The organism is Pseudomonas sp. TE3895 (assembly GCF_056278855.1).
In genome coordinates, this window is record NZ_JBWBQE010000001.1 from 4,440,104 (window position 1) to 4,496,456 (window position 56,353).

Consider the following 56,353-nt stretch of genomic DNA (forward strand, 5'->3'; position numbering starts at 1 on the left):
TCCCCCGTGAAAGTCCCCTGGTAATTGCCATCGCGATAATGCACCTGGGTATTGAAGCGCTTGAGAGTGACTTCGGGCGGGGTCTCCAGTGGGTACAGGCGCAACCACGGGAAGTCCTGCCAGTCCAGCTGCGCATCGGCGCTCAGGCCTTGCTGCCAGTCAGCCGTGGCTTGCAGCTTGACCCGTTGGCTGTCGCTGGCGGTCAGGTCCAGGGCATCGAGCCTGGCGCCCTTACTGTCGACCAGACCGGACAGGACCAAGGCGATCGGTGACTGCTCGGCCGGCAGGCTGGCCCTGCCAGACAGTTGATAGCCATCAAGCAGATCGCCTTTGGCATCGAGCTCGAGCGCGTTCAATTGCAGGGTGTCAGGCAACGCGCCAGCCGGCTTGAACGCCTCGGAGCGGATGTGCAAGGTCGCCGGCAGGTGCTCGGCCAATGCCTGCAACTGCCCGCTCAATGTGGCATCGAGGTAACCACTGCTGGTGCCGGCAAGTTCCAACGTCTTCTGCAATTGGCCATTGGCCGTCAGTGCCAGTTGCCAGGGTTTTTCGTCTACCGCAGGCAACTGCAATTGCGCCTGTAGTGTTACCGGCCAGTCGCCTTCGGGTTGCAGGTCGCCCTGTAGGCTCAATTGCAGGTCGTCGCGCAGCAGCCGCAGGCTGTCGATGCGTATCCCGCTGTTGGTCCAGTGCGCAGCCAGTTGCAAATCGCCAAGCAGATCACTGCCATCCAGGCGCAGCTGCCCGACCTTGACCTCGCCCAGTTCGATGGCCAGCGGCAAGCGCAGGGTCGGCAATTGCAGCGGGGCGCTCTCGGTGGGTTCGGTGCTTGGCGCAAAGGCCACGTCAATGCGGTCTGCCTGCAACCGGTCAATGCACAAGGTCGCGCGCAGCAAGCAGGCAGGCGACCAGGCCAGCGACGGCGCCAGCATCTCTACCGTGCTGCCGCCGTCGGCCCAGGCCAGCCGGCTGGCCTGCCAACTGCCCGCCAGGCGACCCTGGAAGTCGGCCACTTCAAGCCCGGGCACCTTGCCCAGTGCCCAGCGGCTGCCGGCCTGGGTACCCAGCAGCAAGCCGAGCACCAGGCCCACGCTCGCGACGCCCCCCAGCAGGCCCAGTGAAGTAAATTTGATTACGCGTTTCACAGCTCGGGCCCCATGGAAAAGTGCAGGCGAATGCCCCCTTCGTCATCCAGCGCCTTGGCCAGGTCCAGGCGCAGCGGCCCGACCGGCGATACCCAGCGCACACCAAAGCCGACACCGGTCTTGAGGCTGGGCAGCTCCAGGTCGTTGAACGAGTTGCCTTGGTCAACGAACGTCGCGACCCGCCATTTTTCGGTCAGCGAATACTGGTACTCGACACTGCCTGCCACCAGGTAGCGCCCGCCAATACGGTCACCGTCGCTGTTCTTCGGCGACAGGGTCTGGTAGTCGTAACCGCGCACACTCTGGTCGCCACCCGCGAAGAAACGCAGCGACGGCGGAATGTTGTTCTTGAAGCCATTGGTCGCACTGCCACCAAACTGTACGCGCCCGAGAAAGCGGTGGTTGTGGCCGAGCGTAGTCAGGCCTTTGAGCAATACGTTGCCGTGCAGCAGGTTGGTGTCGGAAACCAGCCCTTCCTTGGCACCTTGAACATCGAACTGCAGGCGATAGCCGTTGTGCGGATCGATACGGTTGTCACTGCGCAGGAAGGAATAGCTGACGCCTGGCATCAGCAGGTTGCTCAAACCGGAGTCGTCACCCAGGCGATATTCTTCGCGTTGGTACTTGAGCGAAATCACCCGCTGCCAGCCACTGGGCAGCTTGCTGTGCCACTCGGGGCCGACCGTCAACAGCTTGCTGAGCGTGTCGGTGCCGGCAAGCTCCTCGTTCTGGTAGCCACCGGCAAAGCGCAGCTTGTCGGTCAGCGGCGGATCAAGCGGAATGTCATACCACAGGCCGACGTTCTGGCGCGGGGCCGACAGTTCGGTTTCCCAGCCATAGCTGTGGCCTTGTGGGTTGACCCAGTGGCGGGTCCAGTTGGCCTTGCCGCGCGGCCCGACGTCGGTCGAGAAGCCCAGGCCAAGGCCCATGGTGCGTGGTTTACGGGTTTCCAGGTGAACATCCACCGGGACTTCTTCGCCCACAGCAGCAGTGGGTGCCGCATCCACACGCACGCCTTCGAAATAGCCGCTCGATTGCAGGTCGTTGTTCAGCTCTGCGACCAGTTCCGAGTCGTAAGGGGTACCCGGCTTGAACGACACCATGCGCTGCAGCAGGTCCTCGTCCAGCGGTGTGTCGCCACCGAAGGTGACGGCGCCCAGGCGATAACGCGGGCCACTCTGGTAGACCAGTTCGATATCCGCCACACCGGCTTGCGGATCGACGGCCAGGCGCTGGCTACTGAAGCGCCCACTGAAGAAGCCATAGCGCGACGCCTGGTTCTGGATCAACCGCTTGGCATCCTCGTAATGGCCGTGATTGAGTTGTTCACCCGCCCGCAGCGCCTTGCTGTCAGGCACGCGGAAGGCCTTCATCTCGCTGGCTGGGCCCTCGATGCGCACGGTCACGTTGCGCAGGCGAATCGGTTCGCCCGGGTTGATGCTGATGATCAGTTGTGGGGGATGGTCTGCGTCGCTGGCGGGCTTGACCTCGGTATCGATCTGCGCCTGATAGTAGCCAAGTGCCTGCGCCGCTTTGCGCGCCTGCTCCTCTGCCCCGCGACTGAAGCGCAAAAGTGCTTCTTCGTCGCGGTCACCCAATGTGCCTATATAGCCTTCGACATTGGCCTTGAGCGCCTTGTTGGCCGGCTTCACCTTCACCAACAACTCGCTCTGGCCCCATGCTGCGAAACTGGCGACCCAGAAAACCAGGCCCCAGGTCAATCTTCCTGAATACGTCATGCGGCGCATGCTACCAGAGCCGGGCGCTCAAGGGAGCCGCCTGGCGGCCTGTTCAGGCAAATGCGGGTTTTGAAGAGACTGGATTAGGATGAAAGAACACCCTCTCTCGGATTGGTCCTACAGCTACTTCGCCAATTTCCTCATAACCCTGACGCTGGTAAAAAGCCAGGTAGTGCTCGTTACCGGTGTCCAGCACCACCCCTTGGGTGCCTGGGTCTTCCGCGCACCAGTCGTGCACAGCTTGTAACAATTGCTCGCCGTAGTGCTTGCCCTGAAATTGCGGATGCACCCCCAGCAAAGGCAGCACATGCACCTGGTCAGTGGGCAGACAGCTGGCCAACGCAGCCTGGTAGTCCATGTAGCGCCGCGTACAGCGCAGGCCGGTACCCAGCATCATGCGCAGGCGCCAGGCCCAGCTGTCGGCCACGCCCAGCCGGCGCTGCGGTGGCACGATCAGGGCCAGGGCAATCAGGCGGTCCTCGACCAGCAGGCCAATGGCGGGCAGTTGCAGGTAGAAGTGCTGGCGCACCCATTCGCGCACCATCACCCGCAGGCGCCGCTCATACCCCGGGCGCTGGGCTTCGAAGATATAGGCGAAGGTGGGCTCGTGGCGGTAGGCGTTGTACAGCAGCGAACGTGCCTCGCGGCTGTAACCATCGTCGAGCAGGCAGACACGGGCCGGGGCGGCTGTGGTTTCGGGCATTGCGGAAAGACCTCCTGGAATGGGCGTTCAGTGCCTTGGAGGTGCCCCAGCGCGCTTCGTTCACCCCCAACAGCACGTTAGCAGCAGGCTCGCCTGGCCGCCATGCTGGTGATGAAGGTCGATGTCGGCTAGCATCGCGCCTTTTACCGGGATTGTCTTTCCATGAAGATCGTCTGTTTCAACATCAACGGCCTGCGGGCCCGCCCGCATCAGCTGGCGGCGCTGATCGAAAAGCACCAGCCGGACGTGATCGGCCTGCAGGAAACCAAGGTCAGCGACGATCAGTTCCCGCTGGCCGACGTGCAGGCACTGGGTTACCACGTGCACTATCACGGCCAGAAAGGCCACTACGGCGTGGCCCTGCTGTCGCGCCAGGCGCCGCTGAGCCTGCACAAGGGCTTTGCCACCGACGAAGAAGATGCCCAGCGCCGCTTCATCTGGGGTACCTTCGCCGATGCCGACGGCAGCCCGATCACCATCATGAACGGCTATTTCCCCCAGGGTGAAAGCCGCGACCATCCCACCAAGTTCCCGGCCAAGCAGCGCTTCTACAGCGACCTGCAGGCACTGCTGGAAAGCCAGTTCCGCAACGACCAGCCAGTGCTGGTGATGGGCGACATGAACATCTCGCCGCAAGACTGTGATATCGGCATTGGCCCGGACAACGCCAAACGCTGGCTGAAGACCGGCAAGTGCAGCTTCCTGCCGGAGGAGCGTGAGTGGATGGAACGTTTGAAAGGCTGGGGGTTGGTAGACAGCTTCCGCCACCTTTACCCGGAGGTGACAGACCGTTTCAGCTGGTTCGACTACCGAAGCCGCGGCTTCGAGGACGAGCCCAAGCGCGGCCTGCGCATCGACCTGATCATGGCCTCGCAGCAATTGCTGCCGCGCATCAAGGCAGCGGGCGTGGACTATGAGCTGCGCGGGATGGAAAAGCCGTCGGACCATGCGCCGATCTGGCTGGAGTTGAGCTGATCGCCGGTACCTTGTCGCCGTGTCAACAGCCACCGCCGCCCCTTCGGGAGCGGCGGTGCAGCGATCGGATTCATCCGCGAAGAATTCAACGCGGTGGGTGGCACCGGCTTCGCCGGTGTTAGCGGGCAGTCCCACAGTGAGCGAGCTTTCATAGTGTGCGCGCCAGCACTCAGCCCCGATTACAACTCCAACCAAAAAATTTCCCTTCGCGACTCCATTTGAGGCATCGGCCGAAGATTGCACCTATCAAAATTGCCAGTATTTAACTCAGGTCATCTCTGCCAACCTGCTTGCAATGAAGATTAACCTAGGGTGCATCATGCCTTCCAGATATCATGCCTGTCAGCATTGCTATACGGTCTACGGGTATGCGCCGGTTGCCAGTGAAGGGCGCTCGGTGCTCGGGTTCAATGGACAGCATCGAAGCTTGGGAACAGATCTGTATGTCCTCGGTAACGGATACCGAATCTATTCCACCACCCTGAACCGCTTCTATTCAGCCGATCATTTAAGCCCCTTCGGACATGGAGGCATCAACGCCTATGCATACTGTGCCGGCGACCCTGTCAACAGAGACGATCCGTCCGGGCATATGTGGCGGACGCGCGGTGGCAACACGCTTCAGACCACGGGACGGCAACCTGCAGGAAGACAACTGACGCGCCCCAATTCGGTCAGTTCGTCAAGAAGCTCTTCAGTAGAGAGTTTGAGCTCAAGCTCATCCTCACGCTCCAGGTCCAGATCACCTGTGAGCATCACAACCTCCCAATCACTCGAGGCTGCGACAGACGGATCATCAGCAACCGGCTTGATGGCTTATCCCTCCCCCGAACGGGTAAGCTCACGTCGTTTGTCGACTTCCAGCACGTCCTCAACCATTTCTATTAGCGAATTAAGTGTTCCACTCGATCACATGTTCGCCGACACTGACATTATCGCATCTAATGTGCTCGACTACATGGCCACTCATACGCGCTTGCCAATTGATGAGGAGATTTTTTTTAGATTCAATCACCCGACAACAACGCTTGGCATGCCGAGTGATGTTCAGCGCCTTGCATCGATATCCAATATGTACGGTGCAGAATGGTTTAATGCGGCTCGTGTGAATCAGCTTAAGCGACAATCCTAGGCTCTGTACGAAAAGTCTTGAGACGCAGGTCAGGCAAGGCGAAAACAGCCGAGGAACGGCCGGGGTCGCGCCCGACTGTACTGGAGTACATGAGCATTCCGAGGCTGTTTTCAACGCAGCATGAACAAGTATCAAGGCTTTTCGTACAGAGCCTAGGCTATCGGTGCTTACAACCCCAACCTCAACGCCTCCCCCACCCCCGCCCCACGCACATCGTCCGCCGCGCTGACCAAGGCAAAGTTATAAGCCCCATGCGACCAGTACCGCGCCTCCAGCTGGCCATCGACCCGCTGCCCGTCCGGCATGCGCCGATAAAGGTCGCCCGGCGAGCGCAGGAACAGGCTGATGCGCTGGCCCTTGCCATCTTCGAACACCAGTAATGCAGCCGGCCCCTGCTCGTTGCTCAGCAAGCGCGCGCCCACCGGTTTGAAGCCATACCCCGCCAGGTCCGGTAACTGGCCCACCCGGCTGAAATGGCGGCCCAGCCAGTCGCGCAACTGCCCAGGATCACTGGCCTGGATATCCAGTGCTTCACTGCTGGCGAACAAACGGTGCGCCTGAACAGCATCAGCCATGGGCAGGTCGACCCGCGCCAAGGTTGCATCGCGCACTTGCCAGCCGCTCAAGCCCCCCACACCCAACGCCAGCATCACCACCGCCGCCGCAGCCCAGCGCCGCTGCCGACGCTGGCGCAATTGCCGACGCAACTGGCCAAGGTCCAGCTGCGCCGCACCGGGCAGCTCGCCCAACCCGGCCAGCGCTGTGCGCAGCCGCCGGGCATCGGCGCGCCAGCCTTCCACCCGTGCCGCAGCTTGCGGGTTGGCCGCCAGCCAGGCCTGCACCTCGGCCCGGCGCACAGGTTCCAGGCGCTCATCGACGTAAGCGTGCAATTCGTCATCGCTGGGGATCAGGCGCGTCATTTCAGTCTCCGCAAGGCCGGGGGTTGGGGGTTGCCCTCGGTCAGTTCGCGCAAGGCATTGCGCGCGCGCGACAGGCGCGACATCACAGTGCCGATGGGGATACCCAAAGCCTGGGCGGCCTCCTTGTAACTCAAGCCTTCGATGCTGACCAGCAACAACAAGGCACGCTGCTCCGCCGTCAGCCGGGCAAACGCCTGCAGGTCAGCCTGTGCCAGGACGATGGTTTCGAGGTTGTCACCGGCCGGCTCATCGTCGTGCTCGTTACGGCCGAACCAGGACAACCAGCGCGCATGCAATCGCTCGCGGCGCTTACTGTCGAGGAACTGTCGATAAAGGATGGTGAACAGCCAGGCACGCAGGGCATGGGCGTCCCGTTGCTGGTCGCGACGGCTCAGGGCCCGCTCGACCGTAGCCTGCACCAGGTCGTCGGCGCTGCCCGGCTCGCGGGTCAGCCACACGGCAAAGCGGCGCAGGCGGGCCAGCAGCTCGCGCCACTGGTGGTCGTCCAAATCATGCATGGCTAGGTCCCGGCCTCTGGGGTTGTCAGTGTAAAGGGCAGACGCCTGTGAACAAATTCTATTCCCGATGAGGGAATAACTTTTTTCCTGACACGTCGTACTGGCACCTTCACTGAACCGGACGATGACCATGAACACACCCTTGCACGGCCCGGCCAAAGCCTTGCGCCTGGCCGCCATTGGCGGCGTGCTGCTGGCCGCAGGTGCCGGCTTTGCCTATGCCGCTGGCTGGCTCGGCGAACCCCGACTGACGCCACAGCGCATCATCGATACCTTCGAAGCCCAGGCCGGGCATTACCCCGGCTACCGCAAGAACCACGCCAAGGGCTTGTGCGTGAGCGGCTACTTCCAGGCCAGCGGGCAGGCCGCCAACCTGTCCACGGCGCGCGCCTTCAGCCAGCAACGGGTGCCGGTGGTTGGCCGTTTTGCCATCGGCGGCGCCAACCCGTTCGCCCCGGATACGGGTATACCCGTACGCAGCCTGGCGATTGAGCTAAGCACCGACGATGGCCAGGTCTGGCGGACCGGCATGAACAACCCACCGGTGCTGGCAGTCAGCACGCCGCAAGGGTTCTACCAGCAAGTACTGGCGAGCGCACCAGACCCGGCAACCGGCAAACCGGACCCTGGCAAGCTGCAGGCGTTCTTCGCCGCCCACCCGGAAAGCGCGGCGTTTCGCCAATGGGCGGCGGGCTACAAACCCAGCGACAGCTTCGCCAACACGCAATACCACAGTATCAATGCCTTCCGCCTGATCGACGCAGCTGGCGCGGCCCACCCGGTGCGTTGGCAGCTCGAGCCACAAACTGCATTTGCGGCATTGCCCGCGCAGGTTGATGACAAGCAATTCCTGCAACACGACTTGCAGCAGCGCCTTGCCCAAGGCCCGTTGCGTTGGAAGCTGCGCCTGGTACTGGCCGAACCTGGCGATGCCGTGGACGACCCTGCCCGGCCGTGGCCCGCCGAGCGACGCAGCGTGGACGCCGGCACCCTGGTGCTGGAACAGGTAGACGCCCCCGAGCAAGGGGCCTGCCGCGATCTCAACTTCGACCCGCTGATCCTGCCGCGCGGTATAGAGGCATCGGCCGACCCGATCCTCGCCGCCCGCTCGGCCGCCTATTCCGAGTCGTTCAACCGCCGTAGCCGCGAATCGCTCAGCACCGGAGCCAAGCCATGAAACCTCAAGCCTTCCACCCTTTCGCCCGCGTGTTGCACTGGCTGATGGCCGTGCTGATTCTGGCCATGCTGTTCATCGGCGTGAGCATGGTCGCCGACCTGTCGCTACGCCACCCGGTGCTGATCAGCCTGCACAAGGCCACCGGGCTGGCCCTGCTGGTGCTGGTGGTACTGCGCATTGCTGTGCGCCTGACCCTACCTCACCCGCCCCTGCCGAACGACCTGCCAAAACTGCAGCGCTGGGCCGCCGGAGCCTCGCATCTGCTGCTCTATGGCCTGATGCTGGCCATGCCGCTGCTGGGCTGGGCCATGCTGTCGGCAGGCGATTACCCGCGCCCGCTCGGCTTGCCCGCCATCGCCCCCCACAACCTGCAGCTATATGCTGTGTTGCGCCAGGCCCATGGCTGGGCCGGCTACCTGCTGTTCGCCACGGTGCTGGTGCATGTGGGGGCCGCCTTGATGCATGCGTGGGTGCGCCGGGACGGTGTGTTGCGTAGCATGTGGCCTGGCCCCTTGCACCGCAGCGAATGAACGGTAGCAGCACGGGGTTCGACAATCGATAATGATTCCTAATAATATCGGTTTTGTTTGCCACTCTGCCCTGGACTGCCCATGAACGTCGCAAAGGATCCTGCAACCCTCCTGCCTGCCAGCACCCTGAACCTGCGCCCGCTGTTGCTGGCCAACATGGCCTGCACCATGTCGATGATGGCGTTCGTCGCCCTGATCGGCCCGATAGCCCGCCAGCTTGGCATGGCCACCTGGCAAGCCGGCGCCGCCGTGACCGTGGCCGGCGTGGTCTGGGTGCTGCTGGCCCGGCCCTGGGGTCGCGCGGCAGACCGTCTGGGCCGCCGGCGCATCCTGCTGCTGGGCAGCGCCGGCTTCACCCTGGCCTACTGGCTGCTGTGCCTGTTCGTCGAAGGCGCCCTGCGCTGGATGCCGGGGGCGACCTTGGCGTTCATCGGCCTGATGATCGCGCGTGGTTGCATCGGCGCCTTTTATGCCGCCATCCCGGTAGGCTGCAATGCGCTGATCGCCGACCATGTGGAGCCGCAACGCCGGGCGCGGGCCATGGCCTCACTGGGGGCGGCCAACGCCGTCGGTCTGGTGGTCGGGCCGGCGCTGGCCGCACTGCTGGCGCGGCACAGCCTGAGCCTGCCGTTCCATATCATGTCGCTGCTGCCGGCCACTGCCTTCCTCGTGCTGTTTTTCACCCTCAAACCACAGGCGCTGCCGCACAGCCACGCCCCCAGCCCGGTGCGGCTGAACGACCCGCGCCTGCGCCGGCCGCTGCTGGTGGCATTCAGCGCCATGCTCAGCGTGACCGTGTCGCAGATCATCGTCGGTTTCTTTGCCCTTGACCGCTTGCATCTGGGCCCTGCCGAAGCGGCCCAGGCGGCTGGCATCGCCCTGACCACCGTGGGTGTGGCACTGATGCTGGCCCAGGTGATACTGCGCCAACTGGAGTGGCCACCGCTGAAGATGATCCGGGTGGGTGCCACGGTATCGGCACTGGGCTTTGCCTGTGGCTCGCTGGCCACCACGGCGCCGTGGCTGTGGGCTTGCTATTTTGTTGCGGCGGCCGGCATGGGCTTCGTCTTCCCGGCGTTTTCGGCGCTGGCGGCCAATGCCATGCAGGCCTCCGAACAAGGCGCCACGGCCGGCTCCATTGGCGCCGCCCAAGGCATGGGCGCGGTGATCGGGCCGCTCGCCGGTACCTTGGTGTATGCCCTTGATCCGCGCTTGCCATTCCTGGCCGTGGCCGTGCTGTTGCTGCTGGTCGGGCTGTGGCCAATGCCGCGTGAGCAGCGGGTTTGAGAAGCACAGCGCGCAAGGGCGCAGAGTGTGTTTTAATGCGCATCGCTCATTATTATTGACACCTCTGATTACAAGGCGGCTATGGACACGGGGACGCGACTCAAACTGGTGCGTGAACGCAACAACCTCTCCCAACGGGAACTGGCCCGTCGCAGCGGGCTGACCAATTCGACGATCTCGCAGATCGAGCAGAATCGCGTCAGCCCTTCGGTCAGCTCCCTGAAAAAACTGCTCGAGGGCATCCCCATGAGCCTGGCGGAGTTTTTCAGCTTCGACGAGCCGGTGCGCGAGGAACGCTACGTATTCCGTGGTGGCGAACAACCCGACCTGGGCCGCAATGGCCTGCGCATGCTGCTGGTCGGCGCCAGCGTCGAAGGCCGCCAAATGCGCATGCTGCGTGAGCTGTACGCACCCGGCGCCGACTCTGGCGAGCCGATCGTGCACGCTGAAGGCGAAGAATGCGGGTTGGTCACCCGTGGCACCGTCGAGCTGTGGGTCGACGGCCAGGTCAGCGTCCTCAATTCGGGCGACGGCTACTACATCCCCACGACCCTGCCGCACAGTTTCAAGAACATCGGCCCGGATGAGGCCGAGATCATCAGCGCCAACACGCCGGCGAATTTCTGATCTTGACGCACAGACCTTCACTGAGCGCCCGGGATGTCTATCAGTGCCTGCGTAATGTGGCCCTTGGCGTGCACCACCTTGAGGTGGCTGCACGCCGCGAGGGTGGCTTGGTCGATGTCGGTATCCAGGGCTGGCAACTGACGTTGGCCTTGGATACTGAAGGCTTGGCGCATTGCGTTCATTGCCAAGCCCCCGGCGGCGAACAGGCCGGGCTCGAGCACTGGCAGCGCTATGGCACCAACCCCACCGACCTGCTCAGCCTGTGGGAGCGCACTCAGCTGGAGAGGCTGCTGGCCCCCTGACGCAGCGCCTCCTCTACAAAGTCCAGGCGGTCCTGGCCGAAGAACATCCCATCACCGACAAAACAGGTGGGCGCGCCAAACACCCCGCGCGCCACAGCGGCCTCGGTCGCCTGCTTTAACGCTGCTTTTACTTCGCTGTCAGCGGCCAGGGCATGAAAAACCTGCGGGTCGAAGCCTGCCTGCGCGAGTGTTTCATTCAGCACAGCGCTGTCGCTCAGGTTGCGGCGCTGTACCCACAGCCCGGTGAACAGCACCGATAGCAATGCCTCGAACCGATCCGGTGAATGCAACTGGGTACCTGTCACGCCGCGCATCAACGTCAGGGTATTGACCGGAAAGCCCGGCGGCATCCCGAACGGCACACCGTAGCGTTCGGCAAAGCGGGCCAGGTCGGTGAACATGTAGCGCCCTTTGGCCGGGATCATGGCCGGCGAAGCATTGCCGGTAGCCTGGAAAACCCCGCCAAGCAGCATTGGCCGGTAGCGCAGCGTAGCGCCGTGGCGGGCACACAGGTTCGGCAGTTGGGTCCAGGCCAGGTAGCTGGCCGGGCTACCCAGGTCAAAAAAGAAATCGACAGACGTTTGCATGGTGACGGTCCTTGCATGTTAACGGGGGTTACCAGCGTTCCATCCAGGGACGCAGGTCCAGCTCGAAGGTCCAGGCATCGCGGGGCTGGGCGTGCAGGAACCAGTAACTGTCGGCAATGTGCGCCGGGTCAAGGATGCCATCCTGGTCCTTGAGGGCATAGCGCTCGGGGAAGCTGTCGCGGATGAAGGCCGTGTCGATGGCTCCGTCCACCAGCACATGGGCGACATGGATGTTGCGTGGCCCCAACTCGCGCGCCATGCTCTGTGCCAGGGCACGCAAGCCATGCTTGGCGCCGGCGAAGGCGGCAAAACCGGCTGCGCCGCGGGTACCGGCTGTAGCGCCGGTGAACAGGAGGGTGCCGCGCTCACGCTGAACCATGCGCCGGGCCACCGCCTGCGCGGTGAGGAAACCGGCAAAGCAGGCCATTTCCCAGATCTTGAAGTACTTGCGTGGGGTTTCCTCGAGAATGCTGCACGGCACATTCGCACCGATATTGAAGACAAATGCCTCAATCGGACCTATATCACGCTCGATAGTCTCCACCAGCGCGGTCACCTCCTCTTCCTTGCGCGCATCAGAGCCAAAACCGTAGGCCTGGCCGCCAGCAGCGTGTATTTCCTCCAGCAGCGGCTGCAGTTTGTCGGCCTGGCGCCGGGTTACGCAGGCAATATAGCCCTCACGCGCAAAGCGCTTGGCGATCTCACCCCCAGTGGCGTCGCCCGCCCCGATCACCAGCACGACTTTTTGTTGTTCTGACATGCCTGCCTCCATGGGTAAATGATCGTTTAGTAAACGAACGCTATGCTATGATCGCGGTCATCGTCAAGCCTGTCTGCCGAGGCATGTGAATGCGCTATTCCAACGAACACAAACAGCAAACCCGCGAACGGTTGCTGGCCAGCAGCGGCGCGCTGGCCAAACGCGGGGGTTTTGCCAGCACCGGCGTGGCCGGGTTGATGAAAGCGATCGGCCTGACCGGCGGTGCCTTCTACAACCACTTCCCGTCCAAGGACGACCTGTTTACCGAGGTGGTACGCCAGGAGCTGAGCAACAGCCCCCTGGCACGCCTGGCTTGCCAAGGCGCCAACCGCGAACGCCTGGGCCGCTGTCTGCAGCAGTACCTGAGCCTGGCCCACCTGCGCAATGCCGAAGGTGGATGCCCGCTGCCGCCGCTGGGTGTGGAAATCGCCCGGGCCGACACGCCGGTGCGTGAAGTGGCTGAGCACTGGCTGGTAGAGCTGCACCAGGCCTGGAGCACAACCTTGGAGGATGAGCAGCTGGCCTGGGTGCTGATAAGCCAGTGCGTAGGGGCATTGCTGGTCGGGCGCATGCTGGCCAGTGAAAGCGTGCAAGCGCAGGTACTGGGCGCCAGCCGCCAGTTTGTCGAACAGGCCCTGCATGAGACGGATTAGTGCCCTGCTGAGTTTGCTATTGGCCCTGCCAGCGCTTGCCGAACAGGCCTGCCCGCCTGGGCAGTATCAAGTGTGCCTGATGGGCTGCTTCTGCGCCCCGATCGACCCAGGCCAGGCCGGGCAGATCCTCAAGGATGTGGAGGTCATGGCCTCGTCCAGCCTGACCTACGCCTTGCGCCAGGCCCGCGACGAAGCCACGGCCAGCGGAGTGCAGCCGATTCCGTTGCATATTCGGGCGCAGCTTGAACCTTGGTATGACTTTGCCGTGCTCGACGCGGCGCGCTTCCGGGTGGGGGATGAGCAACAGATGAGCGCAGCCAATGCGCTATTGCAGAACCCCGATGTGAACGCCGTTACACTGATCGACACGATCATCTTCCGCCGGGCCGCCGATGCCGAGGACAACGTGGCCTTGTGGGCGCACGAGCTCAAGCATGTGCAGCAGTATCAGGAGCTGGGCGTGGAGGCGTTTGCCCGACGCTATACGCGTAACTACGACGACCTGGAGGGGCCGGCCTACAAGATCGAGGCCGAAGTCGACAAGGCGCTGCGCGAGCGTCGTTCAGGCCTGGCCCGCTGATTGGCCAGGGATGTTGGCCAGCAGGGCCAGCCCCTTCGCGGGTAAACCCGCTCCTACAACGGCATGTGTTCAACTCCCGCTGTGTGTCCGCGACCGCGTAGGAGCGGGTTTACCCGCGAATACGGTGGCGGCTGCGACGGTGAACAGCGGGTAGAGATTGGCCAGCAGGGCCGGCCCTTTCGCGGGTGAACCCGCTCCTACGGGCGACCGCGCAGGATGTTCGAATCTTGAGCAAGGCGTTCACCTTGGGCACGTAAAAGGTCATCTGGCAGACAGCTCCTCGACACTGATCTCGCGCATCCGGAACTTCTGCACCTTGCCCGTAACCGTCATCGGAAACGCGTCGACAAAACGGAAGTACCTGGGCACCTTGAAGTGCGCAATCCTTGCCCTCGCCCACTCACGCAACGCTTCTTCACTGACAGCATGCCCCGGGTGCAGGCGCACCCAGGCCACGATCTCTTCACCGTACTTGCTGCAGGGCACGCCAATCACCTGCACATCGGCCACCGCCGGGTGGGTGAAGAAGAACTCCTCCAGCTCGCGCGGGTAAATGTTCTCGCCGCCGCGAATGATCATGTCCTTGCTGCGCCCGACAATACGCACATAGCCCTGCTCGTCCATCACCGCCAGGTCGCCGGTGTGCATCCAGCCCTCTGCGTCGATGCTCTCGGCGGTGGCTTTGGGGTTGTTCCAGTAACCCAGCATCACGCTGTAGCCGCGGGTGCACAGTTCGCCGATCTCGCCACGCGGGACAGTGTTGCCTTCGGCGTCCACCACCTTGCTCTCCAGCCGGGGCTGGGTGCGACCGACGCTGGTCACGCGACGCTCCAGGTCGTCAGCGGCACCGGTCTGCAAGGACACCGGGCTGGTCTCGGTCATGCCATAGGCAATCTGCACTTCGGCCATGTGCATCTCGCCAATCACCCGGCGCATCACCTCGATTGGGCAGGTCGCGCCGGCCATGATCCCGGTGCGCAGGCTCGACAGGTCGAATTCACCACGCTGCGGATGGTCCAGTTCGGCAATGAACATGGTCGGCACGCCATACAGCGCAGTGGCTTTTTCCTGCGCCACTGCCCGCAGCGTGGCCAGCGGGTCGAAGGCATCGCTGGGGTAAATCAGTGCGCTGCCGTGGGTCATGCAGCCAAGGTTGGCCATGACCATGCCGAAGCAGTGGTACAGCGGCACCGGCACCACCAGCCGATCGTGCTCGGTAAGGCCCAGGCTTTCACCGACCATGTACCCGTTGTTGAGGATATTGCTGTGGCTAAGGGTGGCCCCCTTGGGGAAACCGGTGGTGCCTGAGGTGTACTGAATGTTGATCGGGTCGTCGCAACGCAGTTGTGCCTGGCGCGCGGCCAGGGCCTCGCCGCTGACAACCTCGGCACGGGCCTGCAATGCGTGCCAGGCCAGAAACCCCGGCGGTGGCGACAGCGCCAGGCTGACCACGCCACGCAGTTCGGGGAAGCGCTCGCAGATCAGCGCACCCGGTTGGCTGCTGGCCAGGCCCGGGAGCAGGCCCTGCAGCATGGCGTGGTAATCGGAGGTCTTGAACGCATCGGCACAGATCACCCAGCGGCAGCCGGACTGGCCAAGGGCGTAGTCCAGTTCGCTGGAACGGTAGGCCGGGTTGATGTTGACCAGGATCGCGCCAACCTTGGCGCTGGCGAACTGGGTAATGCACCACTCGGCGCAGTTGGGTGCCCAGATGCCAAGACGGTCACCGGGCTGCACGCCCAGGGCCATAAGCGCGCGGGCGTGCTGGTCGACGGCGTCGGCCAGTTGCCGCCACGTGTAGCGCAGGGCCTGATGGTGAACCACCAGCGCCTCACGGTCGGGGAAGCGGGCCACGGTGGCGTCGAAGGCGTCGCCGATGCATTGGGTCAGCAGGGGCTTGTCCTGGTTGCCCTGGGTGTAGCTTGGCTGGGGCATGGGCATTCTCTTGTTGTTCTTGTGTTTTCTGTGCTGGCCTCTTCGCGGGTAAACCCGCTCCTACAAAAACCTCCACCGGCCTCAAATGTGGCACCGTCCTTTGTAGGTTTACCCGCGAAGAAGCACACACCGGTTTAGCGAACGAACACCTGCGGCGTCGTGGTAGACATGTCACCCCCCGGCAACTTGATGTTCTTCACCTTTTCCAGCGTGTCTGGGTTGAACACCGCCAGGTCATTGAAGGTGCCGCCCAGGTAAAGCTTGTCGCCCTTCTTGTCGAACGTCACGCAGTAGTAGGTGTGCTCCAGATTAGCCGCCTTGATCAACTTGCGCTGTTTGATGTCGTACTTGGCCAGGCGGTTGAGCACGCCGTAGATCTGGTTCGGGTCCTTGGGCGAGCGCAGGCCAGTGAAGTACAGCTCGGTCAGGTCGGCGAACTCCTGGGTGTGGGTCTTGCCGGTCTTCAGGTCGATGCTCAGGTAGCCATACAGCGGTTCGGCGGTGGCCGGGTCCTGCTTGTCATCCTTGAACTTGGCAATGGTGTACAGCATGGTGAACTCATGGCGCGGGCTCTGGTGCGGCCAGAAGTACAGCACATCCGGGGCGCTGTAGCCTTTGCGGTTCCAGTTGCGCAGCGGCAGGGCTACCGAGTATTTGCCGGTCTTCACGTCCATCTTGTAAATGTCCGGCCCGGCAACGTACAGGCTGCCATCGTCGGATGCGCGCATCAGGTACACCTGGCGCGGCATCGGGAAGCTGCGTACGGGCTTGGCCTGAAGGCCATCGGCGGTGCTGAACACCTCCAGCCGGGGTGGCTTGACCACGTAATGGTCGTTCAGCCTCTGGGTCGGGTTGACCGTGGCATACACCTCTTTGCCGTCTGGGCTGATGGCGAACGAATAGATCGACCGGCCGACTTCACCGGCTACGCTGGACAGGTTGGCGTGGAAGGTGTTCTTGCAGGTGTCCAGGTCGATGCCGTAGATGTCGCCGTAATGGTTGTTGAGCACGTAGGCGGTGCGGTTGTCCGGCGCCATCATCGCGGTGCCAGGGCCGAACTTGTCGGGCATCCGGCAGCTCTTGTAGACCGCGTCACTGGCCACATCGACCACATGCAGGTTGTTCGGGTAGTTGGTCACGATCATGTATTCGTGGCCAGCCTTGAGTGCCGGGCCAGTGTCGTCGGCCTGTGCCTGCCCGGCGCAAGCCATGGCGGCGATGGTGAGCGCCAATGGCGCGCAGCGTCCAGCTTTCATGCGGTTTCCCCTTGTCATTCTTGTTGGGCCGTCACTTGTCTTTCGGGAACACGGTGCCGAGGTTGCGCCAGTCCTCTGCCGAGTTGGTCGCCTGGGCGTTCCAGTCCTGGTAGGTGCTCATCATGTCCGGCACCTGGGCCGGCCACCAGCAAGGGTCGGAACAACCATAAAGGTCAGCCTCCATCGGCTGGCACAGCGAGCTCACGCCGCCAAAGGCGTCCACCTCCCAGCCCGGGTCGGTAGTGGCCGTGCAGCCGGCCACCGCGCTCATTGCCATCACTTCTTCGACACGGTCTTCGGCGGCGGCCTGCTCCAGGATGCGCGCCTTGTTGTTCAGGGGCTTCAAGTGCTTCATGTCAGTGCGCCTTCCGCGGGGTGATGTAGCGATCGATGAAGGCCGGGTTGGCGGCCATGATGCGGCTGTAGACTTCAATGCCGAAGTCCACCCAGTCGCGCATCAGTTCGCAGTAGTGATACGTCGGGTGCTGCGGGTCGCCGTAGCGCGCATAGCTTTCGTGGTAGCAGCCGCCGGAGCACAGGTTGCGGATACGACAGCTTTCACAGCCGGTGTTGCTGCGGTCCAGGCGCTGCGACAGGAAGTCGTTGAGCTGCACCTGCTTCACGCCCTGGTGCACGTTACCGAAGGTGGGCAGGCTGGAGCCGGTGAAGCGGTGGCACAGGTTCAACTCACCTTCGTGGTCCACTGCCAGCATCTTCAACCCGGCGCCACACGGCAGGGCCTTCTTGTGGCCTTCGTGGATGTCGGTGATCAGCTGATGCAGGTTGGAGAACCCGATGTTGCGGTGCTCCAGTGCCGCCTCCAGGTAGCGCCGGCCGAGCGCCTTCATGTTGGCGAAGACTTGCACCAGCTCGTCGCCAGTGAGGTTGAAGTCGGCCATGTCGCCAGAGGTAACCGGGGCAAAGCCGACCTCGGCGAAACCCATTTCGTTGAACAGGTGGTTCCAAATGGTTTCAACGTCAGTAATGCCACGGGTCAGCGTGACCCGCGCGCCCACCGGCCGGCTGGTGTAGCGCGACAGCAGCAGGTCGGCCTTGCGCCGCACCACGTCATAGGTGCCCTGCCCGCCCACGGTGATACGGTTGCGGTCATGCACGGTCTTGGGGCCATCGATGCTGATCGACAGGCCAAAGCGGTGGGCGTTGAGCCAATCGATGATTTCTTCGGTCAGCAAAGTAGCGTTGGTGGTCATGATGAACTCCACCTGCTTGCCCGCTTCGGCGAACCGCCGCTCGCAGTAAGCCACCATGTGTTCGATCAACGGCCGGTTGGACAGCGGTTCGCCACCGAAGAACACCACGCTGTAGCGCTGCTCGTTGGGTGATTCCTTGAGCAGCATCTCCACCGAGGCTTCGGCGGTGGCGGTACTCATCTTCTTGCCGGCGGAAGGCTTGTCCAGGTCTTCCTTGTAGCAATAGGTGCAGCTGAGGTTGCAACCGGTGTTGACGTTGAGCACCACGGTGTTAAGTGCGGTGCGCTCGACTTGCCTGAGGGCGATTTCCGGGGTCAGCGGCGAGCCGTCGCTGACCAGCTCCAGCGCGATCAGCTCGCGCAGGGTGTCCTGGATATCGTCGCCGGCAAACTGCTGGCCAAGGCGCTGCATCAGCTCCTCGGCCGAGCAGCCTTGCTGGCGCAAGGTGTCGATGATGCCGCCGGTCACCGCGTCAGCGGTAAACAGCGAACTGCTGGGGATATGGAACAGCATGCGGTCGGCATCAACCTGTACTTCGTGCAGGTTGCGTTCGACCAGGTTCAGTAGTACGCCCATGGCGACCTCCCGATAATCGATCCGTTGGAAAACCGTTGCAGCCTGCCGTTACGGCAGCGGCGGGTTATTCCAGCGCTGTACGGTGACGATCATGTGCCCTTCGCCGGTCTGGCCACCGTCGGCCAGCGTGGCGATGACCTTCAGGTTACCGGCGTTGTTGGTCATCATCTTGCGCTCAGGGTTGGGCCCGGCACCGCCTGGCACGAACACACCGTCGGCCTGCATCTGCCCGGCGAACTTGACGTCTTCATCCTCGACAGCACGCTCGTTGAACGGCTCGACCTTCCAGCTGGCCGGCAGGTAGCCGATACGCAGCGGCTGGCCATTGGCATCCTTGCCCCAGGCTTCGGCCTCGAAACGCCCCTGCACTTTCGGCACGGAGGCACCGTTCTCGCCAATGCGCGCGATGGAGAACGCCGGCACGACCTTCACTTCGTCGACCTTGTCGTAAACCGCCAGGTTCACGCCCTTGAGCGCACCTACCGCCACCTCCCGCAGCCCTGGCCTGGCATCGGCCGCGGCACGGGCCTTGACCCTTACCAGGGTCGGGGTCTGCTCCAGCACTTCGGTCACTTCCACCCCGGCGCCCAGGTCCGGCTTGCCAGTCAGGCCGCTGCCAACCAGGGTGAGTTCGCTTTCGCCTCCGGCTTTGATGAACGCCGGTTGTACCGCCAGCAACTGCGTCTTGCCTTCTTTTACGGCGCTGAAGTCCAGGCCGCGCTCATCGTGATCGGCTTCGAACATACGGCCTTTCATTTCGCCATCCAGCGCGGCGAACACCTGGCGCAGGTTGGCATCGCCAACCTTCACATTGCCCCGCCATTCATAACCGTTGTACAGGATGGCCGAGCCGCTGCCGTTGAACGGTGTACCGTCGGCGTATGCGCCCTTGACCTCGACCTTGAAGGTATCGCCCTCTCCGGCCGTGACGCTCATCACCCCACGTACATCGCCCTTGGCCAGCATATGGCCGCTGAATGCCCACTGCCCCGGCAGTACGTCCGCCTTGGGTTTGGCCTTCTGCCATTCGTCCCAGGCCGCGCTGTCCATCGGGAAGCGCTTGGCAAGGTCCGGCACCACTTGCTGCAGGGCGATCGGCAGCCAGTCGCGGTCACGCGCCTGGGCCTGGTATTCAAGGGACGGCCATTGGCCAAGGTGGAAGTGGACCAAGTGTTCCCACTCCTTGGCCGGGCGCCGTTGCAAGGCGACACGGGCACCCGAGTGGCAACGGCCACAGGTCTCGCTGAGCTGGGTGTCGAAGTGCTCGACGGTATTGAGCCGACGCTCCATGGCGTAACGCACGCCATCGGTTTCGCTGGGCGCCAGGCCCTGTTTGTCGGCCAGGTATTTGACCAGCGTGCGACGATCGTCGTCGCTGATCTGAAGGCCATGCATCACCTGCATGCGGGCAATGCTCATCAGCCAGCCTTCCGGTGTCTTGCGCTGGTGGCTGATGCGGCTATAGGCGTCGTTGCCTTCGGGGATATGGCACCCCATGCACTTGTTCTGCAACAGGCTCGGGCCCTGCTCGGCCGCCATGGCCTGGGTGCTCAGCAGCGCGGCGGCGACCAGCGCCAGTTTGCCCGCATGCCGCCGGAGTCGAGTCGTCTTCAAGGTCAGACCTCCACGGTTGTTGTTCTTATCGTTTTCGCACGCTTTGGTACAGCAGGTGTGCATGTGACGGTTGTGATACAGGAACTGTGCCAGTTAGGGTAAAAGCGTTTCCTTTCAACCTGTTAAGCGGTTTTCGGGGCTTGGCCAGGAGCCGGGATGGCCATTTGCAGCGTGCCATTTCGCGACAGGGTGTTTCATGTTGAGACAGGGCCCGCGAAGAGGCCGAACAGCCACTGTTTCACCACCGTCTCACACCGTCTCAATGTGCAACAGCGCAACCCGGCAATCACAGCGTTGCGCTCAGGCAAAACCCAGCGCCCACAACGCTTTGCCGCCATCTGCCCAGGTTGGCACGGCCATTGCGCCAGTGCCCGTCACATCCAATGACAAGAGGCACAGCCCCATGCTTTCCGAACTGCCCATCCTGCCCGCCACCCGCGCCTTTCTCGAACGCAAGCTGAAGATGCGCATCGGTGCCGACTGGCAGGACGCCGCCAGCGGTCGCACCCTGTCGTTCCGCAACCCGGCCACCGGCGAAGTGCTGGGTGAAGTGCCGGCCGCCGAGGCCGAAGATGTCGACCGCGCCGTGCGCGCTGCGCGCCAGGCCTTCGACGACTCGCCCTGGAGCCGCATGCGCCCGCGCGAGCGGCAGAACCTGCTGTGGCGCCTGGCCGACCTGATGGAGCGCGATGCGCGCCAGCTGGCCGAACTGGAATGCCTGAACAATGGCAAGAGCGCCGCCGTGGCCCAGGTGATGGACGTGCAACTGGCCATCGACTTCCTGCGCTATATGGCGGGCTGGGCCACCAAGATCGAGGGTAGCACCGTCGAAGCGTCCATGCCGCTGATGCCTAACGACCAGTTCCACGGCTTCGTGCGCCGCGAGGCAGTGGGCGTGGTGGGCGCCATCGTTGCCTGGAACTTCCCACTGCTGCTGGCCTGCTGGAAGCTCGGCCCGGCACTGGCCACCGGCTGCACGGTGGTGCTCAAGCCTGCCGATGAAACCCCACTGAGCGTGCTCAAGCTGGCCGAGCTGGTCGACGAGGCCGGCTACCCAGCCGGCGTGTTCAACGTGGTTACCGGTACCGGCCTGAACGCCGGCGCCGCGCTCAGCCGCCATCCCGGCGTAGATAAACTGACCTTCACCGGCTCCACCGAAGTCGGCAAGCTGATCGGCAAGGCGGCCATGGACAACATGACCCGCGTCACCCTGGAACTGGGCGGCAAGTCGCCGACCATCGTCATGCCCGACGCCAACCTGCAGGAAGCCGCAGCCGGTGCGGCCACGGCGATCTTCTTCAACCAGGGCCAGGTGTGCTGCGCAGGCTCGCGGCTGTATGTGCACCGCAAGCACTTCGACAATGTGGTGGCCGACATCGCCGGGATTGCCAATGCCATGAAGCTGGGCAACGGGCTGGACCCGACGGTGCAGATGGGCCCGCTGATTTCAGCCAAGCAGCAGGACCGCGTCACCGGCTACATCGAGCTCGGCCGCGAACTGGGCGCCACCATCGCCTGCGGGGGTGAAGGTTTCGGGCCTGGTTACTTCGTCAAGCCGACGGTGATTGTCGATGTGGACCAGCGTCACCGCCTGGTACAGGAAGAAATATTCGGGCCGGTGCTGGTGGCGATGCCATTCGATGACATCGACGAAGTGATCGGCATGGCCAACGACAATCCCTATGGCCTGGGTGCAAGTATCTGGTCCAACGACCTGGCCGCTGTGCACCGCATGATCCCGCGCATCAAGTCCGGCTCGGTGTGGGTCAACTGCCACAGCGCGCTGGACCCGGCGCTGCCGTTTGGTGGCTACAAGATGTCTGGCGTTGGTCGTGAGATGGGTTCAGCGGCCATCGAGCACTACACCGAGCTGAAATCGGTGTTGATCAAGCTCTGATCCTTTTTCCTGTACCGGCCTCTTCGCGGGTAAACCCGCTCCTACACCCGGTATCACGTGCCTTGTGGGCGCGGATTCACCCGCGAAGAGGCCGGTACAGGCGACACAAAAACAACAATAAAAACCATGGAGCAAACCCATGAGGCACACACTCGCCTGCACATTGGCCCTGCTGTTAACCGCCCCCGCCAGCCAAGCCTACGAGCTGTACAACCACGATGGCACCACCCTCAACGCCAACCTCGAAGCCCTGTTCGGCGTCTTCCACAGCGACGAAAGCTTCAACCAGGCCGGCAACCGCCAACCCGGCAGCACCGCCTGGCAGGAAGGCTACGTCAAATACGGCCTCAGCGGCAGCCAGACCCTGGCCGATAGCGGCCCCCTCTACGGCGCCTTCAGCCTGCTCAGTTCCGCCACCTGGGGCGATGGCGACGCCGCCGGCCTGACGTTGGGCGACGAACGCCGTACCGCCATCGAGGACTTGTACCTGGGCTGGCGCTCGGCCAACCTGTTCCCGGCGCTGGGCGAAGATGGCGTGGACATTTCCGGTGGCCGCCAGGTCGTCACCCTGGGTGATGGTTTCCTGATCCAGGGTGACCCGGTCAACCTGGGCAAGGTCGACCTGGGGGCCAACTTCGATCGCGGCGGTGCCTACTACCTGGCCGCACGCAAGGCCTTCGACCGCACCGCCGTGCTGCGCCTGGGTGGCAACCAGGGCTGGCGCGGTGACCTGATGTGGTTGAAGTCCGACAACCATTACCAGGCCAACACTTCCCTGGCGGTCGCCAACCTGGAGCACGTCGCCGATACCGGTACCGTCGGCCTGAGCTGGATCCGCGGCCTCGACGTGGACCAGCGCTACGCGCAGATCATGGGCCTGGAACACCGCGACGGCATGGACACCGCCAGCCTGCGCGGGCGCGGCAACCTGGGCGTCAAAGACCTGGAGCTGGCCGCCGAGTACGTGACCCAGGACAAGACCGGCGGGCGCGAGAATGCCTGGTACCTGGAGGGCAACTGGACCTTCTCCCAACTGCCCTGGTCACCCACCGCCACCTACCGCTACAGCCGCTTCTCCGAAGGCTTCGACCCGCTGTTCTATGGCCTCAGCCGGGGTTACGGCACCTGGTTCCAGGGTGAAGTGGCAGCCAACTATGCCGGTCCGTTCAACAAGAACAGCCAAGTGCACCATGTAGCGCTGAAGGGCAAGCCACGGGACAACCTGACCGTCGGCGCGCTGTACTTCGACTTCGACACGCTGGACACCGACCAGGGCAACCTCGGCGGGCGCGAGCTGGATCTGTATGTGGAATGGATGGTCAACGACCACCTGCTGATCAGCCCGGTGGTGGGGTTCTACAAACCGGAGCGCAGTGCGGCCAATGGCGGTACGCAGCTGGGTGGGCGGGATACCGGGACTTACTTGCAGTTGATTGTCGGGACCTTTTTCTGATTAGAAATCCCGGGCCGCTTTGCGGCCCATCAGCACATCTGCCAAACCAGGCGCTCAAGCGTAATGGCTCGCCAATTTTTTGCTCATACTTTTCATCTTGCAGTACCTGACCGGCACACCGCGAGGAAGCCCCCCATATATTGGGTAATACGCTCGTGGTCCGCCTTGTCGCGCCCAGACTTTAATATCTTCGGGCAATGTAGGTAGCAATTTAACACTCGACAATCAACCGGGGTGAATGTATTGATCGAGCCACGAACGAGTGGGGTCTGAGCTTCAGCAAGCAATGCCTCCATAGACCCTGTCAATTTTGCCAGTAGCTTCTTGTCTCTCAAGCTGCACATCATTCATCTCCCATGGATGATTTTCTGAGAGAACCGGAGATTGACATGAGATTTTTTTATCAAGGCGCACATCAACATAGCTGCATCGAGAAAACCACTGCCCGTACAGCTTTTCGCCAGGGCGAGCAACTGCTCGCACTGCAGCAATCAGGTTTGCTGCCGCGTACATCGTTAATGCCAACAGACGTGGCCAACTCCGTTTTTGAACATGAACGCAGAGCTATCGCCTATTCCCCTTATGGCCATGACGGACTGAAAAACCCCATCCATTTCGGATTCAAAGGAGAATACCGCGATACACTCACGGGAAATTATCTTCTGGGCAACGGCTACAGGCTATACAATCCGGTTATTATGCGATTCCAAAGTCCCGATCATGATGCTCCATTCGATCGGGGTGGAATTAATGCCTATACCTACGTGTTGGGCGACCCCATAAACTTACGAGACCCTTCCGGGCATCAACCCATCGGTATCGGAAAAATAGCCTTTAGCTATGAAGGCTGGGCTGCGAGGTTGGATGATCTTGCAGTTTTCTGGACCTCGGACCTGTCAAGTCCCACCGGGCTCGTCTTGAACATCTACGGGCATGGAGCACCAGGAAAAATTCAGATGAGTCGGGGTAACCTGATATCGGGTACCAAGATGCTAGCGGCCCTCAACGATGAGCTGGGCATCGATGCTTCCCAACAACCCATCCATCTAATCTCCTGTTACTCTGCAAACCGTCCTCATGGCGGTGGACTTTCGATGATGGAACAACTCATGAACAAGACTCAATCATCTGTGACGGGATATCAGGGCCCCGTACACGTCCGTGAGGTGTATACCCCTGACCGCTATGAAATCGAAATTGTCGAGTCCAACACTTTCAAGCCAGGCTCAGAAAACCATAAGAAATTTCTCTACCATCCGGTGACAATTTCTCCAGGCAATACGGAGGCCTTAGCTCTTCATCCCAGGGATAATTACTCATTAAGCAATAACATCAGACGGCTGTAAGAGTGAACGTGCCCCCCCATGACCCAAACCTCAAGTGCGGTGTCCAGTAGGGCTGATTTACCGCCTCCTGGTCTCAAACCAAGCCAACCCCTGCTCCCTTAGCCACCGCCGCACGCTCCTCTGCTGTTCACCCGCAAGCCCCGACAATACCGCCTCAACAGGCCGCCCACTGCGTATTTGTCGCACCACCGGCGCCAGTTCCACCCCCTGCAAATGCCACACCCCCAACGGCTGATCCGCTGTCACCACCACCTCGGCCGCATCCACCAGCCCATCACGCAGTACAGGCCGCCGCTCAACCCGCACCGCTTGCCAATCAGCCGCCTGATGCAGGGGTTGCGCATCCGGCCAACCCTGGCGCCGGGCCCAGAACGGTTGCCCCACCCGGCTTTGTTCCTGGGCATAGAAATCCCGGCCAATGCGGGCAAAACGCAAGAACAGCTGCTCGACCCGCTGCTGGTGAAACTGCCGCGCCAACTCGGCCCGCTCAGGCCTGCGCAGCAACGTATTGATCACCACCGGCGCCTGCAATGCCGAAGAGAGCGACTGAAAAATCCCGTTGCCCGACAGCGGGTCAACGGCCATGGCGGCATCCCCCACCCGGATCCAGTCCTGCCCGACACATTCACCCGCCAGAATGGCGGTACTGCTGCGTGCATGCACCTGTGCCGGTATCAATGCCTGACCGTCGAACAGCTCGGCTACCAACGCGCTGCGGCCCCGCAACGCCACGCAGTAAGCTGCCAACCCAGCTTTCCCCGGCAGCCCGGCAGCGTCCTGGGTGACTTGCCAGTAACAGCGGCCATCTTCCAGCCGTGCCATCCACGCCCAGCCATCCTCCAGGCTCTCCACCGCCGACGCAGGCGCACCCGGGCTACCCTGCCAGACATTGAGCAGGCTGACCGTTTCCGGCCCACGCAGGCGGTCTGTGGCCAGGGGCGCCTGACGGCCTCGGGCCTCGACCAGGAAATCAGCGGTCAGCACCTGCCCATCGTCCAGGCGCACATGATGACCGCCCCCCGGCACGACCTCACGCACCCGCCCCTCGACCACACTCACGCCTGCGCGCTGAAGGTCTTCGCGCAGCGCCTGGTCAAAACGTTGCCGGTCGAGCAATAACTCCTGGTTCATCTGCAGGTGCTGGCCGTTCCAGCGTACCTGGCGGGTGGCCGGCATGGCCGCCTGGCTCAAGGCCCCGCCAAGGCCTGCATGACGCAAGCCCTCCAGCACCCGCTGCGAAACGCCTTCAACTGCCGCGAAACGGCGCCACTCCGACACCACCGTCACGGTGTAACCCAGCCGCCGCAAGCCAATGGCCGTGGCGGCACCCGCAGGGCCGGCGCCCAGCACCACAATGCGCAGCTCAGCCATGGCGGGCTCCTCGTCGCTCGGGCCCCTTGAAGGCCGCATGTTCACGCAACCAGTCATGCACCTGCTGGCGGTCCATCCCCTGGGCATCACGCAGCAAGGCGGCAATCTTCCCGCTCAAAGCCGCACAACCCAGGCTCGCACCCGCCCGCTCACCCGCGCCCACGTACGCGCCAAAATCCGCCTGTCGAGTACCCAGCCACGACCACTGGCCCGGTGCACAACGGGCATCGCCAGTGACCCGAATGACGCCTGGGTAGCTGGCCGGGAACACCGGCCCACCCTGCGCCGGGCTGGATGCACACAACACCACACCTGCGGCCAAAGCCTCGGCACAGGCCTGGTGCAATACAGGCCGGTCCTGCTGCAAGCCAAGGCTCAGGTTGACCAGCGTGGCCCCCGACTCCACCAGCCACAGCAATGCGGCAGCCACCTGCAACGCACTGGTGCTGGCCTGGGCACTGAACACCTGGGCTACCAGCACCGACACAGGACCGGCCTGGTGTTGCAAGCTGGCGAGCACTGCACTGCCGTGCCCAAGCTGGTCGGGGAGCACTTCACCTTCGCGCAACTGGCCGTCTTCCAGCCAGAAACGGCGGGCGCCCCGCAAGCCGTTGACCTGTTCCGGCGAGCAGCCGCTGTCGATGATGCCAACGCGCACGTCAGTGCCCATGTTTGATCACCTCCTGCGCCAGTACCTGCAACTGGCCGTCATGCAGTTGCAGATGCAGGTCGGCATCGGCCAGGGTCGAAGCCCGGTGGCTGATCAGGATGCGCGTGCGGCCGGCGAACAGCTGGTCGATGGCCGCGATCACTTCACGTTCGGTGGCCTCATCCACCGCCGAAGTGGCCTCGTCCAGCACCAGGATCGCCGGGGCCTGCAACACTGCACGAGCAATGGCGATGCGTTGTTTCTGCCCCCCGGACAACTGCTGGCCGCGCTCGCCCAGCAAGCCATCCAGGCCCAGCGGCAGGCTGTCGACCAGGCTGTCCAGCCGCGCCAGGCACACCACCCGTTCCAGTTCATCACGGCTGGCCTCGGGCACGCCATAAGCCAGGTTCTGCGCCAGGGTGCCACGGAACAGCACGATGTCCTGGCTGACCACGGCGATTCGCCTGCGCAGCGCAGCCAGGTCAAGGTCGCGCAGGTCGACGCCGTCCAGCAGGATGCGCCCGGCGTCCGGGTCGTAGAAGCGCTGCAGCAGGTCGATCAGGGTTGACTTGCCCACCCCGGAGGCACCGCTGATGGCGACTTTCAGGCCACCCGGGATGCTCACCTGCACGTTGTTCAGTACCGCACCCTGGCGCCCCTCATGGGCAAAGCTCAGCGCCTCGAGGCGTAACTCGCCGGGGCCATCGGGGATGGGCTGCGGGTTGGCGGTCTGATGTACCGCTACCGCTTCCTGCTTCAATTCCATCACCCTTCCCAGGCTGACAGCCATGCGCTGCACCGCCACGTACAAGCCCAACAGGCTCTGCACCGGCCCAACCGCCATGCCCATGTAAGTAGAAAAAGCGATCAACGCGCCCAGTTGCCAGGTGCCCTGGATCACCCACCAGCCGCCGATCAGGAACGCACAGGCGCGGCACCACGAGGTGAGCGTGCCGGGGATGGCCTGGGTGAAGAATTCGGTCACCTGCACCTTCAGCAGCTGGCGCATGTAACCTTGCCCAAGCTGGTCCAGGCGCCCTGCTTCCCGGCCTTGCTGGCCGGCCGCCTGAATGAACTTCATCGCCGGCAGGGTCTCGACCAGGAAAGACGACACATCCGCCGAGCGCTCACGCAAGTTGCGCACTTCGCGCTCCACCTTGCGCCGCATCCAGCGCAGCCATAGCACCTCGATCGGCACCAGCAGCGCCAGCAACAGGGACAACTGCCACGACAGCATCAGCATCAAAGTCACCGCGCCCACCAGGCCGATCACCGCCGACACCGCCGAGAACAGCGAGTCCACGGCAAAGCGCTGGATCTCTGCCACATCGCCATCCAGCCGCGAAAGAATGTCGCCGATACGCCGCCGCCCGTAGAAGGTCGGTGACAATTGCTGCAGATGGCGGTAAAGGTCGTCACGCAGGGCAAACAGGATGCGCCCCGACAAGCGCGTATGCAGGTAGCGGTTGACCCCAGCCAGCACAGTGCCCAGCAGGCCCGCGCCGATCATGATTGCCGCCATGTGCCAAAGCGTTTGGTAATCCTTGGCCAGCAGCCCCTCATCGATCAGGGTCTTGACCAGCCAGGGTTGCGCCAGCGCCAGCAGCGATGCACCCAGCGACAAGCTGAGCAACAGGCCGATGGCACGCCGATGGGGGCGCACGAAACCATACAGCCAGGCCAACGCCTGGCGCATGAGTACAGGGTCGCTGGAATCCACCAGCCTTGCGAACAGGCCGCCCACGTCAGCCGCGCAACTGCTTGAGCTTGCGGTACAGCGTCGCCCGGCTGATACCCAGTGCCTCGGCGGCGGCCGAGACGTTGCCCTGGTGGCGCGCCAGAGCACCGCGGATCTGTTCCAGTTCACTGTCCTTGAGGCTGCCGGAGGGCGCTGCGCTGCTGGCGAGTTCGTCCAGCAGGCAGTCGGTAAGGTGATCAAGTGTCAGCACCTGCTCGCCATCCTCGCGCATGGCCAGGGCGGTGCGCACCACCATTTCCAGCTGGCGGATGTTGCCTGGCCAGTCGAAGCCTTCGAGCAACGCGGTCAACGCCGGGTCGAGGGTTACGCCACGCGCATCGGCCTTGTCCAGCAGGCCCTGGATGATCGCCGCCAGGTCCTCACGTTCGCGCAGGGCCGGCAGGCGCAGCGACACACCGTTGACCCGGTAGAACAGGTCTTCACGGAAGTGTTGTTCCTGCACCAGGCGCTTGAGGTCGCGGTGGGTGGCGCAGATCAGCGCCACGTCGATGTCCTGCTCATCACCCGCCCCCAAGGGTGCTACGCGGCGCTCCTGCAGCACCCGCAGCAGGCGTGCTTGCAGGGCCAGCGGCATGTCGCCGATTTCGTCGAGGAACAGCGTGCCACCATGGGCCTGCATCAGCCGCCCGACCATGCCACCACGACGCGAACCGGTGAAGGCGCCTTCACGGTAGCCGAACAGCTCGGACTCGATCAGCCCTTCAGGAATGGCCGCGCAGTTGACTGCCACAAACGGTTTGTCGGCACGCGGGCTGGCCTGGTGCAAGGCCCGAGCGACCACTTCCTTGCCGGTACCGGTTTCGCCCAGCAGCAACACTGGTAAACCATTGCCAAGCCCCTGGCGAGCCATGCGCAGGTTGCGCGCCAGGCGTTGATCACCACCGGCCAGAGCATCGAGTGCAGGCGACTGTTTGTTCAAGGCCGGCTTGCTGGATGGTGGGCTGGGGGTTACCCGGCCATGGCGCGGCAGCTGTAGGGCACGGAAATAGAACTCGCCCTTGGCGGTCTGCACGCTGCTCACCCCGCCCTGCCACAGGCGAGCGATAAAGGCCGGGGAACGTTCGCCCAGCAGGTCGGTGCTACGCCGCCCAATCAGTTCGTGACGCGGCACCTGCAACAGCTGGCAGGCACTGTCGTTGGCAGCCAGCACTTCGCCGTCCAGGCTCAGGGCCAACAGGCCGTGCCAGGCACTGTTGAGGTACTGCGGGCGGCTGTGGAAGGCCAGCACCAACTGGTCCGGGTGGCACAGGCCAAACAGGCGGCTTTCAATGTTGCCGGCTGCCAGCATCAGGGTCGACAGGCTGTCCTGCGGTTGCGCCATCACCCCTTCGCGGGTGATGTCGAGCACGCCGATCACCTCGCCGCGCGGGTCGCGCAGTGGCACGGAAGTACAGGAGAACGGGCTGAGGCGGTCAAGGTAATGTTCGCCGCAGTTGATCAGCGTCGGCCGGCCTTCGACCACAGCGGTGCCGATGGCATTGGTGCCGCGCAGCGATTCGCTCCAGCAACTGCCCGGGTGCAGATCGCGCAGGCCTTCGCGTTGCAGCACGTGCTTCTGGCCTTCGATGGCCAGCACGTTGGCCTGGGCATCGCCGAGGATGACGATGCCAGCCTTGCCCTGGCGCGCGACCAGGTAGTCGAGTTCGGGGGTAACGGCATCGATCAGCAGGCGGTTGCGCTCCAGCAGCAGGCGCAGGTCATGGCCCTGTTCCAGGCCCAGGCCGACCTGTTCGCCCTGCAGGCAGTCCAGGCCGTGGCCCAGGCTGCGGCGCCAGGAGGCGTCGATCTCGTCGCGCAGCATGCCCAGCGGTAGTTCGCCTTCGCTGGCCAGCTTCAGGCGGGCCTCGCGGGATTCGTGCAGCGGGTCGTGGGCGTTTGTTATAAGTTGTCGCGCCATTTTCTACTCCGGCTGTGCCCCGCAATGTGACGGGGTACGGGCTTGGGAATTTTCCGCAGTGTGCGGGAGAAATGGCTGGCCGTCATCTGGTAGTGGATGGATTGGGGTGTAGCTGGCCAGGTTACTTGAAGCGGGCGCAATCCCTGTGGGCGCTGGCTTGCCGACGATCACCGGCGTTGCCGGTGCGATCCACCGCGTCGCCTGCTTCGCGGGCTTGCCCGCTCCCATAGGCTGGCACCAAGCCTGAGGACTGCACATACCTGTGGGAGCGGGCGAGCCCGCGAAGAGGCCCTCGAGGTCAATCAGGGATATCGATCGCTATCACCAATACCCAACCCCCGTCAGGCACTCGACGCCGCCTTCCGCCCAGCCAGCTGCTGCCTCTCAACCCCATCCAGCAACGCCTCCACCACCGCCTTGGCCGAATCCAACCCATGGTCATTGCTCAACAACAGATCACGGCAGGTGCCCTTGGCCAGTTCCAGCGCCTTGAGGTTGGTCGCAAACGCCCCTTTCAGCAGCGTGGACAGGTGCACCAGCGCATCTTCGTAATCCACGCCGGAACGAACGGCGAACAACGGTGGATGGCTGCATTATCGCGACACAAGGTCCACACATCGACCGCGCAGGTGCCGTTGAATCTGCTTCAAGGCTGCAGATTCTGGCTCAAGAACTTGTCCACCGTGGCCTTGCCATCAGCTGGATCCCCCGCCACCTGCCACAACCGCCGCTCGATCCCCTGCGCCAGCAAGTGCCCCACCGCCGATTCAATCGCCGACAGCACGCACAACTGCGCCGGTTCATTGGTGGTATACCCCACCTCGGCTTCCAGCAGCTTCTTGAACTCGATGAACTTGAACACGCCGGCACTGCGCCCTACCGAGTAGATGGTCTTGCTGGTCATCACGTTGGCCAGCACCTGCCCGGTGCGCACGTCCACAGCGCGCAGGTTGACGGTGACCTGGTCCACCCGGTACTCGCGGGAGATGTCGATGCCTAGGTAGCGGGCGCCTTCGCCGCCGCTGCGCACGTTGGTGTCGTAGGCGATGATGCCGCCTTCGAGCATCAGGTTGGCGGCCTGCAACGGTGGTAGCTCGCCCATGATGTTCTCCGCCACATCCGGCTTTTTCTGCGATGCACGGATGATCTTGCGCTCGGTCAGCAGGTTCTGCAGCCCTTCACGCTCCAGCACCACGAACCAGCCGCTGGCACTCAGGGCGTCCATCAACATGCTGGCCGCGCCTTGGGTGACGCTGGTGGAAAACGAGCTGGCCGGGGTCGGCTTGTACTGCCCGGTCTGGTCGCGGAAGCCGTACACCACGGCCATCAGCCGGCCTTTGGGGCGTGGCATGTTGATCAGGTCGTAATAGGTCGAGGCCCGAGGGGTCAGGGTCGGGGTTTCCGAGTCCTGTTCGGCCGACATGGGTTCGCGCAGGCTGCAACCACTTTGCAGGCCCAGGGCGGTGAGGATCAGCAGCGCGCTCAGCAGACGTTTCATGGTGTTCTCTCCCCAACATAAAAGCCCTTCCCTCTCAGGGGTTCAGGCCGCTGACCTCAATGATCGAAATTTCTCCTGTGGCACGATCGGTGACCTTGATGCTCAAGGCCCCGGAATCGTCGATGACGTCGATGAGAAACGCATCGGTCGCCATGCTGCCGGTGTTGCCGTTGCTGATGTTGTCCAGCAACTGCGACAACATCCGCGACTCCAGCTGGTTGCTGAAGCGCTCAAGGGCTGTGGTGCCGGTAAAGGCCGAGGCACGGTCCTTGAGGTCCGGGTCGTCGTAGTCGTTCTGCGCCTGGGCGTTGTTCAGCAGCCAGGTGCCGTTCAACGGGTTGCCGCCAAAGGCCGGGTTGACCGGGGTGTACACCAGCTCGGTGGCCTGGGCGGCACAGGCGCTGGCCAGCAGGCAGGCGGCAATGCAACGGGGTATGCGGTGGTTCATAGCTCGTCCCTCTCCAAGTCGGTGGTGTCCTGTAGCAGGCGTTGCAGCTTGCGTTGAATGATCTGCTGCTTGACCAGGTCGGCAGCGGCGACGGCCTCGTCTTTGAGCTCGGTGGTATTGGGTGGCAGGAAGCGGCGGTACACCACTTCACGCTCGAACTCCACCGTCACCAGGCTGCCCCAGCGGGCATCGGGGCGTTCGCGTACCACCAGGTTGAAGTCCAGACGGCTGGTGGCACGCAGGCGGTCGGCGAAGTAGTAGTAAAAGTCGTGGCCGATGTGCGAGATGGTGTTGTCGACGATAAAGCCCTGCATCTCGTCTTCAGCACCCGCCCTGGCGCAGGTGGTCACCCCTGCCATCAACAGCAGACCCAGGCACAACGCAGCCAGGCGCTTCATGGCGTGTCTCCCGGGCCTGCATTCGTCTGCACACCGCGTGCACTTTCGGTAAAGGCCTGCTCGGCGACGAACTGCCAGTCGCTGTAGTGCTCCATCCCCTCGAACCCGCTCCATTCGGCGCTGAAGCCACTGCGCTTGAAAGGGGTGGCGTCCGAACGGCTGTAGACGCCAGTGATACGGCCGTCGATCGAGCGCAGCAGGCCCCATTCGTCGCTGTTGCTGATCGGGTCAGGGTAAAGCCTGCGGATGTGCCGTTTGGCCTGCGGGAAACGGTTGTCCTGCAGCAGGTCGGCCAGGTCTTGCGGGTACTGGGCCAGCCCGGGAGATGCGCGGTAGTAGCTGCGCAGGGCCTGGGCGTACTGGCTGCCTACCCACAGCAACTGGCGTTCGCGGTCGCGCTGGGCGGCGCTCGCCCAGATCGTGCCGGTGGCCGCCAGGGCCACGCTGCTGACCGCTATCAGCAGCAGCACACCCAGGTAGGTGAAGCCGCCGTTGGCCTTACCATTCAGCGAAGAGGCTGCCATCACGCGCCCTCCCTGTGGCACCGCTCTTGATATCGGCCACGCCGCCCGCCACGCCCTCGGGGGGCGGCACCAGCTGCCAGGCATCGCTGCGCTCGGTGATCGGGTCGACCGGTGTGTTGCGCAGGTAACGTTGCTCCACCAGTTGTTCCAGCGAATCGGGGTAGTGGCCGGTATCACCGTAGTAGTGGTCCAGCGCTTCGCGCAGCACTGCCAGGCTTTGACGCAGGGTGGCCTCGCGCGAGCTCTCCAGGCTGTTGAAGTAGCGCGGCATGGCGATGGTCATCAGCGTGGCGATGATCGCCATCACCACCAGCAGTTCGATCAGGGTGAAGCCTTTGCTGCGTTTCATGGCTGTCACCATTGCCCGTAAGGGATATTGTTCAGGCCTTTGCCGCGGGCCCTGGAATACACGTCGAACACGTCTTCGCCGTCGCGCGGGTTGTCGGGGCTGCTGTCGTAGGCGCGCAAGCCCCAGCCGCCTTCGTCTTCATCCTTTGCCGCCACCAGCGGGTCGTGCGGGATGCGCCGCAGGAAGTAGAACTTGGCGCCCTTGGCACTGCGCACATCGCGCACGCCCTCTACCAGCACCTGCAGGTTCGGCGGGTAGCCACTGCTATCCACGCGCTTCTCGATGTAGCCGGCGTCGAAGGCCCGCTTGTAGGCATCGATGGCGTCGCGAATCTGGTACAGCGCCTCGCGCAGTTGCTGCTCCTTGCCGCGGCGTACCACCGTTTCGGTCAGCGGCGCGGCCATGCTGGCGAGCAAGCCGAGCAGTGCCAGGGTCAGCACCACCTCGATCAGGCTGAAGCCGTGCATGCGACGCCGCGCATTCATGGCCGTGGGCTCCCGTTGACCGGGGCGACCGCCATCTGGCTGTCCACGACCGGTTCATCGGTGGTCGGCGCATTACCGGGTACGTCCATCGGCGGCAGTGGCGCCATCTGGCGCACCTGCATGGCCGACTCGGTGCCCGTGGAAAACTCCATGTCCGACGGGCTCTGGTACGGCAGGTTACGCACGATGCGCGGGGTGATCGCCAGCACCAGCTCACTCTTGCTCATGTCGTCCTTGTTGCTGCCGAACAGCCGGCCCAGGCCCGGGATATCGCCAAGGCCGGGAATCTTGTTGCCACTGGCGTTGTGGTCGTTGCGCACCAGGCCTGCCAGCACCTGGGTTTCGCCGTCATGCAGGCGCAGGCTGGTCTGCGCGTTGCGGGTGTCGACCTGGACCGGGATGGTGCCCTGGCGGGTGGCCTCCAGCGGGGTGGCGTTGCTGACCTCGAGCGCCACCTTGATCGCCACTTCGTTGTTCAGGTGCACGGTGGGCTGCACTTCAAGCTTCAGGCCGACGTCCAGGTAGGTGACGCTCTCGGTAATGACCGGCCCTTGGGTCGACGGCACCGAGGTGGCGCTGATGATCGGTACCCGCTGGCCGATGTGGATGCGCGCTTGCTCGCGGTTGCTGACGCGGATCACCGGGCTGGCCAGGGTGTTGATGTCTTTGTCCTGGGCGTTGATCTTGGCCTGCGGCGCCGGCGCAATGCTGATGCGGCTGGAGCTGATGCCCTTGAGCTGGTCGAGCACGCTGACCGGGTTGCCATCGTCGCTCAGCACGCCGAAGGTGTTCGGCCATTGCAGGCCAAGGTCGAGGATGCGCGAGGTGGCCACCTCCATCACCTCCACTTCCAGCACCACCTCGGGGTTGGACTGGTCCTGCGACTGCAGCAGCTTCTCGGCCATGCGCACCGCGTCCGACGTGTCGCGCATGGTCAGGGTGTTGAGGCGCTCGTCAACGAACACGTCGCGGGTCTTGAGCATGGTCTTGACCATGTTCAACGCGGTGTTGGCGTCGATGCTGGTCAGGTAGAACGTGCGCATGACCAGTTCCTGGTAGTCCTTGGTCTTCTGCGGCGAATCGGGGTAGACCATGACGGTGTTGTCGTTGACGATCTTCTGGCGCAGCTGGTTTTGTTCCAGCAGCAGCGCTATCGCGTCCTCGATGCGCACCTCGCGCACGAAGATGGTGGCTTTCATGTCCGGGCGCAGGTCCTTGTCGAAGATGAAGTTGATGCCGGCCACCTGCGACAGCACTTCGAAGATGGTCTTCAGGTTGGCATCGCGAAACTCCAGGGTGACCGGCCGTTCGAGCTTGCTGCGTAATTGCGGGTACGGCTGCGCGGTGCGTGCCTGCACGTTTTCGATGTCGCTGCGCAGGGTTATGCCCTTCTGGTTCTGCGGGTCCAGACGCAAGACTTCGCGCATGTAACGTTCGGCACCGAACAGGTCGCCCTGGCGCAGCGCCGCCTGACCAAGCGCTACGCGTTCGTCCAGGGTACGGATCAGCTCCAGCTGGCGAATGCCATCCTGGGCGCGGCGGTTGTTCGGCTCCAGGGTGAGCACCCGGCCATAGCCCATGCGGGCATTGGCGAAGTCATGGCGGACGCGGTCGCTGTCGGCCTGGGTAATCAAGGCCTCGACAGCCGCCTGGCGGCTGTGGGCCAGGGCGATATTCAGCTCTGTGTCACGCGGGTCGTCGCGCAGGGCCTCTTCCAGGCGGGCGATGCCGGCCTCGTACTGGCCCTCTTTCATCAACTGGTCGCTGTCCTGGCGAACCGCACTGGAGCCGCAACCGGCAATGGCCACGCACAGCGCCACGAGCAGAAACGGAGCAGGCTTGCACAGCTTTGACGACTTCATGGTGCGCTCCCGACAGACAAGGTCTGCGACTGGTGCAAAGGCAGGTAGACCAGGTTCAGCTCGCTGGCCGATACCCGATCGAGGCGATAGGTGTCTTCGATCACGTCGCCTTGGCGCACGACGTAGAGTTTTTCGCCGCTCTGCAGGAAGACCTGCAGGTCGTCGCGGTCCCCCATGCGGCCGATGAACTGGAAAGGCAGCTCCGGGGCCGTCGGGGCCGCGGCGACGACAGGTGCGGTCATAACCGGTTGTTCGGTGACCGTGGCCAGGGTTTTGGGTGGCGTCCATTGTTGGGTTGGGAACAGGTCGCGGGAGGCCTGTTCCGGCCCTTTCGCGGGCAAGCCCGCGCCTACAATGGACGCAGCGCTTTCTGTTGCAGGCGCGGGTTTACCCGCGAAGGCCGCGACGCCATCGTCCTGGCCAAACCAATGGTCCGGTGCCCAGGCCAGCGCCGCGCTCACGCCAAGGAAGCCGGCCCAGATGACTGCACGTTGTGTGTTCATCATGACCTCGACAGGTAAAGGGTCATGCGCAGGCGGGCATTGAGCTCGCTGTCGCCGATGCGTTTGCGTTGCAGCTCAAGGTCTTCCAGCACCAGCGTCGGCAGTTGCTTGAGCAGGCCCTTGATAAAGCCGCGAATCTGCGGGTAGCTGCCACGCACTGGCAGCACGATCTGGTAGCGGGCCAGCTGGGTCTTGGGGTCGATGCCCAGCGCGTATTCACCGCGGGCCAAGCTGATGCGCTCGGCGCTGGCCAGACGGTACAGACGCTCGATCAACTCGCTGGCCTGGGGCTGACCGGGCAGTTGCTGGCGCAGGCTGTCAAGGGCCTGCTGCTCGGGCTGGACCGCAATCTTCAGCTCACCCCGCTTGACACGCCCTACCTGTACGCTGGCCTGCGCTTCGCTGGCGCGCAGTTCGCGTAGGCTTTGCCATTGCGGCAGCACACCGGCACACCCCACGCCAATGGCGAGCAGGCCTACGGCTATGGCAGCCAGGCCTACCGGGCCGACAACGCGCAGGCGCTCCTGGAGGATCAGGCTGCTGAACGATTCAAGGGCGCGCATGGCCGGTCTCCCAGGTGGCGGTAAGGGTGAAGCGCACCGGGTGCTCGGGCCGCGCAGCGAGCACCTCGTGGTTGAGCAGCGACACGTCGCTGAGCTCATCGCTGGCTTCCAGCCGCTGGTGGTACTGCAGCATCGCTTCGAGGTTGCGCGCCTCGGCGGCAATGCGCACCTGGCCCTTGCGCGCATCCGGCGTCAGACCGAGCAGCGCGACGTCGTCCTGCGGCATGGCTTCAAGCATGGCGAACAGTTGCTGCCAAGGACGTTGCAGTTGCTGCGACACACTGCGCATTTGTGCCAGGCGCTCAGCCTGCTCCCGGCTGGCAGCGCTGTTCTTGGGTTCTGCGATGGCCGGGCGGCGGCCCAGTTGCAGTTCCAGGCTATGGACGCTGGCTTCCAGTGCCACTTGCTCGGTCTGCAAGCGTTGCTGCAGCAGCACCAGGCCGGCGACCATGGCGCTGGCAAGGACGAGCAGCGACCAAACCAGCGGTCCGCTGCGCCGTGGCTGGAATTCCAGGTCGAGGCGGCGCATGTCAGGCCACCGCCCGCCACATGGCGCACAGCGGGTCGGCTTCACTGGCCGGCTGGCACAATTGCACGGCCGCCAGTTGCGGCACGTCGCAGCGGCCCGGGGCATGCAGGTACACCCTCGGCAGGTGCTCGCCGTACAGCTCACAGGTACGCTCGATCAGTGCTTGCAAGGCCTGGTCGCTGTCAGCGCAGCCTTGCGCCAGCACTTGCTGCCAGGCACCGCCGGCGGCCAGTAGCAATACGCTGCGACGCGGCTCGGCCAGCACGAACAGGAAGTCACCCTGCTCCAGCTGTGACCAGCAACGGTTGTAGGCAGCCATCAGGTATGGCTGCACCGAGCGCAGGCTCAGGCGGCTTTCCCGGCCCAGTGCCTGCAGCCGCTGCAGCAAGGCTTCGGGCAGCGCCGTGGCGATGCGGGCGGCACCGGCAGGCTCCGGTGACAGTACGATGCGCCAGTCGTCCAACGGCTGCCCGTAGAGGTTTTCGAAGCAAGCGCGGGCATAGGCGTCCAGCTCGCGAGGGTGGCCGATGGCGTCACTCCAGGGCACCAGGCAGAAGCGGCTGTAGCGGGCCGACAGCAGCACCCGCAACTGGGCGCCACGTACCGCATGCTCGGCCAGCAGTGCCGCCAGCCCGTCGACAGCAGCATCCCAGGTCGGTTGGGTGGCGTCGCTGCTGAACGCGCGGCTGCCCAGCCATTGGTGGTGATTGTTGTGCCAGCGACCCAGGCCGACACCCTCGGCGCCCAATACGGCGCAGTAACGGTCAGATGAATGTGACACGGTTGATCTCCTCAAGGGTGGTACGGCCATCGCGGACCAGGTCCAGGGCCGAGGCTCGCAGCAGGCGCAGGCCGCGCTGGCAGGCAAGCGTCTTGATCTGCGCCAGCGGGCGGCGCTCCACGATCATTTGCCGCAGGTCGTCATCCAGGTGCAGCAGTTCGGCAATGGCACTGCGGCCGCGGTAACCACTGCCACGGCACTGGCCGCAACCCTTGACACGGACGAATGTCCAGCCGGCCACCCCCTCGCGGGTCAGGCCTGAGCCATACAGGGTGTCGTCATCGTGTTCGCAGGGCGTGGCGCAGTGCGGGCAGGCCAGGCGAATCAGGCGCTGGGCCAGCACCGCGTTGAGCGCAGAAACGAAGCTGTAGGGGTCGACCTGCATCTGGCTGAAGCGGCCAATCACGTCGAACACGTTGTTGGCGTGGATGGTGGTGAACACCAGGTGGCCAGTGAGCGCCGATTGCACGGCAATCTGGGCCGTGTCGGGGTCACGGATTTCACCGACCAGGATCTTGTCCGGGTCGTGACGCAGGATCGAGCGCAGGCCGCGGGCGAAGGTCAGGCCCTTCTTCTCGTTGACCGGGATCTGCAGCACGCCGGGCAGTTGATACTCGACCGGGTCCTCGATGGTGATGATCTTGTCCACGCCATGGTTGATCTCGCTGATCATGGCGTACAGGGTGGTGGTCTTGCCGCTGCCTGTAGGGCCGGTGACCAGGATCATGCCGTAGGGTTCTGCCGCCAACCGGCGCAGGGCGCGCAAGGTTTCGTCGGCAAAGCCCAAGGCTTGCAGTTGCACGCCGCTGACCCGGTCGGACAAGTCCTGCTTGTCGAGCACCCGCAGCACGGCATCTTCACCGAAGATGCTAGGCATGATCGACACCCGAAAGTCGATTTGCCGGTCGCCCACGGCCACCTTGAAGCGGCCGTCCTGGGGCACGCGTTTTTCGCCGATGTCCAGCTCGGCCATGACCTTGATGCGCGAGATCACCTGGTCGGCGAAGGCGCTGCCACTGGCCTTGCCGGCACCGTTGAGCACGCCGTCGATGCGGTACTTGATGGTCAGGCCCTGGCCGGTCATGCCCAGGTGGATGTCGCTGGCGTGCAGCTTGAGGGCGTCGTACAGGGTGGAGTTGACCAGCTTGACCACGCGGCTCTGGTCTTCGCTGATACTGGCCAGCGACAGGCGTTGCAGCGGGTCGCTTTCGCTGCTGGCGTCGGCGTCGTGGTCAAGGGCATCGACTGCGTGGAAGCTTTCTTCATGACGGGCCAGGAAGGTGGCCAGGTCGGCGGCGTGGGCCAGGTAAAGCGGCGCGCCTTGCAGTACGTCGTCGATCCAGGCCAGGCGGGCGTGGTCGAAGGGGTCGGCGAACACGCCCAGCAGTTGGCCGCCTTGCTCGATCAGCACACATTCGCGCTTGAGGCACTGGGCCAAGGCCAGCTTGTCGAAGCGTGGGGTGCTGGCCAGCAGGCTGTGGCTGTCGAGTACCGGGTAATGCAGGGTCAGGCCCAGGCGCTGGGTGAAGGTGTCGGGGGTGTCGCAGGCCAGGCGTTCCAGGCAGTCGAGCAGGCGTTCGTCGGTGGCTTGCAGACGAGCCTGGGCCAGCAGTTCGCGGGGGTAGGTCTGGCACGGGTTTACCGGTGCCGGCCCTTTCGCGGGTGAACCCGCTCCTACAGGTTCAGTGCAATCCTGTAGGAGCGGGTTCACCCGCGAAAGGGCCGGTGCAGGCTTTGCAGATTCCGGGGTTGCATCGAATGCTTCTGGCATGGCCTGCGACTCCGCTCAGGGGCGCGTCGCAGGCTGGCTCGGCCAGGGGTGCGGGCGCCGCTATTCCCCTGTGAGCAGTTGATCGTCGTCGGGCCCTGGTGGCTTGGCGCCGTTACGGCGGCGGTCGGCCAACACCCAGCTTCCATCGTACAACTGCAGGGGGAACGATTCGTTCCTGTTCTGGCGTCGTTCGACGAACCCTTCGGCCGGGTTGTCCGTGGCCCTGCGCCGGCGCTCGATGCCCAGCAGGTCGAAGATCGCACGCGCCAGCTCCATCAGTGGGAACGGCTTGAACAGGACGTGACTCACACCGAGTTCGGCGGCCCGCTCACGCACCTCGACAGTGGGGTGGGCGGTGATCAGCACGAAGTGGCATTGCCTGTTCTTGCGTACAGCCTCCAGAACCTGAAAACCTTCCATGTCGGGCAAGCGGTAATCCAGCACAACTACTTGCGGTGCCAGGCTTTCAGCCTGTTCGATACCACTGGCACCGTTGTGGGCAACATGAACTTCCAGGCCCTGCGCCTGCAGATACGCTTGCAGGTTTTGCGCAAGAGTCTGTTCGTCATCGACTACCAATACTCTGTTCACCAAGGTCGACTCCCAAATACTGCCCGGTTCCCCGGTCTGCGAAGTACGCCCTTGTAGAGACTTGAGCAGGCTTCGTGCCAGGCGTGAATAGTCATGTTGCACCACTGTAAGCCACTGATTTTACTAAGGTGCCGGCCAGCAACCGACAGACGCTGAACAGGCACACCCAACCGGTTCCCCACAAGCGGGGAAAATGATGGCACATTGCCAAACCTTAATTCCCCAGCATTGGGGGACGCGCCCTCAACAGCCTCAGTCGGCGATTTCCACTTTAGCGGACTCGCGCAAACGTTGGCGCACGGTTTGGCGCGCCTGCGCCTCCCGCTGCCCGATGAGCGTTGCCCTGGCCAAGGCCAGGCCGTGTTCGCGTATGACCGATGGATTATCACTTTGGTTCTGCGCTCCTTGCAGTCTCTCCTGGTTGGCATCATAAAATGCCTCCACTTCGCCCTGGCTCGGCGCGTCGACTGCGCTGAGCAGGGCGTACACTTGCTGGGCCGCCATCTCATGCCGGGTGTATTCAGTGTACTGCGCCCTGTCGAAGCCCGCCTCTGCCAGTCGCCTTTCGAATAACGCCGGGCTGCCAAACGCCGCTTCTATCTCGCCAATCTGTGCCGACACGTGTTCATCGCTGACGGCAATGCCTTGGCGTTGCGCTTCCTGCCACAACAGCTCCTTGTCGATCAGCTCGTCCAACGCTTGGTCACGCAGGCGTTTGTACAGGCCTGGGTTGCGGATGCTGGTCACCGCTCGCCCCTGGGCGTCCAGGTACTCGCTGAAGTAACGTTCCAGGCGCATCAACCCGATCTCGACACCATTGACCCGCGCCGCCGGCACATCGGCCCAGCTCACGCTGGTCAGCACCAGCAACAGGCACAACCACACGATCCGCATGACAACCTCCGCTCAAGGGCTGACCGGCACTGGCCGGTAGGGGGTGACCGCAGTAAAGCGTGGCCCGGGCAGGGCCACCGCCACCACATGGGCACCTGCCATGCCCTGGCGGCGACCAGGGCCAAAGCCCAGTGCCGGGGTCAGGCCGGTGGGCACATCGTGCAGGCCTTCGAGCGCAGCGATCAGTTGTTCGCGGCTGGCATCCCGACCAATCTGCTTCAGCGCTTCGCTCAGCAGGCGCAACGCGCACAGCGTATTGACCTGCAACGACACCTGGCGCGGGTCCAGGCCCTGGCGCTGCTGCAGCCCGGCGAGCGTTGCCTGGCCTTGCTCGGTCCAGTCCTCTGGCACGTAGGGGTAGGCCAGAAACAGCCGCTGCGACCACTGCGCCGGCAAGCGCGCCACAGCGCCGGCTACCTGACTGGAAGCGGCGAACAGGTAGGGCTCGCGGCCCGCCACCTGCAACGCCGCCGCCAACTCGGCAAAGGCCTGGGCGCGGCCAAGGAAGACGATGCCCTGCCCGTCCACCGCCTGGCCGTCGAACGCCTGGATAGCGGGTGGCGCCCAGCCCTGCTGTCGTAAACGCTCGCGCACCTGCTCGGCCAACGCGGCGTGTTCGTTACCGGCATACACCACGCGTAACTCATCCGGGGCCAAGCCCAGCGCCACACGGGCATGCTCTGCCAGGCTCAGCAATTGCTCGGGCAAGCCGGGTAGCGGGTCGAAGATCTGTGCGCTGCCGCCGCTACGCGGAGTGCTGCCGATCATCGGCACGTTCTGTGGTGCCAGCAAGGTCGTCAGGCGCTGGTCGAGCATGGGCGCCAATGGCGCGATCAGGGCGAACACCCGCTTTTGCTCGAGCAACTGTTGCAAGGCGCGTTCGGCACTGACCGGGTCGGAACCTGGGTCTAGTACGACCAGTTCCAGGCGCCGCCCGTGAATGCCGCCTTGCTGGTTGAGTTGACCCACGCCGTCTTCCAGCACGGCGCGCACCACCTGCCCGGCTTCAGCCAGCGGACCGCTCGCAGGCAGCAGGGTCCCAAGGCGCAGCACGCCCTCTTCCACACCAGGGTCACGTTCTTCGGCCAAGCGTTTGAGATAGGCGATGAGGTTGCGCTGGTCGGCCAAGGTCAACTCGAAGCGTGGCATGGCCGGGTCGAGGCGATTGCCAGCCGGGTCGATACCCTGCTGGATGGCCCGCGCCAGGCTGCTGTCGGTGTAGGCCGGGTAGCGGCGGCCGTTGGCCTCGCGCGGGCCCTGGCCGAGTGCCAGGCGTTGCCAGTCGAGGCCGGGGGGGCGAACACCGCCTTCGGCACGGCCACGGCCGTCGTTGCCATGGCAACTGGCGCAGGGCAGCACGCTGGCGGGGACTGTGATGTCACTGGCGCCGACCCGGGCTTGCAATTGAGCGTCGCTACTGGAGACGCCCTCGCGGTAGAGGCGTTTGCCGGCTTGTTCGTGGTCGGTCAAGTCCAGGGCCAAGGCTGAGGTCGAAGATGCCATGCCAAGCACGCATGTGAGCCATATCGCAAGCCCTGTGGGCGCGGCCTTGCGTCGCGAAAGGCGCTCGCCTCTTTCTGCGCTTGAGCTGCCACTGCCGGGGCTGCTGCGCAGCCCTTTCGCGACGCAAGGCCGCTCCCACAACAGGTGATGCCACAGAGGCCAGTTTCCCAGGCGGCCCATGATACTTACCGACCTGCCAGCGGCTGGGTCAACAGCTGCATGCGCTGGGCAATCGCCGCTGGCGGTGCATCCGGGCGAATCTTGCTCCAGCGTTTACCTGCAACATCACCGGCAATCAGCTGCGTCGAATGCTGCTCGGGACTCGGCAGGAACTGCCCTATACGGCCAAGCACCAGGTCGACATTGGCCTTGTCACCGGTCAGGAACAACCAGTTCGGCCCATCCACCCCTTGCTTGGCGGCGAACGCCTTCAGCGCCTCGGGGGTGTCGTTCAGCGGGTCACTGCTGATCGACACGAAGGTCACCTGGGCGGCCAGGGCTGGCCCCATGGCCTCGCGCACCTCGCGCAGCTTGCGGGTGATCAACGGGCAGGCATCGGTGCAATGGGTGAAGATCACGTTGAGCATCACCACCTTGTCCTTGAGCACGTCACTGTAAAAGCGCAGCTCGCGGCCATTCTGGTCCTTCAGCACGGTGTCGGTGAACCAGGCCTTGGCGTCGCGGGTACCGCCACCACTGGCCATCGCCTGCGGTGCTGGCTGCGGCTCGGGGGGTTGCGGCGCATGGCCTTCGTGGGCGAACGCCACCGACGTGAGGATCCACAGGCAGCCAGCCAGCACCAGCCAGTCGAATGCACGCATGCCAGCGCGGTGGGCGGTTGCAGTGCTCATGGTTGCACCTCGTGATGGTCGGCAATGGCAGTGCTCTTGGCATGGACCCGGCGCGCACTGAGGCGGTTGATTTCTTCGATCAATACACCCGGGTCGGTGAAGCCGTAGTAACGCGTCCAGTGCCCGCTACGCCCGTCACCCACCAGTATCAGCGGCGGGTGCTGGCTGAGGTCGGCGTTGAAGCTGCCCAGCCCCTTCAGGGTTTCGGTGATGGCGTACGGGGTACCGGTCAGCCAGCTCCAGCCCGGCCCTTTCTGGAAGGCCTTGGCATAGTCTTGCAGGCGCTTGGCGTCGTCACGCTGAGGATCGACACTGATCGACACCAGACGAACCTCCTCGCCTACCCGGCCGCCCAGCTGCTGCTGGACCTTGCCCATGATCGACGACACCACCGGGCATACCGTGGTGCAGCTGGTGTAAATGAAGCCCATGACCACCAGATGGTCACCCACCAGGTCTTTCTCCAGACGTACCGGCATGCCTTCCTGGTTCAGCAGCGACACATCGGCAAAGCGCACACTGGTCTTTTCCTGGTGCGCCGCCGGGGGCTGCCCGGCATGGCCGTCATGCGCGTGACCGGCGTGGGCCATGGCCAGGTGGCTGGCAAATGCCAGGCTCAGGGCCAACAGTGTACAAGCAGGCTTGGCGTTCATCGCACATTCCTCACGTCAGTCTGGGAGGCGTTGGTTGCAGCAGCCGGCAAGACGCGCAGGCTGGTGTAGTTTTCTTCGGCAAACTTGCGCCCCAACGAGGGCGACTGCACATGCAGGTACCAGGCACCGGCTTCAGGCAAGTTCAGCGCCGCCTGGTAGACCCCCTCGCCCACCTCTTGCAACTGCAGGTTGCGCGGCATCGACGATGGCGCCAGGAAGTAGCGCAGGCTCAGGTCGTTCAGGCCCAGGCGTGGCTGCCCGTCGTCACCGACAATACGCACCCGCGCGGTGAAGTCGCTGTGCTGCGGCAGCGGCTGGTCGAGGCCGATGAACTCGGCACGCGCGCCTTTGCGTTTGCTGGCATCGCTCCCTGCGGCCACCTCGGTGCTGAAGCAATGAATGATTTGCGGCTGGTTGAGCAGGAAGGCAACGTCGAACTTGCCGGCGGCGGGCAGCTTCACCGTCGAGCCATACACCCCGGGGGCCACTTCGCGCAGGCTGCGGTCAACGACGATGGCGGCGCGGGCCTGGTGGCCGCGGTTGTTGTAGCCGGACATCGGTGCATTCATGCCTTCGGCATAGAAGTAGGTGGTGTTGTCCACCGGGTTGACCACGAACACCGAATTGTCATCACGCGATACCGACAGCCCCTGGGCCAGTGGCAGGTCGCCGGCCTGGCGCGGCGCTGCGGGGCCAGCCTCGAAGCCTTGCACGATGGGCGCACGCCCCTCGCCCAGGCTGGCCAGATTGATCATGCTCACTTTCGGCGAGGCCAGGCCACGCACATAGGCATAGCCTTTGGTGAACGTCAGCTGGTACGGTTCGGCCGCCACCGGGATGCGGTGGATCAGCTTGTCGGTACTGGCGTCGATGACCAGGGCCTGGTTCTCCAGGGTATTGAGCACGAGGCCGTAGCGGCCATCATGGCTGAAGCGCATCGGCCCCAGGCCCTGTTCGGCCTGGACCGTGTGGCGCAACTGATGGCTGCGGGCATCGAACACCCGTACGCTGCCCTCCTCGCCATCGACCACGTACACAGCCTGGGACAGCGCCGAATAGCTGACCGACAGCGGGTGCGGGCCTACCTTGATGGTCTTGGCCAGGCGCATTTCCGGGATGTCGATGACGCTCAGGGTGCCGCTGTCGCGATTGCTGACATAGGCATAGCGCGAGTCGGCGCTGAAGGCGATTTCGTGGTGCCCGGTACCGGTGTTGAAGTGCTTCATGGCACTGCGCCCCGGCACGTCGATCACTGTTACCCCGCCTTTGCCCGGGTCGCTGCTGTTGTTGCCAACCCACAGCCGATGCTGGTCCGGCTGCAGGGCCACGCGCAGCGGCTGGTCGCCGGCGTCCAGGTCGGCCACGCGGGTGAAGGTTTCGGTATCGATCACCGAGACCTTGCCCCGCTCGGGTATCGAAACGAAAACCTGCTTGTCGTCGCTGGTGGCCGCCCAGTCCATGGGCCGCCCTGGCAGCTCGATGCGGGCCATGGTGCTGGTCACGCCCCCCACCGACACCGTCGGGTCGATCACTGTCAGGCTGGCGTCATTGTTCAACATCAGCAAGAAGTAGCTGTTCAGGTCGAGCAGCGGCCGGGCCCCGATGCTGCTCTTGAGAAACAGCGCGACCCGCGCCTTGCAGCTCTGCTCGCGGTCCCCGGCCGGGGCCGACTGCGCCGGGTCGATCCACGCCCCCGGGGCCATGCCCGACAGCGGTTGGCCACTGGTCTGGTCGCTGAGCTTGAAGCGGATGTTGGCGAAGCCGCCCTCCTTCAGTTCGCCGCCGGCCAATGGCCGGGCCTCGAACTCCACGTTCACGCCGTCCCGGCTGAGCCGGTGCAAGGCCTGCGAGCCGCCCCGTTCCTGCAACAGCTCGCGCGGGTCGCACCATAGCTTTTCGTACGCCACGCCCAGGCCGATCAGCGCTACCCCCAGCACTACCCCCAAGTAAGCAGGGCGAGTCTTTTTGTTCATGCTCGCGTTCCCCTTCCGTCACTGCGCCGGGGCCGTTGCCGGCGGCGCTTCGTTGGTCACCCGCAAGATCCCCCACAGCCCCGAGAGGTTGCCGTAGGCGGCGTAGTCGCGGAACAGGTAGTCACCCGCCACCGCGTTGGCACCGCCGGCACTCGGCAACATGAAGCTGAAGTGCGCCGCTGGCAGTACGCTTTCCTGCGCGCCGATGTACATGGCCATCGGGTTGTAGCCAAAGCGCACCGAACCGATACCAGGCAGGCCAATTGGGTAACCGTCCGCATCGCTCTTCTCGGCCTGGTAGTTGTGCAGTGGCCATACGTGCCCGTCCAACTGGTAGACCATGCCGCGGCTGCCACCACTGGGCATCACGATATGGTTGCGTACCGGTTGGCCAGGCTTGGCGTACAGCACCGGGGTTTGCGGGTCGCCACCGACCAGGGCGTTGGCGTAGGCCATGTGGGCGTTGGGTACATCACCAAAGCCCAGGCCATTGGCGCGGCCGAATGGCGAGTCGGGCGCCATGCCGAAGCGCAGCCACAACGGTTCGGTCTTGTAGTTGACCGCCATGTTGCCGTTGTCTTGCGGGTCACCGGCAGCACCGTTGCCTTCGGTATTGATGCCTTCTACCGGACGGCCATCGGCCCAGCGCATGTTCAGCGCGCGCTGCCACACCGTGACGAAGTCGCGGTAGTCCGGCTGGCCGCTGACCTTCACCGTGGCCTGGGTACGGGTAGCAGTATCCTCGGTCCAGGTGGCGGTTTGCGGCAGGATGCTCATGGCGCCCACCAGACCTTTTTGCGGCTGCTTGATGAAGTCTGACGGGGTCAGGTTGAGGCCGCCGAACTCAATAGGCGTGGTGTTTATGTTGTCCACTGTGCGGCCCAGCTGCGACACCGGTTTGCCTTCACGCTCCAGGTGGCCGGCGTAGTACTGGTACTCCTTGGTCGGGTAAGCGCCGCTGGTGCCGGCACGTGGTGGCACGGTCTGCACCGGGTTCAGGCCAACGTTGGCACCGTCTGACTTGGTGATGTCGTAGGCCAGCAGTTGCGCATGCAGGCCCACGTGGCTGGACGGCCGCATCAGGTTGTTGGCAAAGGCGGTGGAGCCTTCGCTGTCGAAGCGGTCACGCTTGACCACGTTGTGCATCACTGCAGTGCTCGGCAGGTCTGGCATCACCAGTGGCAAGCGGTTCTCCAGGGTGATGCTGATGCAGTCGCCGGCATTGGCGCGCAGTACCAGCGGCTCTACCGGGACACCCGCCTTGAGCTTGCCGGTGGTGGCATCGAGGTCAGCCTTGCGCACGTACAGGATCGCGGTCGGGTCATGCAGCGGCGCACTGTGGCCACCGATGGTGAAAGGCTCCCCATCTTCGGGGTCTACCCCGCTCACCAGCGGGATGGCGGTTCTACGGCTGTTGAACACCAGGGTGCCGCCGTTGGCCTTGAGCGCGCCACCGACATGCTGGCCGACGCCCGCCGGGTCATTGATGCTGACGCCGTTACGGTTTTCGAGGATGTCGTTGGCCAGCGCTGCGACGATCTCGTAGCTGCGCTTGACCGTGGTGCGGGTACCGATGCCGTTCGGGTTGGCCGTGGTTTTCGGGCAGATGCCGTTGAAGTTCACGGTGTTGCGCATGGCCACCGGCTGCGGGTTGTTGGGCAGCGGGAACAGGTCGGCACGCTGCGCGGTGTAGTTGCGCATGATGCCCCAGATACCGTTCCAATAGCCCTCCAAGGCCGCGTCCAGCGAGTACAGGTAGTCGCCGTTGGTGGCTGCCGAACTGGAGATCATCGACACCGGCGCCATGAAGCCCAACTGCTCGGAGATGCCGATCATTTGCGACGACTTCCAGCCCGAGTTGGAGCTGTTGCCGAAGCCAGAACCGTTCTGCAGCCATTTCACGCCGTGCAGGGTGACGTTGTGCTCCTCTTCATGGCCACCGGCGTGCATGCGCAGGCGCACGTTGTCGCCGGAATAGGTGCGCAGCAACGGGGTGAACGGGTCGCCCGGCTCGGCGCCAGCCGTGTTGATATGCGGCGGGAACAGCGTAGTGCCGCCGGTAGGGCCGACTGCCGAGGTAATCGCCGATGGCGACAGGTTCATCGCCGGGATGGCGCGGTCGGTACGGGTTTGCAGGGCATAGCTGAGGTCGCCGGCCAGGCCGTCGGCCTGCATGCCACGCTTGCCGTCCGGGCCGACCTTGTTCGGGTCATACACGCGCAGGGCCAGCGGCTCGTTGCGGTAGTTGACGACGAACATCCCCGGGTCATCAACCGAGATCGCCTGCGGGCATGGCCGGCTTGGGCAGCCCGGGTTGAGACCGCCGCGTTTCTCGACGATGGCTTCGAGCAGGTTCGACGCCTTGCCGCGCACGGGCGGGTTGATGGCGTAACGGAAGCTGTCGGCAGTGGCCGGGTACGACTGGGCATTGGGAATGCCGTCCGGCCCTGCGCCTACGTACACCCCAGCTTCATAGGCATGCTGGAAGTCACTGTACTCCAGGAAGAACTCGCGGTAGCTGTCGTTCTTGCCGTCGCCATCGTGGTCGCCGGTCTTGATCACCGCCTGCCACGAGGTCGGGCCGCCGTCCTGGCGCGTGGCCGGGTTGTACAGTTGCTCGCCGGTTTCGGCGTGGTACCAGGTGGAGCCGGCCGGTTCGGCCAGCACGGTGGCATACAGGCCCAGTTGCTGGTGGGTCGATGGGCCAAGGTGGTCATGGGTGAAGATGGTACCCAGGCCACGGTCGACGTTATGCACGTTCACCAGCGGGTCAGCGAACCAGCGCTGCATGGCTGTACGCGCGCCCAGCCAGTCGGCGCGACCAAAGCGGCCGAAGTACGGGTGCTGTCTGGCTTTCGGGCAGGCAGCGGTGCCATCGCGGCTATCCCCATCAGTGCAACCGTTGTAAGTACGAATGGCATGCACGCGCTCGACCACGCTACCGGGCGAAAGAATGCCGTCTTCGTAGTTCCAGCCGTTGGCCGAGCCGTCGGCAGCGGTCAGGTCCCACTTGGGCAGGTGGATGTGCTGGCCGATCACGTCGGTCGGGGTGCGCACCTGGTAATCGTCCATCTCATAGATGTTCGGGATCAGGTTGGTGTGCTGGTACATCGCGCAGTCGAAGGTGTTCATGCGCATCACCAGCGGCTCTGGCGGGCGCTGCTTGGTAATGACCGGCCAAGCGTCTTCCCACAGGGCAATGATGCGTGCCTGCGGGAAGTGGTAGCCCACTTTGTTGTACACCGCGTCGAACTGGATGTTGGCCCCTTTGTAGATGCGTGGGCGGTCGGCAGTGAAGGCCGAGGCGCCACGGAAGTTCACGCCCGTCAGGCTCTCTCCACTGTTGAACTCCCCTACCCCGGAAGACTGGGTCAGGCGTTTTCCACGGTCATCCATGCACGGCTCGTAGAACGGCGCACCCGCAGTCGGCAAGGCGCCGTTGGTGCGGAACGCACTGGCCACTGGCTGGCTGCCGGGGATCAATGCATAGCTGGGGTGTTCAGCCATGGCGTGGAACTGCATGGCGGCCTGCTCGACATCGGTGCCCTCTTCCGGCAGGTAGATGGGCTTGGCCTTGTGCACGACCTTGGTGAAGTCCAGTTTGGTGGTGGTGGTCTCCGCCACGCCACCGGCGGACACACCGTCCAGTGCATGGCGGCCAAGGCCGCCGTCCCAGCCATCGACCTGGTTCGCATCCAGGTTGGCCCACAGGGCTTTACCACTGTCTTTCAGTTGCCGGGCCAGGGCCGGGTCGAGCATGTCCAGGGGCGGGGTTGGCGGGCGGTTGCCCACGCTGCTTTCCATGCCGCCGATCCAGAACGGGTAGCCTGGGTTTTTCAGCGTGCCGTCGGCATTGCGGTTGGCCTCGGTGCGATCGACCAGCGCCAGCGAGCCCACGGCCTTGCGCACGGGCGCCTCGCTGGCAGCTTCGTCATCGTCTTCGTGGTCATCATCGTTGGCAGCAACCAACGCTTCGGAGAGCTTGGGCACGACGACGACTTTGCCGGGCATGGGCGCCATGGCCTTGCCAGGCAACGGCACGATGGCCGGAATCGGCGTACCGGCAACGATCTCGCCATCGGGCAGGGCCCGGGCGCCAGCGGCCGGCTTACCGCTACGCAGGGCGAACGGGGTACTGTGGAAGCCATTCTCGCCCTGCCCGCTCACCTCCAGCCGCGTGCCTTCCTCGAACACGTCATGTACCCGCCACATGGCCCACATGCCCTGGGCGAAGTGCGGGTAGAAGTGACAGTGGTAAATGGCATCGCCGGCAACGCGGTTGCGGTTGCCCGAACCACCGTTGGCGATTTCGTAGGTGTAGCCGACGCCGGCGCCGATGCCTTGGGCATCGATGTAGTCGGAGTTGTCGTCATTGGGGTTGAACAACCACTGATGGCCGTGCAAGTGGAAGATGTGCTGCTCGTGCCCGTTGTGGGTGTTGCGGAACTTGGTGAAGTCACCGATATAGCTGTGGTGCACGTTGGCAGGCTCTGAGGGGTAGAGGGCCATGCTGGCCTTGACCCCGACGGCGCTGGCCGGTGGCACCTCGCCCGGGCGGATGTGTTCCAGGCCGACGTTGGCCGGTACATCCACCAGGGTGCCTATATCGCCGACCGTGTGGGCGCTGAGGAAGAACTCCTCATAGGCACACGACAGGCAGTCGTGCATCGGGCCCACCCCCAAGCGGTTGGCCACCACTTCGGCACCCATGCCACCAGAGCCGTAATTGATCATGAACGAATCGCGCGCCGGCTCCAGCACGTGGCCCATCACCGGGTCGGCCCAGTAGCCAGGGAAGGCCTGGGTACCGGCAACCTCGTCGGCGAACTGCGAGGCGAAATCACGGAATGCTTCCAGTCGGTTGGGCAGCGCCGGGTTGCGTTTGCCCACGCTTTCCAGCGGGTAAGTGGAACTGGGGAAGCTACCGTCAGGGTTGGGCCCCATGACGATGGCATCGGTTTCGCTGCTGATGATCTCGTTGCCGTTGACCATGGCAATGATCGGTTTGCCGGCCTTGCCTTCGGCGATCCACGGTTCGAGCTGCGGATAACGGGCTTCGTAGTCGATCACGGGCTGGCCGGTGGCGGTTCGCCCCGTGGTGGCCAGGCGCATTTCTTCTTCAGTGAGGGTGTTGCGGTAGGTACGGCCCAGTTTAGGCACGACCACCACCTGGCCGAACAGGCCGTTGGAGACGTTGCCCGCCGTGCCCTCGCCGCCGAACGTAGCGGCTTTGCTGGTGGCGGCGAAGGCGCCTTCGCGCTCGGCATACAGGGTGTAGCTGCGGGTGCTGCCGGGGCTGACGAAGAAGTTGCCGTTACGCCCGGTATAGGCGGAAATATCGGCAATGCTGTTCACCGCCTGCATCCCGTTGACCTGGAAGCCGACCATGCGCTCGGCCACCTGTTCGTCGGCGACAAAGCCTTCGCCGCCTTCGTTTTCAACCTCCGGCCCCTCTGCCTCACCCTCGGGCTCTTCAGCCTCGATACCGTGCTTGTTGGGGTTCGCCTTGTAATCCAGCAGGTTGGTCAGGTTGACCGTCAGGCAGTCACCGGCCGCCACGCGCAGCACGATAGGCCGCGGGCGCTTGTCCGGGCGCAGGGTGACCTTGCCCGGTACCGCGGCCCCGCCCTTGCTGAGGGGGACCTGCTTGTCGTCCACCACGTCCTCACGAAGGGCAAACATCATGCCGTTGGCGTTTTGCGCGCCAAGGCGGTTGAACATCAGTGGCTGGTCCAGTGCCACCACGTTGGCGACCAGGGTGCGCTGGCACTGCACAGCCGCCTCGCTGGTTGCTTCCCAGCCAAGCAAGGCCAGTACAAGTGATGACAGGATGGGGCCTTTGAGCGGCGTCGACATGCTGCACCTCCGGGACACAGGATCTCTGCCGGGAGCTGGAGCAAGGTGTATGCCAGAAGAAAAATCCAATATTAATCAATAACTTGTACGATCAACCGCAACGGATTGGGGAGGATCCCCCAGCAGGTTCCCCCGAATCGGGGGACGAAATCCCGTGGGGGCAAAGGCTGCTCCACAGGCGCGCGCTAACCTCACACAAGGTAAAAACGCACGGTACCCTTGCACAATTGTCGATTGTGCAAGGCAAATTCGCATGCCAGGATCCTGCGATCCTCCAGCGAACTCCAGACTTCACTTGGAAAATCAATAACAAAGCAGGGAGAACGCAATGACTGCACACGCTCATACCCCGGCAGCAACCGACCATGTATTGGCCGAGGTCCGCAACCAGATCGGCCACCTGACCCTGAACCGCCCAGCCGGTCTCAATGCCCTGACCCTGGACATGGTGCGCAGCCTGCGTCAGCACCTGGACCAGTGGGCCGACAACCCGCAGGTACGCGCCGTGGTCCTGCGCGGCGAAGGCCCCAAGGGGTTCTGTGCCGGTGGCGATATCCGCTCGCTGTACGACAGTTTCAAGGCCGGCGACACGCTGCATGAAACCTTTTTCGTCGAAGAGTACGCCCTCGACCTGGTCATCCACCGCTACCGCAAGCCAATACTGGTGGTGATGGACGGCTTCACCCTCGGGGGCGGCATGGGCCTGGCCCAGGGCTGCGACCTGCGCGTGGTCACCGAGCGCAGCCGGCTGGGCATGCCCGAGGTCGGCATCGGCTACTTCCCGGACGTGGGCGGCAGCTACTTCCTCTCGCGCATCCCCGGCGAGCTGGGCATCTACCTGGGTGTCAGCGGTGCCCAGATCCAGGCGGCCGACGCCTTGTATTGCGGCCTGGCCGACTGGTACCTGGCCAGCGATCAGCTCGCTGCCCTCGACCGGGGCCTCGACCAGCTCGACTTCAGCGACCACCCGCTCAAGGACCTGCAAAACCTGCTGGCCAGGCTCGGCACCCAGGCACTGGATGATGCGCCACTGGAAAAGCTGCGCCCGGCCATCGACCACTTCTTCGCCCTGCCCGACCTGCCAGCCATCGTCGAGCAACTGCGTGCGGTGAGCCTCGGCGACAGCCACGCCTGGGCGGTGGCCACCGCCGATCAGCTGGAAACCCGCTCGCCTCTGGCCATGGCGGTTACGCTGGAGATGCTGCGCCGGGGGCGCGAGCTGGGCATTGACGACTGCTTTGCCATGGAACTGCACCTGGACCGCCAGTGGTTCCAGCACGGCGACATCATCGAAGGCGTGCGTGCCCTGATCATCGACAAGGACAAGCAGCCCCGCTGGAACCCGCCGACCCTGGCCGCGCTGCAAGGCCAGCGGGTCGAACAATTCTTCGAAGGCTTGTGAGCCCGGGAGTACACAGATGCAAGACCTCGAACTGAGCGAAGAACAGATCATGATCCGCGACATGGCCCGGGACTTTGCCCGTGGCGAAATCGCACCCCATGCCCAGGCTTGGGAAAAGGCCGGCTGGATCGATGATGGCGTGGTGCGCAAGATGGGCGAACTGGGCCTGTTGGGCATGGTGGTGCCCGAGGACTTCGGCGGCAGCTACACCGACTATGTCGCCTATGCCCTGGCCGTGGAAGAGATCGCCGCCGGCTGCGGCGCCACCGGGGCGATGATGAGCATCCACAACTCGGTAGGTTGCGGCCCGCTGCTGGCCTACGGCACCGCCGACCAGCAACAGCAGTGGCTGCCACGCCTGGCCAGCGGCGAGGTAATTGGCTGCTTCTGCCTGACCGAGCCACAGGCCGGCTCCGAGGCGCACAACCTGCGCACCCGCGCCGAGCTGGTGGATGGCCAGTGGGTCATCAACGGTGCCAAGCAGTTCGTCAGCAATGCCCGCCGTGCCGGCCTGGCGATCGTCTTCGCAGTGACCGACCCGGAGCTGGGCAAGAAAGGCCTGTCGGCGTTCCTGGTGCCCACCGACAACCCTGGGTTCAAGGTTGATCGCAGTGAGCACAAGATGGGCATTCGCGCCTCCGATACCTGCGCAGTGACTTTCGACAACTGCCGCATTCCTGCCGCCAATATCCTCGGTGAGCGTGGCAAGGGCCTGGCCATTGCCCTGTCCAACCTCGAAGGCGGCCGTATCGGCATTGCCGCCCAGGCCTTGGGCATCGCCCGCGCCGCATTCGAAGCGGCGCTGGTCTACTCGCGTGACCGCATACAGTTTGGCAAGCCGATCAACGAACACCAGAGCATTGCCAACCTGCTGGCCGACATGCAGGTGCAGGTGAACGCCGCACGTTTGCTGATCCTGCACGCCGCCCGCCTGCGCAGCGCCGGCAAGCCGTGCCTGTCGGAAGCGTCACAGGCCAAGCTGTTCGCTTCGGAGATGGCCGAGCGGGTGTGCTCGATGGCCATCCAGGTGCATGGTGGGTACGGCTATCTGGAAGATTACCCGGTGGAGCGCTACTACCGGGATGCGCGGATTACCCAGATCTATGAAGGGTCGAGCGAGATCCAGCGCATGCTGATTGCTCGGGAATTGAAAAACTATCCGCTGTAACGCAAAGGCAACGCGGTTCTTGGGGGCGCGGGCGACGCTGTGGCTGGCACCGGCTTTGCCGGTGTTCGCGGGCGCGCCCGCTCCCACAGGACCCTCTCGCCTCAGCGCCAATACCGCGCGTCATCCACCACCCTGGCATGCCCCTCGAACAGCGCCGGCAACTGCTCCTTGAGGTAGTCGATCCAGGTGCGCACCTTGGCGTCCAGGTAGTGGCGTGACGGATACATCGCATACAGCGCACTCTCCCTCAACCGATACGGTGCCAATAACCGGCGCAAGCGCCCCTGCTCGATCGCCTCGCTGGCGGTGTAGAACGGCAGCAGGCCAATGCCCATGCCCAGCTCGCTGGCCACCAGCATGGCGTCGGCAACGTTGGTGGAAAAACTGTCATTCGGCGCAATCACGCACTGGTCAACCCCTTGCGGGAACACCCAGTCGCCTTCGTACATCGGGTAAGCCATGCGCAGGCAGCGATGGCCGTGCAAGTCTTCGGGGCGCTCCGGTACACCGTGGGTATCCAGGTAACCGGGGGCCGCGCAGGGGATGCTGAAAATGTTGCCCAGCGGCACAGCGATCAGCTGCGAATCCGGCAGCGCACCGTCCACGGTGATCACCACGTCATGCCCTTCTGCCAGCGGGTCGGGGTTGCGCTGCGACAGCGTCAGCTCGATCACCACTTCCGGGTATAGCGTGTTGTAGCCGGCCACCAGCGGCATCAGCAACAGCCCCATGCCGTGCGGGCAGTGCAAACGCAGATGGCCGCGAGGCGTGAGGTGCGCCCCTCGCGCTTCGCCCACGGCTTCTTCGGTCAGCAGCATGATCTGCCGTGCACGCTCCAGAAACCGCTCACCCGCCTCGCTCATGCGCAAGCGCCGGGTGGTGCGGTGCAGCAGGCGGGTCTGCAGCTGGTTCTCCAGCTCGGCAACGATGCGCGAAACCTGCGCTGCAGAAATATCCAGAGCATTGGCAGCTGCAGCGAAGCTGCCACATTCCACCACACGGGTGAAGGTACGCATGGCATGCAGCATGTCCATGAAGGTGTGCTCCTTTCTTTGTCTTATTCTTGCGTTACAGGCAGGAATCTATCACGGTTTAGCCCATTTATTGTGGATGACCAATGAATAGATCATTAGCCATCCATTAAAAAAGGAG

Annotated in this window: 50 protein-coding genes and 2 pseudogenes (1 of these 52 only partly in view); 15 read left to right on the top strand and 37 right to left on the bottom strand. The window is 63.9% G+C overall.

The genetic code is table 11. The features are described 5' to 3' along the window. The 3 genes and pseudogenes from ACZ889_RS20175 to ACZ889_RS20185 all read right to left on the bottom strand — a co-directional run. Positions 1-1,145 (bottom strand): annotated as a pseudogene (locus ACZ889_RS20175) (translocation/assembly module TamB domain-containing protein); it reaches 2,531 nt to the left of the window's first position. Then, positions 1,142-2,884 (bottom strand): autotransporter assembly complex protein TamA, encoded by a 1,743-nt coding sequence (locus tag ACZ889_RS20180; protein WP_104962883.1) that lies wholly within the window; start codon positions 2,882-2,884, stop codon positions 1,142-1,144. The pseudogene ACZ889_RS20175 and the gene ACZ889_RS20180 overlap by 4 nt, the downstream one beginning before the upstream one ends. 52 nt (positions 2,885-2,936) lie before the next feature. Then, positions 2,937-3,587, bottom strand: a complete 651-nt coding sequence (locus ACZ889_RS20185) for a GNAT family N-acetyltransferase (RefSeq protein WP_004576713.1) — start codon at positions 3,585-3,587, stop codon at positions 2,937-2,939. A gap of 162 nt (positions 3,588-3,749) precedes the next feature. Between ACZ889_RS20185 and xthA the strand changes: the two genes are divergently transcribed. The 3 genes and pseudogenes from xthA (at position 3,750) to ACZ889_RS20200 (ending at position 5,694) form a co-directional block, all read left to right on the top strand. Next, on the top strand, positions 3,750-4,562 hold the full coding sequence (gene xthA / locus ACZ889_RS20190; RefSeq protein ID WP_180689876.1) for an exodeoxyribonuclease III: 813 nt from the start codon (positions 3,750-3,752) through the stop codon (positions 4,560-4,562). A 319-nt stretch (positions 4,563-4,881) separates the two neighbouring features. Next, positions 4,882-5,142: pseudogene (locus ACZ889_RS20195) on the top strand (RHS repeat-associated core domain-containing protein); the annotation flags it as partial. A gap of 168 nt (positions 5,143-5,310) precedes the next feature. Further along, positions 5,311-5,694, top strand: a complete 384-nt coding sequence (locus ACZ889_RS20200; RefSeq protein WP_227743119.1) for a hypothetical protein — start codon at positions 5,311-5,313, stop codon at positions 5,692-5,694. A gap of 167 nt (positions 5,695-5,861) precedes the next feature. Here ACZ889_RS20200 and ACZ889_RS20205 read toward each other — a convergent pair whose 3' ends face one another. Together ACZ889_RS20205 and ACZ889_RS20210 are read right to left on the bottom strand one after the other, a co-directional pair. Further along, complete coding sequence (locus tag ACZ889_RS20205) at positions 5,862-6,614, bottom strand: anti-sigma factor family protein (protein WP_180689874.1); 753 nt, start codon at positions 6,612-6,614, stop codon at positions 5,862-5,864. After that, entirely contained in the window at positions 6,611-7,132 is a 522-nt protein-coding gene (locus ACZ889_RS20210) for a sigma-70 family RNA polymerase sigma factor (RefSeq protein ID WP_476257747.1), read from the bottom strand. The genes ACZ889_RS20205 and ACZ889_RS20210 overlap by 4 nt, the downstream gene beginning before the upstream one ends. Before the next feature lie 124 nt (positions 7,133-7,256). On the opposite strand from ACZ889_RS20210, the gene ACZ889_RS20215 reads away from it, so the two are divergent. The 5 genes from ACZ889_RS20215 (at position 7,257) to ACZ889_RS20235 (ending at position 11,055) form a co-directional block, all read left to right on the top strand. Then, complete coding sequence (locus tag ACZ889_RS20215; protein ID WP_180689872.1) at positions 7,257-8,309, top strand: catalase family peroxidase; 1,053 nt, start codon at positions 7,257-7,259, stop codon at positions 8,307-8,309. After that, entirely contained in the window at positions 8,306-8,839 is a 534-nt protein-coding gene (locus tag ACZ889_RS20220; RefSeq protein WP_003248038.1) for a cytochrome b, read from the top strand. The genes ACZ889_RS20215 and ACZ889_RS20220 overlap by 4 nt, the downstream gene beginning before the upstream one ends. A gap of 81 nt (positions 8,840-8,920) precedes the next feature. Then, positions 8,921-10,126, top strand: coding sequence for an MFS transporter (locus ACZ889_RS20225; protein ID WP_003248036.1), 1,206 nt, complete (start codon positions 8,921-8,923; stop codon positions 10,124-10,126). Between the two features lie 81 nt (positions 10,127-10,207). Continuing rightward, positions 10,208-10,753, top strand: a complete 546-nt coding sequence (locus ACZ889_RS20230) for a cupin domain-containing protein (protein WP_003248033.1) — start codon at positions 10,208-10,210, stop codon at positions 10,751-10,753. Between the two features lie 2 nt (positions 10,754-10,755). Next, positions 10,756-11,055, top strand: coding sequence for a DUF7693 family protein (locus tag ACZ889_RS20235; protein WP_012052548.1), 300 nt, complete (start codon positions 10,756-10,758; stop codon positions 11,053-11,055). On the opposite strand, the gene ACZ889_RS20240 is transcribed toward ACZ889_RS20235, so the two are convergent. Together ACZ889_RS20240 and ACZ889_RS20245 are read right to left on the bottom strand one after the other, a co-directional pair. Continuing rightward, a complete protein-coding gene (locus tag ACZ889_RS20240; RefSeq protein WP_180689871.1) occupies positions 11,028-11,642 on the bottom strand; it encodes a 2-hydroxychromene-2-carboxylate isomerase in 615 nt (204 codons plus the stop codon). The two genes, ACZ889_RS20235 and ACZ889_RS20240, sit on opposite strands and share 28 nt — an antisense overlap. 28 nt (positions 11,643-11,670) lie before the next feature. After that, entirely contained in the window at positions 11,671-12,402 is a 732-nt protein-coding gene (locus ACZ889_RS20245; protein ID WP_476257748.1) for an SDR family oxidoreductase, read from the bottom strand. Between the two features lie 89 nt (positions 12,403-12,491). Between ACZ889_RS20245 and ACZ889_RS20250 the strand changes: the two genes are divergently transcribed. Then, complete coding sequence (locus ACZ889_RS20250; protein WP_003248015.1) at positions 12,492-13,055, top strand: TetR/AcrR family transcriptional regulator; 564 nt, start codon at positions 12,492-12,494, stop codon at positions 13,053-13,055. Continuing rightward, on the top strand, positions 13,042-13,635 hold the full coding sequence (locus ACZ889_RS20255) for an eCIS core domain-containing protein (protein WP_047604966.1): 594 nt from the start codon (positions 13,042-13,044) through the stop codon (positions 13,633-13,635). Before ACZ889_RS20250 ends, ACZ889_RS20255 begins: the two co-directional genes overlap by 14 nt. 261 nt (positions 13,636-13,896) lie before the next feature. On the opposite strand, the gene ACZ889_RS20260 is transcribed toward ACZ889_RS20255, so the two are convergent. The 5 genes from ACZ889_RS20260 to peaA all read right to left on the bottom strand — a co-directional run bounded on the left by ACZ889_RS20260 (position 13,897) and on the right by peaA (position 20,227). Beyond that, positions 13,897-15,570: a fatty acid CoA ligase family protein gene (locus ACZ889_RS20260; protein WP_180689870.1), complete on the bottom strand. Its 1,674-nt coding sequence runs from the start codon at positions 15,568-15,570 to the stop codon at positions 13,897-13,899. Between the two features lie 134 nt (positions 15,571-15,704). Then, a complete protein-coding gene (peaD, locus tag ACZ889_RS20265; protein ID WP_476257749.1) occupies positions 15,705-16,826 on the bottom strand; it encodes a quinohemoprotein amine dehydrogenase subunit beta in 1,122 nt (373 codons plus the stop codon). A gap of 31 nt (positions 16,827-16,857) precedes the next feature. After that, the gene (gene qhpC / locus ACZ889_RS20270; RefSeq protein WP_014590799.1) at positions 16,858-17,181 is read right to left on the bottom strand and encodes a quinohemoprotein amine dehydrogenase subunit gamma; all 324 of its coding nucleotides are present in this window, start codon (positions 17,179-17,181) and stop codon (positions 16,858-16,860) included. A 1-nt stretch (position 17,182) separates the two neighbouring features. Further along, positions 17,183-18,613: a quinohemoprotein amine dehydrogenase maturation protein gene (peaB, locus tag ACZ889_RS20275; RefSeq protein WP_014859936.1), complete on the bottom strand. Its 1,431-nt coding sequence runs from the start codon at positions 18,611-18,613 to the stop codon at positions 17,183-17,185. A gap of 48 nt (positions 18,614-18,661) precedes the next feature. Next, positions 18,662-20,227: a quinohemoprotein amine dehydrogenase subunit alpha gene (gene peaA / locus ACZ889_RS20280; protein WP_180689867.1), complete on the bottom strand. Its 1,566-nt coding sequence runs from the start codon at positions 20,225-20,227 to the stop codon at positions 18,662-18,664. 403 nt (positions 20,228-20,630) lie between these two features. On the opposite strand from peaA, the gene ACZ889_RS20285 reads away from it, so the two are divergent. The 3 genes from ACZ889_RS20285 (at position 20,631) to ACZ889_RS20295 (ending at position 24,923) form a co-directional block, all read left to right on the top strand. Then, positions 20,631-22,124, top strand: a complete 1,494-nt coding sequence (locus ACZ889_RS20285) for an aldehyde dehydrogenase family protein (protein WP_180689866.1) — start codon at positions 20,631-20,633, stop codon at positions 22,122-22,124. 139 nt (positions 22,125-22,263) lie between these two features. Then, positions 22,264-23,577 carry an alginate export family protein gene (locus tag ACZ889_RS20290; RefSeq protein WP_476257750.1) on the top strand — a complete coding sequence of 438 codons (1,314 nt, stop codon included), beginning with the start codon at positions 22,264-22,266 and terminating at the stop codon, positions 23,575-23,577. A gap of 389 nt (positions 23,578-23,966) precedes the next feature. After that, on the top strand, positions 23,967-24,923 hold the full coding sequence (locus ACZ889_RS20295; protein WP_054888986.1) for an RHS repeat-associated core domain-containing protein: 957 nt from the start codon (positions 23,967-23,969) through the stop codon (positions 24,921-24,923). Positions 24,924-24,980: 57 nt separating this feature from the next. Here ACZ889_RS20295 and qhpG read toward each other — a convergent pair whose 3' ends face one another. From qhpG to mnxG, 24 genes are all read right to left on the bottom strand, one after another. After that, complete coding sequence (gene qhpG / locus ACZ889_RS20300) at positions 24,981-26,294, bottom strand: flavin-dependent monooxygenase QhpG (RefSeq protein ID WP_476257751.1); 1,314 nt, start codon at positions 26,292-26,294, stop codon at positions 24,981-24,983. After that, positions 26,287-26,964, bottom strand: coding sequence for a subtilisin-like serine protease QhpE (gene qhpE / locus ACZ889_RS20305; protein ID WP_476257752.1), 678 nt, complete (start codon positions 26,962-26,964; stop codon positions 26,287-26,289). Before qhpE ends, qhpG begins: the two co-directional genes overlap by 8 nt. Further along, entirely contained in the window at positions 26,954-28,687 is a 1,734-nt protein-coding gene (locus ACZ889_RS20310) for an ABC transporter ATP-binding protein (protein WP_476257753.1), read from the bottom strand. The genes qhpE and ACZ889_RS20310 overlap by 11 nt, the downstream gene beginning before the upstream one ends. Position 28,688: 1 nt before the next feature. Beyond that, positions 28,689-30,599, bottom strand: a complete 1,911-nt coding sequence (locus tag ACZ889_RS20315) for a sigma-54-dependent Fis family transcriptional regulator (protein WP_180689862.1) — start codon at positions 30,597-30,599, stop codon at positions 28,689-28,691. A gap of 341 nt (positions 30,600-30,940) precedes the next feature. Continuing rightward, a complete protein-coding gene (locus ACZ889_RS20320) occupies positions 30,941-31,177 on the bottom strand; it encodes a hypothetical protein (protein ID WP_029380666.1) in 237 nt (78 codons plus the stop codon). A gap of 68 nt (positions 31,178-31,245) precedes the next feature. Beyond that, on the bottom strand, positions 31,246-32,097 hold the full coding sequence (locus ACZ889_RS20325) for a CsgG/HfaB family protein (RefSeq protein ID WP_047603817.1): 852 nt from the start codon (positions 32,095-32,097) through the stop codon (positions 31,246-31,248). A gap of 34 nt (positions 32,098-32,131) precedes the next feature. Then, on the bottom strand, positions 32,132-32,545 hold the full coding sequence (locus ACZ889_RS20330) for a curli assembly protein CsgF (RefSeq protein ID WP_003247970.1): 414 nt from the start codon (positions 32,543-32,545) through the stop codon (positions 32,132-32,134). Beyond that, positions 32,542-32,943: a curli production assembly/transport protein CsgE gene (csgE, locus tag ACZ889_RS20335; RefSeq protein ID WP_010954337.1), complete on the bottom strand. Its 402-nt coding sequence runs from the start codon at positions 32,941-32,943 to the stop codon at positions 32,542-32,544. Before csgE ends, ACZ889_RS20330 begins: the two co-directional genes overlap by 4 nt. Beyond that, a complete protein-coding gene (locus tag ACZ889_RS20340; protein WP_003247967.1) occupies positions 32,940-33,467 on the bottom strand; it encodes a type II secretion system protein in 528 nt (175 codons plus the stop codon). The genes csgE and ACZ889_RS20340 overlap by 4 nt, the downstream gene beginning before the upstream one ends. Next, the gene (locus ACZ889_RS20345; RefSeq protein ID WP_003247965.1) at positions 33,442-33,816 is read right to left on the bottom strand and encodes a type II secretion system protein; all 375 of its coding nucleotides are present in this window, start codon (positions 33,814-33,816) and stop codon (positions 33,442-33,444) included. Before ACZ889_RS20345 ends, ACZ889_RS20340 begins: the two co-directional genes overlap by 26 nt. 5 nt (positions 33,817-33,821) lie before the next feature. After that, positions 33,822-34,301 carry a type II secretion system protein gene (locus ACZ889_RS20350; RefSeq protein WP_003247963.1) on the bottom strand — a complete coding sequence of 160 codons (480 nt, stop codon included), beginning with the start codon at positions 34,299-34,301 and terminating at the stop codon, positions 33,822-33,824. Further along, a complete protein-coding gene (locus tag ACZ889_RS20355) occupies positions 34,298-36,163 on the bottom strand; it encodes a secretin N-terminal domain-containing protein (RefSeq protein WP_180689859.1) in 1,866 nt (621 codons plus the stop codon). The genes ACZ889_RS20350 and ACZ889_RS20355 overlap by 4 nt, the downstream gene beginning before the upstream one ends. Then, entirely contained in the window at positions 36,160-36,666 is a 507-nt protein-coding gene (locus ACZ889_RS20360) for a hypothetical protein (RefSeq protein WP_180689858.1), read from the bottom strand. Before ACZ889_RS20360 ends, ACZ889_RS20355 begins: the two co-directional genes overlap by 4 nt. Continuing rightward, positions 36,666-37,229 carry a type 4a pilus biogenesis protein PilO gene (gene pilO / locus ACZ889_RS20365; protein WP_476257754.1) on the bottom strand — a complete coding sequence of 188 codons (564 nt, stop codon included), beginning with the start codon at positions 37,227-37,229 and terminating at the stop codon, positions 36,666-36,668. The genes ACZ889_RS20360 and pilO overlap by 1 nt, the downstream gene beginning before the upstream one ends. Then, complete coding sequence (locus ACZ889_RS20370; RefSeq protein WP_180689856.1) at positions 37,216-37,758, bottom strand: pilus assembly protein; 543 nt, start codon at positions 37,756-37,758, stop codon at positions 37,216-37,218. The genes pilO and ACZ889_RS20370 overlap by 14 nt, the downstream gene beginning before the upstream one ends. 1 nt (position 37,759) lies before the next feature. Further along, the gene (locus ACZ889_RS20375) at positions 37,760-38,539 is read right to left on the bottom strand and encodes a hypothetical protein (protein WP_004577514.1); all 780 of its coding nucleotides are present in this window, start codon (positions 38,537-38,539) and stop codon (positions 37,760-37,762) included. Continuing rightward, positions 38,523-40,310 (bottom strand): GspE/PulE family protein, encoded by a 1,788-nt coding sequence (locus tag ACZ889_RS20380; RefSeq protein ID WP_476257755.1) that lies wholly within the window; start codon positions 40,308-40,310, stop codon positions 38,523-38,525. Before ACZ889_RS20380 ends, ACZ889_RS20375 begins: the two co-directional genes overlap by 17 nt. 60 nt (positions 40,311-40,370) lie before the next feature. Further along, positions 40,371-40,904: a response regulator gene (locus tag ACZ889_RS20385; protein WP_019751814.1), complete on the bottom strand. Its 534-nt coding sequence runs from the start codon at positions 40,902-40,904 to the stop codon at positions 40,371-40,373. A gap of 249 nt (positions 40,905-41,153) precedes the next feature. Then, positions 41,154-41,795, bottom strand: a complete 642-nt coding sequence (locus tag ACZ889_RS20390) for a SurA N-terminal domain-containing protein (protein ID WP_180689854.1) — start codon at positions 41,793-41,795, stop codon at positions 41,154-41,156. A gap of 12 nt (positions 41,796-41,807) precedes the next feature. Beyond that, positions 41,808-43,298 carry a cytochrome c/ABC transporter substrate-binding protein gene (locus ACZ889_RS20395; protein ID WP_476257756.1) on the bottom strand — a complete coding sequence of 497 codons (1,491 nt, stop codon included), beginning with the start codon at positions 43,296-43,298 and terminating at the stop codon, positions 41,808-41,810. 185 nt (positions 43,299-43,483) lie between these two features. Beyond that, positions 43,484-44,149, bottom strand: a complete 666-nt coding sequence (locus tag ACZ889_RS20400) for an SCO family protein (RefSeq protein WP_180689852.1) — start codon at positions 44,147-44,149, stop codon at positions 43,484-43,486. After that, complete coding sequence (locus tag ACZ889_RS20405) at positions 44,146-44,802, bottom strand: SCO family protein (RefSeq protein ID WP_180689851.1); 657 nt, start codon at positions 44,800-44,802, stop codon at positions 44,146-44,148. Before ACZ889_RS20405 ends, ACZ889_RS20400 begins: the two co-directional genes overlap by 4 nt. Then, positions 44,799-46,775, bottom strand: coding sequence for a cytochrome D1 domain-containing protein (locus tag ACZ889_RS20410; RefSeq protein ID WP_012052144.1), 1,977 nt, complete (start codon positions 46,773-46,775; stop codon positions 44,799-44,801). Before ACZ889_RS20410 ends, ACZ889_RS20405 begins: the two co-directional genes overlap by 4 nt. An 18-nt stretch (positions 46,776-46,793) precedes the next feature. Beyond that, complete coding sequence (gene mnxG, locus ACZ889_RS20415; protein WP_047603831.1) at positions 46,794-52,631, bottom strand: manganese-oxidizing multicopper oxidase MnxG; 5,838 nt, start codon at positions 52,629-52,631, stop codon at positions 46,794-46,796. Between the two features lie 328 nt (positions 52,632-52,959). Here mnxG and ACZ889_RS20420 point away from each other — a divergent pair, with 328 nt between their 5' ends. Both ACZ889_RS20420 and ACZ889_RS20425 read left to right on the top strand, forming a co-directional pair. Then, positions 52,960-54,033: an enoyl-CoA hydratase/isomerase family protein gene (locus ACZ889_RS20420; RefSeq protein WP_047603832.1), complete on the top strand. Its 1,074-nt coding sequence runs from the start codon at positions 52,960-52,962 to the stop codon at positions 54,031-54,033. Between the two features lie 16 nt (positions 54,034-54,049). Then, positions 54,050-55,201, top strand: a complete 1,152-nt coding sequence (locus ACZ889_RS20425; protein ID WP_003247935.1) for an acyl-CoA dehydrogenase family protein — start codon at positions 54,050-54,052, stop codon at positions 55,199-55,201. Between the two features lie 101 nt (positions 55,202-55,302). On the opposite strand, the gene ACZ889_RS20430 is transcribed toward ACZ889_RS20425, so the two are convergent. Beyond that, on the bottom strand, positions 55,303-56,235 hold the full coding sequence (locus tag ACZ889_RS20430) for a LysR family transcriptional regulator (protein ID WP_003247933.1): 933 nt from the start codon (positions 56,233-56,235) through the stop codon (positions 55,303-55,305). Between the last annotated feature and the right edge of the window lie 118 nt (positions 56,236-56,353).

What these genes read in the sequence shown, in the direction of transcription:
- peaD (WP_476257749.1), bottom strand. Translation starts at nt 16,826, where the DNA reads ATGAAAGCTGGACGCTGCGCGCCATTGGCGCTCACCATCGCCGCCATG.
- ACZ889_RS20220 (WP_003248038.1), top strand. Translation starts at nt 8,306, where the DNA reads ATGAAACCTCAAGCCTTCCACCCTTTCGCCCGCGTGTTGCACTGGCTG.
- ACZ889_RS20330 (WP_003247970.1), bottom strand. Translation starts at nt 32,545, where the DNA reads ATGAACCACCGCATACCCCGTTGCATTGCCGCCTGCCTGCTGGCCAGC.
- ACZ889_RS20420 (WP_047603832.1), top strand. Translation starts at nt 52,960, where the DNA reads ATGACTGCACACGCTCATACCCCGGCAGCAACCGACCATGTATTGGCC.
- ACZ889_RS20285 (WP_180689866.1), top strand. Translation starts at nt 20,631, where the DNA reads ATGCTTTCCGAACTGCCCATCCTGCCCGCCACCCGCGCCTTTCTCGAA.
- ACZ889_RS20395 (WP_476257756.1), bottom strand. Translation starts at nt 43,298, where the DNA reads ATGGCATCTTCGACCTCAGCCTTGGCCCTGGACTTGACCGACCACGAA.
- ACZ889_RS20295 (WP_054888986.1), top strand. Translation starts at nt 23,967, where the DNA reads ATGAGATTTTTTTATCAAGGCGCACATCAACATAGCTGCATCGAGAAA.
- ACZ889_RS20430 (WP_003247933.1), bottom strand. Translation starts at nt 56,235, where the DNA reads ATGGACATGCTGCATGCCATGCGTACCTTCACCCGTGTGGTGGAATGT.
- ACZ889_RS20410 (WP_012052144.1), bottom strand. Translation starts at nt 46,775, where the DNA reads ATGAACAAAAAGACTCGCCCTGCTTACTTGGGGGTAGTGCTGGGGGTA.
- ACZ889_RS20360 (WP_180689858.1), bottom strand. Translation starts at nt 36,666, where the DNA reads ATGAACACACAACGTGCAGTCATCTGGGCCGGCTTCCTTGGCGTGAGC.
- ACZ889_RS20230 (WP_003248033.1), top strand. Translation starts at nt 10,208, where the DNA reads ATGGACACGGGGACGCGACTCAAACTGGTGCGTGAACGCAACAACCTC.
- ACZ889_RS20205 (WP_180689874.1), bottom strand. Translation starts at nt 6,614, where the DNA reads ATGACGCGCCTGATCCCCAGCGATGACGAATTGCACGCTTACGTCGAT.
- peaB (WP_014859936.1), bottom strand. Translation starts at nt 18,613, where the DNA reads ATGGGCGTACTACTGAACCTGGTCGAACGCAACCTGCACGAAGTACAG.
- ACZ889_RS20370 (WP_180689856.1), bottom strand. Translation starts at nt 37,758, where the DNA reads ATGCGCCGCCTCGACCTGGAATTCCAGCCACGGCGCAGCGGACCGCTG.
- ACZ889_RS20400 (WP_180689852.1), bottom strand. Translation starts at nt 44,149, where the DNA reads ATGAGCACTGCAACCGCCCACCGCGCTGGCATGCGTGCATTCGACTGG.
- ACZ889_RS20390 (WP_180689854.1), bottom strand. Translation starts at nt 41,795, where the DNA reads ATGCGGATCGTGTGGTTGTGCCTGTTGCTGGTGCTGACCAGCGTGAGC.
- ACZ889_RS20240 (WP_180689871.1), bottom strand. Translation starts at nt 11,642, where the DNA reads ATGCAAACGTCTGTCGATTTCTTTTTTGACCTGGGTAGCCCGGCCAGC.
- ACZ889_RS20210 (WP_476257747.1), bottom strand. Translation starts at nt 7,132, where the DNA reads ATGCATGATTTGGACGACCACCAGTGGCGCGAGCTGCTGGCCCGCCTG.
- csgE (WP_010954337.1), bottom strand. Translation starts at nt 32,943, where the DNA reads ATGAAGCGCCTGGCTGCGTTGTGCCTGGGTCTGCTGTTGATGGCAGGG.
- xthA (WP_180689876.1), top strand. Translation starts at nt 3,750, where the DNA reads ATGAAGATCGTCTGTTTCAACATCAACGGCCTGCGGGCCCGCCCGCAT.
- mnxG (WP_047603831.1), bottom strand. Translation starts at nt 52,631, where the DNA reads ATGTCGACGCCGCTCAAAGGCCCCATCCTGTCATCACTTGTACTGGCC.
- ACZ889_RS20260 (WP_180689870.1), bottom strand. Translation starts at nt 15,570, where the DNA reads ATGCCCCAGCCAAGCTACACCCAGGGCAACCAGGACAAGCCCCTGCTG.
- ACZ889_RS20290 (WP_476257750.1), top strand. Translation starts at nt 22,264, where the DNA reads ATGAGGCACACACTCGCCTGCACATTGGCCCTGCTGTTAACCGCCCCC.
- ACZ889_RS20425 (WP_003247935.1), top strand. Translation starts at nt 54,050, where the DNA reads ATGCAAGACCTCGAACTGAGCGAAGAACAGATCATGATCCGCGACATG.
- ACZ889_RS20355 (WP_180689859.1), bottom strand. Translation starts at nt 36,163, where the DNA reads ATGAAGTCGTCAAAGCTGTGCAAGCCTGCTCCGTTTCTGCTCGTGGCG.
- qhpC (WP_014590799.1), bottom strand. Translation starts at nt 17,181, where the DNA reads ATGAAGCACTTGAAGCCCCTGAACAACAAGGCGCGCATCCTGGAGCAG.
- qhpE (WP_476257752.1), bottom strand. Translation starts at nt 26,964, where the DNA reads ATGGGCACTGACGTGCGCGTTGGCATCATCGACAGCGGCTGCTCGCCG.
- ACZ889_RS20250 (WP_003248015.1), top strand. Translation starts at nt 12,492, where the DNA reads ATGCGCTATTCCAACGAACACAAACAGCAAACCCGCGAACGGTTGCTG.
- ACZ889_RS20405 (WP_180689851.1), bottom strand. Translation starts at nt 44,802, where the DNA reads ATGAACGCCAAGCCTGCTTGTACACTGTTGGCCCTGAGCCTGGCATTT.
- ACZ889_RS20215 (WP_180689872.1), top strand. Translation starts at nt 7,257, where the DNA reads ATGACCATGAACACACCCTTGCACGGCCCGGCCAAAGCCTTGCGCCTG.
- ACZ889_RS20245 (WP_476257748.1), bottom strand. Translation starts at nt 12,402, where the DNA reads ATGTCAGAACAACAAAAAGTCGTGCTGGTGATCGGGGCGGGCGACGCC.
- pilO (WP_476257754.1), bottom strand. Translation starts at nt 37,229, where the DNA reads ATGCGCGCCCTTGAATCGTTCAGCAGCCTGATCCTCCAGGAGCGCCTG.
- ACZ889_RS20185 (WP_004576713.1), bottom strand. Translation starts at nt 3,587, where the DNA reads ATGCCCGAAACCACAGCCGCCCCGGCCCGTGTCTGCCTGCTCGACGAT.
- ACZ889_RS20255 (WP_047604966.1), top strand. Translation starts at nt 13,042, where the DNA reads ATGAGACGGATTAGTGCCCTGCTGAGTTTGCTATTGGCCCTGCCAGCG.
- ACZ889_RS20350 (WP_003247963.1), bottom strand. Translation starts at nt 34,301, where the DNA reads ATGAATGCGCGGCGTCGCATGCACGGCTTCAGCCTGATCGAGGTGGTG.
- ACZ889_RS20315 (WP_180689862.1), bottom strand. Translation starts at nt 30,599, where the DNA reads ATGGCGCGACAACTTATAACAAACGCCCACGACCCGCTGCACGAATCC.
- ACZ889_RS20345 (WP_003247965.1), bottom strand. Translation starts at nt 33,816, where the DNA reads ATGAAACGCAGCAAAGGCTTCACCCTGATCGAACTGCTGGTGGTGATG.
- ACZ889_RS20380 (WP_476257755.1), bottom strand. Translation starts at nt 40,310, where the DNA reads ATGCCAGAAGCATTCGATGCAACCCCGGAATCTGCAAAGCCTGCACCG.
- qhpG (WP_476257751.1), bottom strand. Translation starts at nt 26,294, where the DNA reads ATGGCTGAGCTGCGCATTGTGGTGCTGGGCGCCGGCCCTGCGGGTGCC.
- ACZ889_RS20340 (WP_003247967.1), bottom strand. Translation starts at nt 33,467, where the DNA reads ATGGCAGCCTCTTCGCTGAATGGTAAGGCCAACGGCGGCTTCACCTAC.
- ACZ889_RS20325 (WP_047603817.1), bottom strand. Translation starts at nt 32,097, where the DNA reads ATGAAACGTCTGCTGAGCGCGCTGCTGATCCTCACCGCCCTGGGCCTG.
- ACZ889_RS20225 (WP_003248036.1), top strand. Translation starts at nt 8,921, where the DNA reads ATGAACGTCGCAAAGGATCCTGCAACCCTCCTGCCTGCCAGCACCCTG.
- ACZ889_RS20180 (WP_104962883.1), bottom strand. Translation starts at nt 2,884, where the DNA reads ATGACGTATTCAGGAAGATTGACCTGGGGCCTGGTTTTCTGGGTCGCC.